We start from the raw sequence: 55,173 nt of genomic DNA, 5'->3' as shown, positions 1-55,173 counted from the left end.
CTGCAGCGCGAAGCGGTTCCCCTCGGAGTCGACGAACATCGACCACCAGCCCCACGGCTGCTTCTCCGGCTTCGACGGGAACTCCACGCCCTTCGCCGACAGTTCCTCGTACGTCTTCTCGACGTCGTCGGCGTGGAAGAAGAAGTTCGACGTCGGCAGCTGGTCGTTCTCGCCGAAGCGGCGGCGGTCCTCGGGGTTCTCGCTGAGCACGAGGATCGTCCCGTTCGGGGCGGTCACCTCGACCCAGCGGTGCCCCTGGTCGTCGTAGGGCACGTCGGTGGTCACCGCGAACCCGACGGTCCCGGACCAGAACTCCTTGGCACGCGCCTGGTCCTCGACCCCGACGACGACCTTGCTGACCCCTTGGATGGGCATGACCCCGCCTCTCTCTATATCCACCATGGATATAACCAGGGCGGAGTGTAGGCTGCTCGCATGGCCGACGGCAACCCGCTCACCCCCGCGGCTTTCCAGGTGCTCCTGGCCCTGGCCGCCGGGCCGGGCGGGCGCGCGCACGGCTACGGGATCATGGGGTTCGTCGCCGAGGTCACGGGCGGCGAGGTCCAGCTCGGCCCGGGCACGCTCTACCGGACGCTGACCCGGCTGGCCGCCGACGGACTGGCCGAGGAGCTGCCGGGCGAAGACTCCCGGCGCCGCTACTACCGCATCACGCCGGCCGGCCGCGAAGCTGCTTCGCGTGAGGCTGCTTCGTTGCGCCGGCTCGTCGCCGCGGCGGACGACGCGGGCCTGCTGGCGCGTCCGGAGTCGGCGTGAGCCGCCCGCTCGGCCTGGTGCCGCACCTGTTCGTGAAGGACGTCGAGACGGCGCTTTCCTTCTACGGCCGGGCGTTCGGCGCGGTGGAGCTGTTCCGCACGGTCCTGCCGGACGGCACGGTGCTGTTCGTGGAGCTGGCGGTCGGCGACGCGCGGCTGCTGGTGAGCCAGGAAATCGCGGCGCTGGACGCGCTGGCGCCGTCGACGATCGGCGGGACCCCGCTGCTGCTGACGCTGGAGACCGCCGACCCGGACGACCTCGCGCGACGCGCGGTCTTCGCGGGCGCGACGGTGGAGGCCCCGGTGACGGAGATGTTCTTCGGCGAGCGCTACGGCCGGGTCGTCGACCCGGACGGCCACCGCTGGGCGCTCACCACGAAACGCGAGCAGTACACCCCGGAGGACATCGACGCGCGCAAGCCGCACGAGGTCTAGCGGCGCGCGAGGACCCAGTGGAAGGTGGCCGCGCCCTCGGGTTCGTGCATGGTCACGGGCTCGTCGACGACCAGGGCGAACCCGGCTTCGGCGAGCAGGCGCCGGTTGACGTCGGGTGCGTGGCTGCTGAAGAACATGGGTGTGCCGAGCCAGTCGTCCTCGACGCCGTTCGCCTCGCTGCACCCGAGCGCGGCGAGGAACCAGCCACCCGGCCGCAGCCAGCGCGCGATCCTCGCGAAGAGCGCGCCCTGCTCTTCGCGAGGGACGTGCAGCACGGAGTAGAACGCCGTCACGGCGTCGAAGCTGTTGTCCGGAAAGGACACCGCCGTCATGTCCGCCTTCTCGAACCGCGCCCCGGGGACGCTGCGCCGCGCGAGTTCGAGCTGGGTCGCGGAGACGTCGACGCCGAGGACGTCGTGTCGTTCGGCGAGCAGCTTCGTGCACGGCACGCCCGCGCCGCAGCCGAGGTCGAGCACTTCCGCGCCGTCGGCGAGGCGGCCGGTCAGCTCGGCCAGGAAGCGCAGCCGGGGATCGTCCGCGATCCGCGCGCTCCATTCGAGGTACCGCTCGGCCGAGCTGTCGTAGCCGGATTCGACGATCCGCCGCGGTTCGCTCACCCGTCCGACCCTACCGAGCCGTCCAGGGGTTTCTCGGCCAGAATGATCCCGTGGTCTCGGTGCGCAGCGTGGTCGACCGGGTGGGGCCGACGCTGCTCCACGCGCTGCAGCTGCCCGACGAGTCGCCCGCCGTCGCCGATGTCGTGATCGCCGAACCCGGCGGGGCCGTCGCCGCCGGGGATCTCGTGCTCGGCGTCGCCACCACCGGCCCCGAAGACGCCGCCGAGCTGGTGAAGCGCAGTGCCGAACAGGGCGCCGCCGCCGTGCTGCTCAAGCCGCCGCTCGCCGCGAAGCCCGCCGTCAAGCGGGCCGCGAAGGCCAGCGGCGTCGCGCTCGTCCAGGTGCACGCCGCGACGTCGTGGGCCCAGCTGGTGTGGCTGCTGCGGACCGTCCTCGACGCCCTCGCCGACGAGTCCGAGGACCTCGATCCCGGTTCCGGCGACCTGTTCCGGCTGGCCGACGCCGTCGCCTCCGTCGTGGACGCCCCGGTGACCATCGAGGACACCAACTCGCGCGTGCTCGCCTACTCCGCGCGCCAGGACCTCACCGACCCCGCGCGCGTCGCCACGATCATGGGCCGCCGCATCCCCGACGACGTCCTCGCGCGGTTCCGCTCGCGCGGGGTGTTCCGCGAGCTGTCCCGCGGCCGGCAGACGATCTTCGTCCCGGCCCAGCGCGACGGCACCCTGCCGCGGCTGATCGTGCCGATCCGGATGGGCGGCGAGCTGCTCGGGTCGATGTGGGCGGTCGTCGCCGGGCCGGTGTCCGACGAGCGCGCGGCCGCCTTCGCCGACGCCGCCCCGGTCGTCGCGCTGCACCTGCTGCGCCGGCGCGCGCACACCGACGCGCAGCGCCGAGCGTCGGCCGAGCTGCTGCGCGGGGTGCTCGAAGGCCGGGCGAACCCGCGCAAGGCGATGGCCGAGCTGGACCTGTCCGACGAACCGCACCGGGTGGTCGTCATCGAGGTCACCGGCGGCGACGGCCGTGACGCCGAGGGCCTGCGGCTCGCCCTGCTCGAACGGATCTCCCAGGGCATCGGGCGCCGTCCGGTCGCGACCGAGCTGGGCGGGCTGCTCTACGCCGTGGTCCCGGACCGGCCGGGCCCCGGCGGCTGGGCGGAACTGCGCGACGCCCTTGTCGCGACGGGGCCGTCCCGTCGCAGTGGCGCCCCGCGCGCCGCGGCCGGCGCTCCCGGCGAGATCGGCGACCTCTCGGCCTCGCGCCGCCAGGCCGACGAAGCCCTCGGCCTGCTGCGCGCGGAGATCCTCGACGAGCGCGTGGTCACCTTCGACGAAGCCTGGACGGCGTTGACGCTGCATCGCGGCGCGACCGCGGCGGCCGCCGCCAAAGTCGCGGAGCTCGGCCCGCTGGGCGCTCTGCGCGCGCACGACGAAACGGGCAAGGCCGGCTACGTCGAGACGCTCTACGAATGGCTGCGCCACCCCGGCGACCCGCGTGCGGCGGCGCGCGAGCTGCGGATCCACCCGAACACCCTGCGGTACCGGATGCGCAAGCTCCTCGAACTGGTGCCACTGGACCTCGACGACCCCGACGTCCGGCTGGCCCTGATCACCCAGCTGGTCGCGCTGCGCTGGAGCTGACTGCGCCATTCGGCCCATTCCATGACCTATGCACTACTCCGCATGGATCGCGCCGAACGTTCCGATTGTCTTTTCCAGCCGAAAGATGGTGGATTCCGGTGATCGCCTGACGCACCTTCTTCGCAGCACCCGGGGTAGCCGGGCCGGCGCAGAGGAGTGTCCATGAGCAGTTCCGAGCGGGTTCGCAGGGCCGTCAAGCTGGGTGCGGTGTCCGCACTCTCCCTGGTCGCCCTGGTCGTCCCGGGCACCACCGCCGGGAGCGCCGTCGCCGCCCCGGCCGGCGACTGCTTCACCCCCACCCACGCCGCGGACCGCGGCAAGGACGGCCACGCCGACAGCCTGTCGCCCGCCGAAGCGGCCCGCATGGACGCGGACCTGCAGAGCAAGCTCGCCGGCAAGCGCACCGCGCTGAAGGCGCCGTCGGCGGTGTCGATCCCGGTCTACTTCCACGTGATCACCAGCGGCTCGACCGGCAACCTGCCGGCGTCGGCCATCACCAAGCAGATCTCCGTGCTCAACAGCGCGTACGCGTCCAGCGGCTTCAGCTTCACGCTGACGAGCACCGACTACACCAACAACTCCACCTGGTACAACGGCATCACCGACGGCACGTCCGCCGAGCGGAACATGAAGAACGCGCTGCGCAAGGGCGGCAAGAACGCGCTGAACATCTACACCGCCAACCTCGGTGACGACCTGCTCGGCTGGGCGACGTTCCCCTCGAACTACAGCTCGCAGCCGAAGCTGGACGGCGTCGTGATCCTGGACGAGTCGCTGCCCGGCCGGTCGGCGACCAACTACAACGAGGGCGACACGGCCACCCACGAGGTCGGCCACTGGATGGGGCTGTACCACACGTTCCAGGGCGGCTGCTCCGGTTCGGGCGACTACGTCTCGGACACCCCGGCCGAAGCGACGGCGACGTCCGGGTGCCCGGCCAGCAAGGACACGTGCACCTCGGCGGGCAAGGACCCGGTCCACAACTTCATGGACTACAGCTACGACAGCTGCATGTACGAGTTCACCGCGGGCCAGGCCACGCGGATGAACAGCTCCTGGTCGGCCTACCGCGCCTGACCCTCTCGCGAAGTACCGGCAAGCCCACCTTACGACGTAAGTCATCTTACGGCGTAAGGTGGGCTCGCTGGCGCTCTCAGGCGACCAGCAGCGTCTTGCCGATCGTGGTGCGGGACTCCATCGCCGCGTGGGCGTCCGCGGCCTTCTCCAGCGGGAACCGCTGCCCGATCACCGGCACGAGCCGTCCGGCCGCGGCTTCCGACAGCGCCGACTCCGTGAACGCCCGCATCTCCGCCGGGCTCCCGATCGAGCGCACCAGCGAGACACCCCGCGAAGCGGCGTCCGCTTCGGACACCTCCGCCCACGAACCGCCCGCGAGGCCGTACACCGCCATCCGGCCGCCCGGCCGCAGCGACCCGAACGCCGCCGTGCCGATCGCCCCGCCCACGCCGTCGAAGACGACGTCGACCTCGCCCACCGAAGACGCCCAGTCCGGGGCCAGGTAGTCGACGACCTCGTCCGCGCCGAGGACGTGAGCCACCTTCGCCGGCCCGCCCGCCGCGCCGACCACCGTGGCGCCCGCCGCCTTCGCCAGCTGCACCAGCAGGCCGCCGACGCCGCCCGCCGCGGCCTCGACCAGGACTCGATCGCCGGGCCGCACGCTGGTGGCATGGACCAAGCCCGTCGCGGTCCGGCCGTCCGCGAGCAGCGCCACCGCCGCGTCGAGCGCCAGCGCGTCCGGCACCGCGAACACCGCCGACGCGTCCACCGCGACGCGCTGGGCGTACCCGCCGGAGCCGCCGGTCGACGTCACCACCCGCTGTCCGGCGAGCCCCGGATCGGCGCCCGGGCCGACCGCGCTGATCACGCCGCCGACGCCGTTGCCGGGGACGATCGGCAACGGCGGCCGGAACGGTCCCGTCCCGGCCCGCACCTGCGTCTCGACGAACGTGGTGTTCGCGAACGCCACCTCGACCAGCACCTGGCCGAGCCCGGGGACAGGGTCCGGCGCGTCACCCGGCTCCAGCACTTCCGGCCCGCCGAACTCCCGCAACCACACAGCTCTCATGGCTCCACGCTGCAACCTCCAGCGCGGTCGAAGTCAACGTTCTTGTCCGCGTAGCACCACGATAACGGCGAAGAAATGTCCGCACAGCACGATGACACCGCCGTCCGGGTGGCTCACCGTGAGTGGCACCACCGCACCGAATCCGGACGCAGACCGACCCAGGAGGCCGACCGTGCGTATCGCTGTCCCCCGTGAAATCAAGAGGCACGAGTACCGGGTCGCGCTGACCCCGGCCGGGGTGCACGAGCTGGTCGGCCGCGGGCACGACGTCTTCGTCGAGACCGGCGCGGGCATCGGCTCGTCCATCTCCGACGACGAGTACGTCGCCGCCGGCGCGAAGATCCTCGCCACCGCCGAAGAGACCTGGGCCGAGGGCGAGCTGGTCCTCAAGGTCAAGGAGCCGATCGCCGAGGAGTACCCGCGGCTGCGCGCCGACCAGGTCCTCTTCACCTACCTGCACATCGCCGCCGACCGGCCGCTGACCGACGCGCTGCTGGCCGCCGGCACCACCGCGATCGCCTACGAAACCGTGCAGACCGCGAACGGCGCGCTCCCGCTGCTCGCCCCGATGTCCGAGGTCGCGGGCCGGCTGGCCCCGCAGGTCGGCGCGTTCTCGCTGATGAAGCCGAGCGGCGGCCGCGGCGTGCTGCCCGGCGGCATCCCGGGCGTGCACCCGGCGCGCGTCGTCGTCATCGGCGGCGGCGTCGCCGGCCTGAACGCCGCCCGCGTCGCGCTGGGCCTCGGCTCGGACGTCGAGATCCTGGACACCAACGTCGACCGCCTCCGCCAGATCGACAACGACTTCGGCGGCCGCATCCGCACGGTGACGTCGAACCGGCTCTCGGTCGAAGAGTCCGTGCTGCAGGCCGACATGGTCATCGGCGCGGTGCTGGTCCCGGGCGCGAAGGCGCCGAAGCTGGTCTCGAACGAGCTCGTGTCCCGTATGAAGCCGGGCAGCGTGCTCGTCGACATCGCGATCGACCAGGGTGGTTGCTTCGCCGACTCGCGCCCGACCACGCACGACGAGCCGACCTACACCGTGCACGAGTCCGTCTTCTACTGCGTCGCGAACATGCCGGGCGCGGTGCCCCGGACGTCGACCTACGGCCTCACGAACGTGACGCTGCCTTACGCCGTACAGCTGGCCGAGCACGGCTGGAAGGCCGCCCTGCAGGCCGACGCCGCGCTCGCCAAGGGCCTCAACACCCACGCCGGCGCCCTGACGAACGGCCCGGTCGCGGTCGCGCACGACCTGCCGCACACGGCACTGGAGACGGTTCTCGCCTGACCCTATTTCACCCGAGCGGGCCCCTGTCGTTCCTCGGCAGGGGCCCGCTCCCCTTTTGCCACCAGCCGGCGGCCGAAGGCGATCGCGGGCAGTTCGACCCAGCGCCGCAAGCCGCAGGCGAAGAGCAGCGCGACGGCGGAGGTCGCGACGGCCTTCGCCAGTCCCGTCGGCAGCAGGAGCCCGGTCACGCCCGCCGCCCCGGTCTGGGCCAGGTAGAGCGCGTAGGACCGGTCACCGATGTAGGTGAGCGGACGGCTCGCGAGCAGCCGCCGCACCGGGCCCGCGGAGACGACCGCGACGAGCAGCAGCGCCGCGCCCACCGCGTAGATCGGGACGACGAACTGCCAGTTCCCGCCGAGCGAGCGTCCGAGCGGCTTGACCGACAGCTGCAGCACGCCGAACCCCAGCGCGACCAGCACCCCCGCGGCCGGGCTGGTCAGCGGCCGCAGCACGGCGAACCCGCGCGGGTGGTGCAGGGCCAGGCCGAGCAGGCAGCCGACGACCAGCGAGCCGTAGTGCACCGTCAGGCTCGCCCACTGGTGCGACGGCGCCAGCGGCAGCACACCGAGCACGATCCCGATCGCGCCGGCGCCGATCATCAGGCGCAGCGCGGTCTTCCCGGATTTCGCCAGCGACGTCAGCACGAGCAGCGCGGGCCAGACGAGGTAGAACTTCTCCTCCACGCCCAGCGACCACGACGTCGGGTACGGCGTGTTGAAGTCGACGACTTCGTTGAAGAAGGTCAGGTAGTACGGCATCGCGTCGCCGAGCCTGCTGCTCGCGTACGTCCCGGCGAGGGTCACCGCCAGCGCCGTCAGGCCGAGCAGCAGGAAGTACACCGGCATGATCCGGAAGACGCGGCGGACGTAGAAGTCACGCAACGAGATCCGGCCGGTGCGGTCCTCTTCGCGCAGCGCCAGCGTGGTGATGAGGAAGCCGGACAGCACGAAGAACAGCTGGACGGCGATCCAGCCCTGCAGCCGGTCGACGAGGGGGCCGCCGTAGTGGAAGAACACGACGGCCAGCGCGGCCAGCGCGCGCAGGCCGGTGAGACCCGGGAACCACGACGACGCCCGGTATTCGGCGTGGTCGAGGGGGCGCCAAGAGATGATCATGGCCGCAGCGTCGGCCGCGGACGCTGAACGCAGCCTGAAGCCGGCTTAAGACGTCTTCAGCTCCGGGAGCCGGACGACGAACCGGCTCCCGGCTTCGACCGCGGCCGTGCCGCCGTGGGCGCGGGCGATGTCGGCGACGATCGCCAGGCCCAGCCCGGATCCGCCGTCGTCGCGGGCGCGCGCGTCGTCGAGGCGGACGAAGCGGTCGAAGACGCGCTCGCGGTCCGCTTCGGGGATGCCGGGCCCGTCGTCGGTGACCGACAGCACCGCCCAGCCGTCCACAGTGGACACTTCGACGGCGACGCGGGTCACCGCGTGCCGCCGGGCGTTGTCGACGAGGTTGCGGAGGAGCCGTTCGAGCCGCGACCGGTGGCCGCGCACCACCGGCGCGCCGCGGATCTCGATCTCCGCCCGGCCGGCCGCGACCGCCTGGACCACTTCGGACAGTGCCACGGGTTCGAGCCGGTCCGGCCCGGCGTGGTCGAGCTTGCCGAGCAGCACGAGGTCGGCGACGAGGTCCTGCAGGCGGGTGACGTCGAGCAGCGCGTTCTCGCAGGAGTGCCGCCAGTCGAGCCGGTCCGGGTGGGCCAGCAGCACTTCGAGCTGGGTCCGCAGCGAGGCGAGCGGCGTGCGCAGCTCGTGCGAAGCGTCGGAGGTGAACCGGCTCTGGCGCGTGACGGCTTCGTCGAGCCGCGCGAGCATGGTGTTCATCGTCCCGGCGAGGCGCGCGATCTCGTCGCCGGTGCGCGGCGCCGGGACGCGGCGGCTCAGGTCGTGCGCGCCGATCTCGGCGACCTCCCCGCGGATGGCCTCGACCGGGCGCAGCGACCGGCGGACGGCGAGCCACGCGATCACGCCGATGAGCAGCGCGACCGCGGGGACGCCGAAGGTGAGCACGGTCCGGACGGAGTCGACGGCCGCCTGGCCTTCGGGGTCGAGCTGCGCACCGGCGTAGACCTGGTACCTGCTGTCGCCGCTGGTGGCGTGGACGACGTGCAGGGTCAGGTCGTCGTCGAGCCCGCGCAGCTCGGGAGCACATCCCACCGACCGCTGGTCGGCGCGGTCGATCTCGTACGGCCGCAAAGTGACATCGGCGTCGTACGCCGTAAGGGTGGCGCCGCTCAGGACGGGGCAGGACGCGACGCTCTTGCCCGCGCGGTCCTTGACCTCGTAGATCGAGTCGCGCACGAGCAGGGTCAGGTCGCCGGGCCGGGCGCCGGTGTTCAGGAGCTGGACGATCGCGTCGGCGTGGGCGTCGGCGAGCTGGGTGGCGGCGTTCCGGAGCCGGCTCTCCGCCTGGAGCACGAACCACAGCGACACCGCCCCGAGCGCCACGGCCGAGGCGGCGAAGGCCGTCACCGCGACGCGGAACCGGGTGGAGCGAAGGAAGTTAGGCACCCGAGCCGGCCACGTGGTAGCCGGCGCCGCGGACCGTCCGGATGGTCTCGGCGCCGAGCTTGCGCCGCAGGGCGCTGACGTGGACCTCGACGAGGTTGGCGGTCGCGGAGGCGGCGAAGTCCCAGAGGTTGTCGAGCAGCTCGGCCTTGGTGACGACCTGCCCGGGCCGTTGCATGAGGTAGGCGAGGAGGGCGAACTCCTTGCCGGTGAGGGTGATGTCGGCGGTGCCGCGCCGGCACGTCCGGCCGGCCTGGTCGAGTTCGAGGTCACCCAGCTTGAGGACCCCCGGCCGGGTGGCGCCGCCGCGCCGGATGAGGGCGCGCAGCCGCGAGAGCAGGACGCCGTAGGAGAAGGGCTTGGGCAGGAAGTCGTCGGCGCCGGTGTCGAGGGCTTCGATCTCGTCGTCCTCGCCGTCCTTGGCGGTGAGCATGAGGATGGGGGTGCTGTCGCCCTGGTCGCGCAGCCGCCGACAGACGCGGTAGCCGTTCAGGCCGGGCAGCATGATGTCGAGGATGATCGCGGAGTAGGGGTGCTCGGTGGCGAGCCAGAGGGCATCCCGCCCGTTGTGGGCAACATCGACGGCATAGCCCTCAGCACTCAGCCCAGCCCGCAGCGCCTCAGCGAGCCGCCGTTCATCTTCCACGAGCAAGATCCGCACCGCGCAACGATGCCACAAGCCACCCAAAACACCGCAACCACCGAAGCAGCCACCCGACCCGCCCCTTCAAGCACAACCCGGGCAGCCTCCCGGGACAACGCTGGGAGGTGCACCCAGGGCACCGTGGGGGTCCGGGGGCTCGGCCCCCGGGCAACATGGAGTGAGTTGACGCTGAGGAGCGAAGCCCGAAGCGGAAACGTAGCGGCGACCCGCTCAACCAACCTGGGGGTCATTGGGAGCGGGCCGCCAAGGACAAGCTTAGAGGGGTTCGCCGGACTTTGCTGCACCGGGTCGGCAAGTCGAGCGAATTCTTTACCAAGTTGATCTGCCCTCCAGCACACCTCGACCGCGAAACCTCAGGTCAGCGCCGTGCAAGCGCCACGCAGGGCGACCACTTCCGGTAGCGGAACGTGACGAACGTCGCTCTCCGCGGGTTCGGCCGTTCCGTGCGCGCGGGCGGCGCGGGTAGGGCAGGATGACGCCGCATCAGCGGGGAACGTAAGGGGACGGTATGCACGACGGCAGTGGCCGGATTGTGGTGCAGAACCTGAGCAAGCAGTTCGGCGCGGTGAACGCGGTGCAGAACCTCAGTTTCACGGTCGAGCCGGGTTCGGTGACGGGTTTCCTGGGCCCGAACGGCGCCGGGAAGACGACGACGTTGCGCATGCTGCTCGGGCTGGTGACGCCCACGGCGGGGCAGGCGACGATCAACGGGCGTCCGCACTCGCAGCTGGGGAACCCGGCGCGGGTGGTGGGCTCGGTGCTGGAGAACGAGGGCTTCCACCCGAGCCGCACGGCGCGCAATCACCTCCGCGTCTACGCGGCGGCCATCGGGGTGCCGGACCGCCGCGCGGACGAGGTGCTCGGCCTGGTCGGCCTGGGCGCCGTCGCGGACCGGAAGGCCGGCGGTTTCTCCCTCGGCATGCGGCAGCGGCTGGCGCTGGCGACGGCGTTGCTGGGTGACCCGCAGGTGCTGGTGCTGGACGAGCCGACGAACGGCCTCGACCCCGAGGGCATCCTGTGGCTGCGCAACTTCCTGCGCTCGTACGCGCGGGAGCAGCGGCGGACCGTCCTGGTCTCGAGCCACCTGCTCAACGAGGTCGAGCAGCTGATCGACCAGGTCGTGATCATCAGCCAGGGCGTCACGCGGTACTACGGCTCGCTGGACCAGCTGCGCAAGAGCCAGCAGTCGCGCGTGCTGGTGCAGCCGGCGGACCCCTCCGCGCTCGTGAAGGCGTTGCAGGAGAACGGCATCACCGCCGTCTCGCCGACGCCGGACGGCCGGGTCGCGGTCGCCGGGTCGAGCGTCCAGCAGATCGGGGACATCGCCGCGAAGGCCGGCATCGCCGTCTACGGGATGCAGGAGGACCACGCCGACCTGGAGCGGATGTTCTTCCAGCTGACGCAGGGCCAGTACGCCGGCGGCCCCCAGGGTTACCCGCCGCAGCCGCAGTACCAGGGCCCGCCGCCGGGGTATCCGCCGTCGGGTCCGCAACAGCAGCAGTACCGGGGAGGACCGCAGCAGTGATGGGCAACCTGATCAAGGCGGAGTTCCGCAAGACGCTGTCGCTGAAGACGTGGTGGGTGCTGCTGATCCCGCTGGCGCTGGTGGCGTTCTGGCTGACGTTCGCGTGGGGCAAGATCACCAACGACTTCGCGGACTTCCTGAGCTCGGACAGCGATGCCCGGCAGGTCACCCGGCTGATCGGCCTGGACCCGAGCCAGGTGCCGGTGGGGCTGCTCGCGCTCGCGCACGGCGTCAACATCGCGCAGCTGGTCCCCGGGCTGTTCGGGATCTTCGCGCTCGCCGGCGAGTACCGCAGCAAGACGATCACGACGACGTTCCTGACCGCGCCGAACCGGATTTCGGCGCTGACGGCGAAGATGCTCACCTACGTCGGGTGGGGCGCGATCTACGGGCTGGTCAGCTTCGGCGTCTCGGCGATCGCCGTCATGTCGTCGGTCGACTCGGGCCGGTGGCCGTCGGCGGGCCAGTGGCTGGCCGCGCTCGGCGGGACGATCCTGGCCTCGGTGCTGGTGACGTTGTTCGGCATCGGGTTCGGCGCGGTGCTGCGCAACGTGCCGCTCGCGGTGGTGCTGTTCCTCGTGTGGTTCCTGATCGTGGAGAACGTGCTGGTGATCCTGCTGTGGGGCCAGACGACCCTCCTGGGCGGGATCCTGCCGAACGGCACCGCGAACGGGATCGTCGGCGGGATCGCCGCGGACGCGTTCGGGTTCAACTCGCTCAACCTGCCGGACGACGTCAACTCGGGCGCCCAGCTGCTGCTGCAGTACACGGCGGCCGCGCCCGGCGTGCTGTCCTGGTGGGCGTCGGCGCTGATCTTCTTCGCGTGGACGATGCTCTTCTTCGGCCTCGGCTGGGCGGGCAACCAGAAGCGCGACATCACGTAGTTTCACCCGTCCGGGAAGGCCGTCTCGAAGTCTTCGAGGCGGCCTTCCTCGCGTTCGGGGAAATATTTTGTCGGTGGCGGCGCTTAGTGTGACAACGTGACCATCGCTCCTCCTCGCTCCCGTCAAGAGCTCCCACCCGCTGAGACCGTCGGCTGGGTCCGCCGGCTGTCCGCCGCGGCTTGGGAGCACCGCGCCATCGTCGTGCTGTCGCTGCTCGCCGCCGTGTTCAGCGTCGGCGTGCAGGCGGCGAGCCCGCTGCTGGTGCGCACGGCGGTGGACGACGCCGTGGCGGGGCGGACCGGTGCGCTGCCCGGGATCGCCGTCTTCCTGGTGTCGTTGCAGCTGGTCGCGTTCGCCACCGCCTTCCTCCGCCGGTACTTCGGCGGGAAGCTCGCCCTCGACGTCCAGCACGACCTGCGGCAGAAGGTCTTCAACGCGGTCTCGCGCCTCGACGGCGGCAAGCAGGACGCGCTGCGCACCGGCCAGGTCGTCTCGCGCGCGATTTCGGACCTGCAGCTGGTCGTCGGGATCCTCATGCAGATCCCGCTGTCGTTCGGCTCGGTGATCTTCGCGGTGCTGTCGTTCGCCGCGATGCTGTGGATGTCGCCGGTGCTGACGCTGATCGCGCTGGTCGTCACGCCCGCGGTCGGCGTCGTCATCGCCCGCAGCCGCAAGCGCCTCTTCCCGGCGACGTGGTCGGCGCAGCAGCGCGCGGCGGACGTCGCGCAGCAGGTCGAAGAGACCGTCACCGGCGTCCGCGTCGTGAAGGGCTTCGGCCAGGAGACCCGGGAGGTCACGAAGCTCGAAGGGACCGCGCGCAAGCTGTTCGCGGAGCGGCTTCGCGCGGCGAAGCTGTCGGCGGTGCCGACGGCGACCACCGCGGCCCTGCCCGCCGCCGGCCAGGTCGCCGTGCTCGGCATCGGCGGTGTCCTCGCGCTGAACGGCTCGATCACCCTCGGCACCTTCCTCGCCTTCGCGACCTACCTCGCGACGCTGATCGGCCCGGCCCGGATGCTGTCCGGCCTGGTCGTGCAGGCCCAGCTGACCCGCGCCGGCGCCGAGCGCGTGTACGAGCTGATCGACGCGCAACCCGAGGTCGTCGACGCCCCCGACGCGCGGCCGCTGCCGCCGGGGCCGCTCGGCGTCGAGCTGGCCGACGTCCGGTTCGGCTACACGCGGACCGACCCGGTGCTGGCCGGGCTGTCGGTCACCGCGAACCCGGGCGAGACCCTCGCGCTGGTCGGCACCGCGGGCTCCGGGAAGTCGACGATCTCCCTGCTGCTGCCCCGGTTCTACGACGTGCACGCGGGCTCGGTGCGGGTCGGCGGCCTCGACGTCCGGGACGTCCCGCTGCGGCAGCTGCGGCAGGCGATCGGCGTGGTGTTCGAGGAGGCCTTCCTGTTCTCCTCGTCGATCCGGGACAACATCGCCTACGGCCGTCCGGACGCGAGCGAGGAGGAGATCGTCGCGGCCGCGCGCGCGGCCGAGGCGGACGAGTTCATCCGCGCCTTGCCCGACGGCTACGACACGCTGGTCGGCGAGCGCGGGCTGACGCTGTCGGGCGGGCAGCGGCAGCGGCTCGGGCTGGCCCGGGCGCTCATCACCGACCCGCGGATCCTGATCCTGGACGACGCGACGTCGGCCATCGACACCGTCACCGAGGCGGCGATCCACGAAACCCTGCGCTCGGTCACCGCGAGCCGCACGACACTGCTGATCGCGCACCGGCGCTCGACGCTGGCGCTGGCCGACCGGATCGCGGTCCTGGACGAGGGGCGCGTCGTCGACGTCGGCACCGAAGCCGAGCTGACGGCGCGCTGCCCGCTGTTCCGCGAGCTGGTCGCGGGCCCGGGCGACGACGTCGAGGAGAAGCACCGCTGCGAAGGCCTCGACCTCGGCCCGGCGGGGATCACGCGGGCGCTGTGGCCGCGGGACGAGAGCCGCGACGAGGTCGACGACCTGGCCGACGCGGCGCGGCAGCGCAGCGGCAACCCGAACAGCAGCGGGTTCGTCGGCGGGGGCGGCGGCCTCGACGTGCCGCCGACGCCGGAGCTGATCGAAGGCGTGCGCAAGCTCCCGCCCGCCGCGGACGAGCCGCGGATGTCCGATGTGGACGTCACCGCGCCCGACCCCGGCTTCCGGCTGGGCCGGCTGCTGCGGCCGGTCCGCTGGCCCCTGGCGCTGGTCATCGGGCTGGTGGCGGCGGACGCACTGGCGTCGATCGCGCTGCCGGGGCTCTACCAGTTCGGCGTCGACCACGGCGTCCGCGCGGGCGTGGAGTCGATGATCTGGCTGGCCGCCGGCATCGGCGCCGTGGTGATCGCGGCCGACTGGGCGGTGGTGTTCGCGCAGACGCGCCTGACGTCGCGGGTCGGCGAGACGGTGCTGTACGCGCTGCGCGTCCGCAGCTACGCGCACCTGCAGCGGCTCGGGCTCGACTACTACGAGCGGGAGCTGTCCGGGAAGATCATGACCCGGATGACGACGGACGTCGACGCGCTCTCGACGTTCCTGCAGACCGGGCTCGCGACGGCGGTGGTCAGCGCGCTGACGCTGGCCGGGATCACGGCGGCGCTGCTGGTCACCGACGCCGGGCTGGCGATGTTCGCGCTGGCGATGGTGCCGGTGCTGGCGGTGGCCACGGTGATCTTCCGGCGGGCGGCGTCGAAGGCGTACAACGAGGCCCGCGAGCGGGTCAGCGTCGTCAACGCGGACATGCAGGAGAACGTCAGCGGGCTGCGCGTCGCCCAGGCGTTCACGCGCGAAGACCGTTCCGCGGAGGCGTTCGCTTCGCGCAGCGACGACTACCGGCGCTCGCGGCTGCGGGCCCAGCGGTACGTCGCGACGTACTTCCCGCTGGTGGCGCTGCTGTCCGACCTGGCGACGACGACCGTGCTGGTCGCGGGCGCCAACCGCGTCTCGGCCGGGACGCTGTCGGCCGGCGTGCTGCTCGCGTTCCTGCTGTACCTGCAGCAGTTCTTCTCGCCGATCCAGCAGCTGTCGTCGGTGTTCGACGGCTACCAGCAGGCCCGCGTCGGCCTGAACCGGATCGGCGACCTGCTGCGGACGCCGACGTCGGTGCCGGCGGCGGAGAACGCCGTCGCGGTGCCGCCGCGGCTGCGCGGCGAGGTCTCGTTCAAGGAGGTCGACTTCTCCTACGCCGGCGCCGAGACTCCGGCGCTGGAGCAGTTCTCGCTGGACGTCGCGGCCGGGGAGACGATCGCGCTGGTCGGCGCGACCGGCGCGGGCAAGTCGACGGCGGTGAAGCTGGTGGCGCGCTACTACGACGTCACCGGCGGCGAGGTCCGGATCGACGGCACGGACGTCCGCGAGTACCAGCTCGACGGCCTGCGGCGCCGGATGGGCGTGGTGCCGCAGGAGGCGCACCTGTTCTCGGGCACGGTGGCGGACAACGTCCGCTACGGCCGCCCGGCGGCGTCCGACGCCGAGGTGGAGGCGGCGGTCCGCGCGGTGGGCGCGTTCGACGGCGTCGCGGCCCTCCCGGCGGGCTTCCTGCAGCCGGTGGGCGAGCGCGGCCGGTCGCTGTCGGCGGGGCAGCGTCAGCTGGTGGCGCTGGCCCGGGCCGAGCTGGTGGACCCGGACGTGCTCCTGCTCGACGAGGCGACGGCGGCCCTGGACCCGTCGACGGAGGCGGCGGTCCTCCGGGCGACCGAGACGGTGTCCCGCCGCCGCACGACGTTCGTGGTGGCCCACCGGCTGGCCACGGCGGCCCGCGCGGACCGCATCGTGGTCTTGGACCACGGCCGCATCGCGGAAACCGGAACCCACGAGGAACTCCTGGCGGCCGACGGCCTCTACGCCCGCCTCTGGGCCCTCGGCTGAACGCCGAAAGTCCGTGGCCGGGCGGCCGGGGCGCTGGGAGCATGGCGGGCATGTTCGAAGAGAAGCGGGTCCCCGACCGGCAGGTGCGAGCTGCGCAGACCGAGACGACGGTCCGCGTCTACCAGGCGTGCTCACCGGCCGTCGCCGACGCCGCGCTCGAGAAGCAGACGTTCGCCGGGCTGGACGGCGGCACGACGTGGCTCGACCCGTCCTTCCGTCTGGCCGCCTACCACAGCGGCAACGGGAGCAAGCCCGGCCACGAGCGCGTCCTGGCCGTCGACCTCACGCGCGAGGGCTTCGAGTGGGCCCTCTCGCATGAGGGTCCGGTGCTCATCCAGTGGGACGCCGAGCGAGATCTCGACCACACGCCGCTGAACTTCGAAGCGATCCGCATCGGCCTCACCGGCGAAGCGGTCGGCCACTACGTCGATGAATGGGTCCAGTCGATCACCGACGTCACCCCGGTGATGCGCGACATCTCCGGCCTCCTGGCCACCGACCAGCTGCACAAGGCGGTGAAGCTCGTCCCCCACGAGCCGCCGTACGAGCTGTCAGCCGAGGTGAAGAAGGCCATCGAGGCCACCGCCTAAGGCAGCGCCCGCCACTTCAGGGAGCCCAGCCCCGCCGCCTCGACGTCCGGCCGCGAAGCCCACCGGACCGTCCCCGGGCGCACGTGCACCCCGGCTCCGACCAGCCAGTCCGGCTCGTCGGGCTCGACCCACTCCATCTCCTCGAAGTCGGCCAGCGTCGGCCAGACGGCCTGGCACGAGTCGCACCGCAACACGACCGTGCCGGACTCCGTCACCAGCGGCCGCACCAGGCCCTGGTCCCAGAACGAAGGACATTCGACCAGCCACATCCCTCCAGTGGAACCCGCCATGGTGAACGTCCCCACACCGACGGACCAACCCCGGCGAAAGAGCCCGCGAACCCTGTACCGGGTACAGCGCTTAAGGTTCCCTTAGCACATCTTGATCGAGTCAGTGACCGATCCCCTAGTGCGCCACGCCTCACACAGGCCGGTTCCATCACATCGCGGTCACCGAGGGGGTTAGCCTGGTAGGCGCATCAGCGGATTCATGATCGAGATCGAGACGGATAGAGGCGAGCCCCAGCCGTGTCCAGCAGCAGCCCTGCGTCACAATTCGGCCCCAACGAGTGGCTGGTCGAGGAGATGTACGACCAGTTCCTCGCCGACCCTTCCTCAGTCGATGCCGCCTGGCACGACTTCTTCGCGGACTTCAAGCCGACGCAGAACGCGCAGGCCAAGGCGGACAACGCCCGGCAGCAGGCCGAAGCCAAGCCGGCCACCAACGGCCAGGCTTCGCAGCCGTCGCCCAAGGCCGTGCAGAACGCCGAGTCGGCGGCCAAGCAGGCGGCCACCAAGCCGGCCCCGGCGAAGGCGGCCCCCGCGAAGACCGAGCCGAAGGCCGCGCCGAAGCCGGCCGCCGCCAAGGCGGAGCCGAAGGCCGAAGCGAAGAAGGACGAGCCGGAGTCGAAGCAGCTGCGCGGCGCCGCGGCCGCCATCGCGAAGAACATGGACGCCTCGCTGAGCGTCCCCACCGCGACCAGCGTGCGCGCGGTCCCGGCCAAGCTGATGGCCGACAACCGCATCGTCATCAACAACCACCTCAAGCGCACCCGCGGTGGCAAGATCTCCTTCACGCACCTCATCGGCTACGCCATGGTGCGGGCGCTGAAGAACTACCCGAACATGAACCGGCACTACCAGGTCATCGACGGGAAGCCGTTCGCGATCACGCCGGAGCACGTCAACTTCGGGCTCGCCATCGACATGAAGGGCAAGGACGGCTCGCGCAACCTCGTCGTGGCCTCGGTCAAGAACACCGAGGACATGTCGTTCCTGCAGTTCTGGCAGGCCTACGAGGACGTCGTCAAGAAGGCCCGCAACAACAAGCTGACCGCGGACGACTTCGCCGGCACCACGATCTCGCTGACCAACCCGGGCGGCATCGGCACCAACCACTCGGTGCCGCGCCTGCAGGCCGGCCAGGGCGCCATCATCGGCGTCGGCGCCATGCAGTACCCGGCGTCGTTCGAGGGCACCAGCGAGAAGACGCTGGTCGACCTGGCCATCAGCAAGATCATGACGCTGACCTCGACCTACGACCACCGCATCATCCAGGGCGCGGAGTCCGGCGAGTTCCTCAAGCGCATCCACCAGCTGCTGCTCGGTGAAGACGGCTTCTACGACGACGTCTTCACGAGCCTGCGCCTGCCGTACGAGCCGATCCGCTGGGTCGCCGACATCCCCGAGGGCCCGGTCGACAAGACCGCCCGCGTGATCGAGCTCATCGACGCGTTCCGGATGCGCGGTCACCTGATGGCCGACACGGACCCGCTGAACTACCGCCAGCGCAGCCACGCCGACCTCGACGTGCTGAGCCACGGCCTGACGCTCTGGGACCTCGACCGCGAGTTCCCGGTCGGCGGCTTCGCCGGCCAGGAGCGGATGAAGCTGCGCGACATCCTGGGCGTGCTGCGCAACTCGTACTGCCGCACGGTCGGCATCGAGTACACGCACATCCTCGACCCCGAGGAGCGCCGCTGGATCCAGGAGCGCGTCGAGATCCCGCACGAGAAGCCGGACCCCGCGGTCCAGAAGTACGTGCTCTCGAAGCTGAACGCCGCCGAGGCGTTCGAGACGTTCCTGCAGACCAAGTACGTCGGCCAGAAGCGCTTCTCGCTCGAAGGCGGCGAGACGGCGATCCCGCTGCTCGACACGCTGCTGGACAAGGCCGCCGAGCACGAGCTCGACGAGGTCGTGATCGGCATGCCGCACCGCGGCCGGCTGAACGTGCTGGCCAACATCGTCGGCAAGCCGATCAGCCAGATCTTCCAGGAGTTCGAGGGCAACCTCGACCCGGGCCAGGCGCACGGCTCCGGTGACGTGAAGTACCACCTCGGCGCGGAGGGCAAGTACTTCCGCATGTTCGGCGACGGCGAGACGAAGGTCTCGCTGACGGCGAACCCGTCGCACCTGGAGACCGTCGACCCGGTCCTCGAGGGCATCGTCCGCGCGAAGCAGGACCTCCTGGACAAGGGCGGCGAGGGCTACACCGTGCTGCCGGTCCTGATGCACGGCGACGCGGCCTTCGCGGGCCAGGGCGTCGTCGCCGAGACGCTGAACCTGTCGCTGCTGCGCGGGTACCGCACCGGCGGCACCGTGCACGTCATCGTCAACAACCAGGTCGGCTTCACGACGGCGCCGGAGCACTCGCGCTCGTCGCAGTACGCCACCGACGTCGCGAAGATGATCGGCTCGCCGATCTTCCACGTGAACGGCGACGACCCGGAGGCCGCGCACTGGGTGGCCAAGCTGGCCGTCGAGTACCGGCAGGCGTTCCACAAGGACGTCGTCATCGACCTGATCTGCTACCGCCGCCGCGGCCACAACGAGGGCGACGACCCCTCGATGACGCAGCCGGCGATGTACGACATCATCGACACGAAGCGTTCGGTGCGGAAGACCTACACCGAGTCGCTGATCGGCCGCGGGGACATCTCCGTCGAAGAGGCCGAAGCCGCGCTGCGCGACTTCTCGAGCCAGCTGGAGCACGTCTTCAACGAGGTCCGGGAGCTGGAGAAGCACCCGGCGAAGGCGAGCCCCTCGGTCGAGGAGGAGCAGCAGGTCCCGGCCAAGGTCGCGACGGCGATCACCAAGGAGACGCTGGAGCACATCGGCGACGCGTTCGTGAACGTGCCCGAGGGCTTCACGCCGCACCCGCGCGTCAAGCCGGTCATGGAGCGTCGCCACAAGATGTCCCGCGAGGGCGACATCGACTGGGCGTTCGGCGAGCTGCTCGCGTTCGGGTCGCTGGCGATGGAGAGCCGGCTCGTCCGGCTGTCCGGCCAGGACTCCCGCCGCGGCACGTTCACCCAGCGGCACTCGGTGTTCATCGACCGCAAGACCGGCCAGGAGTACTCGCCGCTGCAGAACCTGGCCGAGGGCCAGGGCCGCGTGATGATCTACGACTCGGCGCTGTCGGAGTACGCGGCCGTCGGCTTCGAGTACGGCTACTCGGTGGCGAACCCCGAGTCGCTGGTCATGTGGGAAGCGCAGTTCGGTGACTTCGTCAACGGCGCGCAGACCGTCATCGACGAGTACATCTCCTCCGGTGAGGCCAAGTGGGGCCAGCGCTCGGACGTCGTGCTGCTGCTGCCGCACGGCCAGGAGGGCCAGGGCCCGGACCACACGTCGGGCCGCATCGAGCGGTTCCTCTCGCTGTGCGCGGAGGGCTCGATGACCGTGGCGGTGCCGTCCACCCCGGCGAACTACTTCCACCTGCTGCGCCGGCACGCCCTCGACGGCATCCAGCGCCCGCTGATCGTCTTCACGCCGAAGTCGATGCTGCGCAACAAGGCCGCGACCTCCTCGACCGAGGACTTCACCGGCCAGAGCCGGTTCATGTCGGTCATCGACGACGTGACGCCGGACCCGGCGAAGATCCGCAAGGTGCTGCTGACCTCCGGGAAGCTGTACTGGGAGCTGGTGGCGGAGCGGACGAAGCGCGAGGCGGACGACGTCGCGATCGTGCGGATCGAGCAGTACTACCCGCTGCCGAAGAAGAAGCTGCTGGCGGCGCTGGAGCGCTACACGAACGCTTCGCAGGTCGTGTGGGTCCAGGAGGAGCCGGAAAACCAGGGCGCGTGGCCGTTCTTCGGCCTGAACCTGCCCCGCAAGTTCCCGGAGCTCTTCTCGAACCTGGAAGTCGTCTCCCGCCGCCCGATGGCGGCGCCGTCGGCGGGTTCGTCGAAGGTGCACGAGGTGGAGCAGAAGGCGCTGATCTCGAAGGCGTTCGACTGATCGCTTGAGCACGACGAAGGCCTCCTCCCGCCGAGCCGGGAGGAGGCCTTCGTCGTCTGCGAGGTGCTACGCCGAAAACCGGCTTTCGCCCGCGGCCGGTTCGAGGCAAGGTGGCGGACATGCTGATCCGCCGCGAGACGCCCGCCGACCGGACCACCGTGTACGCGATCCACAGCGAGGCCTTCCGGCGCGAACCCGGCGTCACCCCGGTCGAAGCACCCCTGGTCGACGAGCTGCGCGCGGACGGCGACCTGCTCGACGCGCTGTCGCTGGTGGCCGTCCGCGACGGTGAGCTCGCCGGGCACGTGTGCTGCAGCCGGGCCCGCATCGGCGACGACACGACGTCGGCTGTCGGGCTGGGGCCGCTCGGCGTGCTGCCCGGGCACCAGGCCGTCGGCGTCGGGTCGGCGCTGGTGCACGCGGTGCTCGGCGCGGCGGACGCGCTCGGGTACGGCGTGGTCGTCCTGCTCGGCGACCCGGCGTACTACGCGCGGTTCGGCTTCGTCACGGCGTCGACGCTCTCGATCGCGGCGCCGGATCCGGCCTGGGGCAAGCACTTCCAGGCCCGCACGCTCACCGGCTACAAACCCACGCAGGCGGGCGCGTTCGAGTACGCGCCGGCGTTCTCCCGGATCTGAGGAGTTGCATGTACGCACCGAGCTCGTCCGTCGGCGTCCGGATCAACCGCGAGCAGCCGCCGGCCAGGCTGGTCGAGCTGGCCCGTCAGGCGGAGGCCGCCGGTCTCGACGAGGTCTGGCTGGTCGAGGACTGTTTCTGGGCGGCGGGCATCGCCACGGTGGCGACGGCGCTGGCGGTGACGTCGACGATCAAGGTGGGCATCGGCGTCCTGCCGGCGGTGGCCCGCAACCCGGCGATCGCGGCGATGGAGCTGGCGGCGCTGGCGGAGTTGCACCCGGGCCGGCTGATCGGCGGGCTGGGCCACGGGGTGGCGTCGTGGATGCGCCAGATCGGCGCGTACCCGGCCTCGCCACTGGCGGCGCTGGAGGAGACGCTGGTGGCGGTCCGCCGTCTGCTGGCGGGAGACCGGGTGTCGGTCACCGGCCGGCACGTCGACCTGGACGAGGTGGAGCTGGTGTTCCCCCCTGCTGTGGTTCCCCCGGTGCTGGCCGGGGTTCGCCGCCCGAAGTCCCTGGCCGTGGCGGGATCGTCGGCGGACGGGACGATCCTGGCGGAGCCCGCGCCGCCGGAGTTCGTGCGGACGGCGCTGGCGGGGATCGCCGCCGGGCGGTCGGCCGAAGGTGCCCCACCCCACCACGCTCTGGTGACGTACAACTGGCTGGCTCTGGGCGATCCCGATCGAGCGCGGGTGACGATCGCGGAGTCGCTGACGCCCGGCGCGCGCGTGCAGGTCGAGGGGTTGCCGTTCGCTTCGGAGCTGCTGGAGCTGGTGGACTCGGCGTCCACTGTGGACGAGCTGGCTGTCGGGCTGGATCCTTCGTGGCTGTCGCGGTTGGCCGTGTGCGGCGATGTGGACGAGTGCGTAGCGGCCGTTCGTGCGCTGCACGAGGCGGGGAGCGGGTCGGTGGTGCTGCTGCCGCTGCCGGAGGAGCCACCGGAGCGCGGAATCGAGGACGCCGGCCTGGTCGCAGCAGCCTTACGACGTTAGGCGGCCTCGAGGACGAAGAACAGGAAGCCCAGGAAGGCCCCCGACTGGAATCCCGCGAGTTCGTCGGGGAACAGGTCCCGGGCCTCCGGCGCGAACGGCGGTTCGCTGACGACGGCGGTGCGGAAGCCGGCCGCGGTGAAGGCGTCGGTCATCGCGTGCAGCGGCCGATGCCAGTAGGTCAGAACGGTCTCCCGGCCGTCGAAGGTGTATTCCTCGGACCACCGGACGGTCGCGAAATAGTCACCTTCGGGATGGATGAGCTTGTAGAGGAACGGGTGGTTGACGGCCGCGATCAGCCGGCCGCCGGGCGTGAGCACGCGCCGCAGCTCGCCGAGCGGCGCGGTCCAGTCCTCGAGGTAGTGCAGGACGAGGGCCCCGACGACGTCGTCGAAGGCGCCGTCGGGGTAAGGCAGGGGTTCGCCCAGGTCGGCGACGCGGAGGTCGGCATCGGGTCCGAGCCGCCGCCGGGCCAGCTCGACCATCTTGGCGCTGGCGTCGAAGCCGGACACGGCGGCGCCCCGCTCCCGCAGTGCGGCGGCGAGGGGCCCGGAGCCACAGCCGGCGTCGAGGACCCGCCGCCCGGCGACGTTCCCGGCCAGGTCCAGGACGGCGGGCAGCGTGTAATAGGCGTTCTGCAGACTGGTCTCGTTCTCGGCGGCGTACGCCTCGGCGAAGGTGTCGTAGTCAGTGGCCACGCACCCCATCATGGCAGCGCGCCGGGAGCGGAAAACAAGTTCGTCCACTCCGCCCCGCGTGTCAGGATCGGGGCATGCCGGTCGACCCGCACCTCCTCCTGGCCTTCGTCCTCACCACCATCGTCGCGATGGTCACCCCGGGCCCGGACATGCTCTTCATCCTCGGCTGCGGCATGCGCGGCGGCCCGAAAGCCGGGTTGCTCGCCACCGCCGGGGTCGCCACCAGTGAAGCCATCCACGTCGCCGTCGCCGCCGCCGGGCTCGCCGCTCTCTTCGCCGCCGTTCCCGTCGCCTTCACCGTCGTCCGGGTCACCGGGGCCGCCTATCTCATCTACCTCGGTGTGCAAGCCATCCGGAACCGGAAGCCGCTCGTCGAGCGGAAGAGCGACCGCGCCTACCTCAGCGGCCTGCTGACCAACCTGCTCAACCCGAAGATGGTCACCTTCACCATCGCCTTCCTCCCGCAGTTCGTCGACCCCGCGCGAGGGCACGTGGCCCTGCAGTTCGCGGTCCTCGGCGCCGTCATGATCGTGTTCGAGTTCCTCGTCGACGGCGCCGTCGGGGTGCTCGCCGGCCGCGTCGGCGGGTGGGTGCGCCGGAAGAAGAACCAGCGGCGCATCGAGGTCGCCACCGGGGGCATCTTCATCGGGCTCGGCGTCAAGCTCGCCCTGGACTAGGACTTCAGGTTGTTGCGCGCCAGGAAGTCCTCGGCGATGTCCAGCGGGTTGCGCTTCTTCTCGGTGAACTCGACGTTCAGCTCGGTCAGCTGCTCGGTCGTCAGCGCCGCCGAGACGCGGTTCAGCGCGGCCACCTCGGACGGGGACAGCGTTCCGCGCGCCACCAGTGGGACGATGTTCTGCGCCGGGAACATGTTCTTGTCGTCGACCAGCGGCACGAACCCGTTCGCCGCGATCGTCGACGACGTGCTGAACAGGTCCGCCACCTGGACGTCGCCCGACTTCAGCGCCGCCACCGTCACCGGGCCGCCCGTGTCGGTCGTGCGGATCTCCTTGAACTCGCAGCCGTACAGCTTCTTGATCTGATCCTTCCAGCGGCTGCTCCACTGGCCCGGCCCGCCGAACACCAGCTCGCCGCAGCGCTTGCCCAGGTCGGAGAACGTCTTGACGCCCGAAGCCGCCAGCTGCGACCCCACGACCAGGAGGTCCTTGTCCTCGGCCGGCGCCTGGTCGAGGACCTCGAACCCGGCCGGGATCTCCTGCTTCAGCTGCGCGTAGACGTCCTGGGACGTCGTCGCGGAAGTCTCCTTGTCGAAGTACCGCAACAGGTTCCCGCTGTAGTCCGGCACCACCGACAGCGACTTGTCCTGCAGCGCCTTGACGACGACCTCGCGGCTGCCGACCGGCGGCCGCACCGTCACGTTCGTGGCGCCGGCGTTGCGAAGCGCGCCAGCGTAGATTTGGGCCAGCAGCAGGCTTTCCCCGACGTCGGACGCGCCGATGATGATGTCGCCGGACGCGCCGCCCTCGCCGCCGCCCGCCAGCGGGTTGCCGCACCCGGCGGCCAGGACCAGAGCAAGCAGCACGACCAGCCGTTTCACGCCGTCACCTTCTTCACGGCCTCCGCGAGCCGGACGCCCCGCGGCACCAAAGCACGGTTCAGCAACGAAAAGAGCAGATCCAGGACGATCGCGAGCACCGTCGTCAGCAACGCGCCCGCGATCACCTCGGAATAGTCCAAAATGGCCAGTCCGTCGAGCAGGAACCGGCCCAGGCCACCGAGTCCGACGTACGCGGCCACCGCGGCCGTCGCCACGAGCTGGAGCACGGCGTTGCGGATGCCGCCCAGCACGAGCGGCAGCGAGATCGGGACCTCGACCTTCCAGAGCCGCTGCCAGCCGGTCATCCCGACGCCCTCGGCGGCGTCGACCACGCCGTGGTCGGTCGCCTGCAGCCCGGCGTACGTGCCGGCCAGGATCGGGGGCACGGCCAGCACGACGAGCCCGATGATCGTCGAGGTGACGCTTTCGGTGAAGAGCAGGAACAGGAACGTCACGAGCCCCAGCGTCGGCAGCGCGCGGATCGCGTTGCCCGCGCTCACCAACGCGACACCGCCGCGTCCGGTGTGCCCGACGAACAGTCCCAGCGGGACAGCGATGACCAACGCGATCACCAAGGACAGCAAGACGTAGCCCAGGTGTTCCAGCAGCCGCTGCGGGACGCCGTCCGGGCCCGACCAGTGCGCCGGGTCGCCGAACCAGTGGAAGAGGTCGGTGATCATGCGACAGCCACCCTTTCCCACGGCGTCAGCAGGTTCCGGATCCCCACCAGGACCAGGTCGACGACCAGCGCGAGCAGGAGCGTCAGCACGATGCCGACGAAGATCGGCGAGAAGTACTCACGCTGGAAGCCGTCGGTGAACAGGACACCGAGGCCGCCGGTGCCGATCAGCGCACCGACGCTGACCAGGCTGATGTTGCTCACCGACGCCACCCGCACGCCGGCCGCGAGGACCGGCACGGACAGCGGAAGCTCGACGGCGAAAAACTTGCGCACCGGCTTGTACCCGACGGCGGTGGCGGCGGCGATCACCGACGGCGCCACCGCGTCGAGCGCGTCGAGGACCGGGCGGACCAGCAGCGCCGTGGTGTAGATCGTCAGCGCGACGACGACGTTGACGCTGTCGAGGATCTTCGACCCGATCAGGCCGGGGATGACGACGAACAGCGCCAGCGACGGGATCGTGTAGAGCAGGTTGGCCAGCACCATCAGCACCTGCCGGGCGGGCCGCCAGCGGTGCCCGAGCCAGCCCGCCGCGATCGCGAGGACGATGCCCAGTACCAGCGGGAGCAGCGCCAGGTAGACGTGGTCGCCCAGGTCACCGAGGATTTCGACGCGCGTGTTCGCGCTGCTCAGGTACTGCCCGAGCTCGTCGAAGAAGCTCATGACGCCTGGGGCGTCGCCTCGATCACGTCCAATACCTGTCTCGCGACCACGCCGCCGAGCACGCGGTGGTCTTCGTCGACGACCACGCCGAGACTGGCGGGCGAGGACAGCGCGGCGTCGAGCGCGCCGCGGATCGGCGTCCCGTGGACCCACAGGGAACCACCGGCGACGAGGTCGTCTTCGGACAGTACGCCGTCCACTGTGGAGTTCGGGCGCAGCCAGCCGCGGGGTTGCTTGTCGGTGTTGACACCCAGCCGCCAGCCGTCGCTCGCGGAGACCGGGGAGCCGATCTCGACCAGCTCGATCTCCTTGACCTCGACGCCCTCGGCGGAGAGGAAGGACAGGCCGCGGTAGCCGCGGTCGCGGCCGACGAACGACGCGACGAAGTCGTCCACCGGGTGGCGCAGGACGTCGGCGGGGGTGCCGTACTGGGCGAGCTTGCCGCCGACGCGCATCACCGCGACCTTGTCGCCGAGCCGGACGGCCTCGTCGATGTCGTGGGTGACGAACACGATGGTCTTGCCCAGCTGCGACTGCAGCCGCAGCAGCTCGTTCTGCAGGTCCTCGCGCACGATCGGGTCGACCGCGGAGAACGGCTCGTCCATCAGCAGCACCGGCGAGTCCGCGGCGAGCGCGCGGGCGACGCCGACGCGCTGCTGCTGGCCGCCCGAGAGCTGGGCCGGGTACCGCTTGCCGACCTCGACCGGCAGGCCGATGGTCTCGAGCAGCTCGGCCGCCCGCTTGCGCGCCTTCGCCTTGTCCCAGCCGGACAGCAGGGGCACGGTGGCAATGTTGTCCAGGACCGTCCTATGTGGAAAGAGCCCGGCGTGCTGAATGACGTAGCCGATGCCGCGGCGCAGCAGCGCCGGGTCGCCCTCGGCGACGTCCTTGCCGTCGAGCAGCACCTGGCCGCCGGTGGGCTCGATCATCCGGTTGATCATCCGCAGCGACGTCGTCTTGCCGCAGCCGGACGGGCCGACGAACACGGTGATCGTGCCGTCCTCGACCGTCAGGTTCAGCTTGTCGACGGCAACCGTCCCATCGGGATACTGCTTGGTCACGTCGCGGAATTCGATGGTCACTTGCCCACTCCCCATGTCCGGTGCAATCGACCGTAGCCGAGTTGGCGACGGTTGGCACGGTGTTCCGGCAGGTGGTGACTAGGCTCGGAGCCTGTGAAGGCACTCGACGATGTCCTCGCCGCGCACGGCGTCGGCGTCCGCCCGCTGCACCGCGTCATCGACCTCCTGCGCACCGGCGACCACGACCTCGGCGAGCTGGTGCGGCTGAGCACGGCGCCCCGGCGCAGCGTCGAGGACGTCCTCGCGGCCCTGGGCGACGACCTCGACCGCAGCGGCGACCGGCTGCGGCTCTCCCCCGGCGTCGCGGCGTCGTACCTGCAGTACAGCACCCCGCGCTACGCCGACCCGCTCGACGAAGCCGTCGCGACCCACGAGCTGCTGCCGAAGGTCGCCGAGTGGGTCGCGGAGGTCCCGCCGCCGCTGGCCGCGCTCGACCACGTGCAGGCCACGCCGGAGACGGTGCTGCGCCGCGCGTTGTGGCTGGACGCGCGCTACGACCTCGCGTCGGCGCGGCTGCTGTTCCTCGGCGACCACGACCTGACGTCGCTGGCGGTGCGCGCGGTCTGCCCGGCGGCGTCGCTGACCGTCGTCGACCTCGACGAGCGCGTGCTGGCCTACCTCGACGAGCGCGGCGGGCGCGAGATCGCCACCGCCCACGCGGACCTGCGCGTCGGCCTGCCGCCGGCCTTCAACGGCGGCTTCGACCTGGTGTTCAGCGACCCGCCGTACACGCCCGAAGGCATGGGCCTGTTCGCGGCGCGCGGCGTCCAGGCGCTGCGGGAGCCGTCCGAGGGACGGCTGCTGTTCGCGTACGGCTACAGCCCGCGCCACCCCGCGCTGGGCGCGCAGGTGCAGCGTTCGCTGGCCACGCTCGGGCTGACGTTCGAGGCGATCCTGCCGGACTTCAACCGCTACTTCGGGGCGCAGGCGATCGGCAGCGCGGCGGACCTGTACGTCTGCCAGCCGACGGCGAAGGCCAAGAAGATGCGCGGTGCCAAGGGGAAGTCCGCGATCTACACGCACGGGCCGCAGTCGGTGGAAGCGTCCGGGACGAAGCCGGCGCTGCTGGAGAAGCTGAAGGAGATCGCCGTCTCGGGCGGGCTTTCGCCGGAAACGCGGCCGGTGGACTGGTCGATCTCCGGGCCCGAGGGCGACGCGGTCGCGATGGACCTCTCGGCCGACCCGGGCCCGTGGCTGCTGCGCGTCCTGCTGGGCACGAACGCCCGGCGCCTGGCGCTGCTGGTGCCGAACGCGCACCCGGACCTGGCGGACGAACGGTCCCAGACGGCGCTTTCGGAGCTGATCCGCGGGAAGTACGCGCTGCGGTACCTGCGGAGCACCCCGGACAACCGGCACGCGGTGGTGGTCGCGGACGCCGTCGAAAACCAGGAAGAGGTGCTCACGCGCGCACACGCCCGGCTGGCGAACGTCTCCCTGGACGTCCCCGCCGAACTCCAGGACCTGCGCCTGGTCGACGTCCCCCGCCACCGCCTCACCGAACTGCTCTGAACACGCCGAAGGGCGGCACTCTCCGCGAAAGTGCCGCCCTTCGGACCAACGTCAGGCCGTGACGCCGTCCGCTTCCGCGGCCTTCGCCACCGCGGCCGCGACCTCGGGGGCGACGCGCGGGTCAAGCGGCGAGGGGACGATGCGGTCCGGGCCCAGGTCGTCCATCGCCACCGACACGATCGCCTCGGCGGCCGCCAGCTTCATGCCCTCGGTGATCGCCCGCGCGCCGGAGTCCAGCGCGCCGCGGAACACGCCGGGGAACGCCAGCACGTTGTTGATCTGGTTGGGGAAGTCGCTGCGCCCGGTGGCCACGATCGACGCGTAGCGCGCCGCCACCTCGGGGTGCACCTCCGGGTCCGGGTTGGACAGTGCGAACACGATGCCACCGCCCGCCATCCGGCCGAGCAGCGTCTCGTCGATCGTCGCGCCGGACAGGCCGAGGAAGACGTCGGCGCCTTCCAGCGCCTCCGCGAGCCCGCCCTGGAGACCGGCCTTGTTCGTCGTCGCGGCCAGGCGCGCCTTGATCGGGTTCAGGCCGTCGCGGCCCTCGTGGATGATCCCGCGCGAGTCGAGGACGGTGACGTCGCCGATGCCGGCCTCCTGCAGGATCCGCGCGCACGCGACACCCGCGGCGCCGGCGCCGGAGACGACCACGCGCTGGTCGGCGATCGCCCGGTCGAGGACCAGGTTGGCGCCGCGCAGCGCGGCCAGCGTGACGATCGCCGTGCCGTGCTGGTCGTCGTGCATGACCGGGCAGTCCAGCGCCTGCTTGAGCTTGTCCTCCAGCTCGAAGCACCGCGGCGCGGAGACGTCCTCCAGGTTGACGGCCCCGTAGGACGGCCGCAGCCGCACCATCGTTTCGACGATTTCGTCGACGTCGGTGGTGTCGAGCACCAGCGGGATCGAGTCGAGCCCGCCGAAGGTCTTGAACAGGACCGACTTGCCCTCCATGACCGGCAGCGACGCGCTGGCGCCGATGTCGCCGAGGCCCAGCACCGCCGTCCCGTCGCTCACCACGACGACGAGCCGGTCCGCCCACGTGTACCGCTTGGCCTTGGCCGCGTCCTCGGCGATCGCGCGGCTCACCTTCGCCACACCCGGGGTGTACGCGATCGAAAGGTCACGCGGGCTGGCGATCGGGCGGGTGGCCGCCACCGAGAGCTTGCCGCCCTCGTGCCCGGTGAAGATCTCTTCGTCGGTGACCGGCGCTCCGGCGCCGGTGGGGTCGCTCATGGGGATTCCTGTCGTCGTTTCCGTCATTCCTCCAGTGGGAATGACGGAACTCGCGGATCGGACTTGGGTCACTGGAATTTCTCCTGGGCATGCGAGACGGGACCACGGCTGCAGGGGAAACCGTGGTTGTTCCCGGCACGGCAGCCCAGCGCGGTAGCGCCGGCCTGTCGGCGAGGCGTCACGTCGGCCATCGGTGCCGTGGGTCTGGCGATGGCCGCGGACGCGGCGGTCCAGTCAGTGTGACAGGTCCGGTCCGGAAGGTGACCCCTCGGTGCGGCTGATGTCACATCGGACCCCTATTCCGGCAATTGCCAAGACGTCCGTTCGGTTTTTTAAGCGCCCGATATGGTGACGCCATGGAATTCCGCCGGCTGAGCGTCCCGGACGCCTTCGAGTTCTCCCCCCGGGCGTTCCCCGACGAGCGAGGCCTGTTCGTCGCCCCCTTCCAGGAGGACGTCCTGCGCGAGGCGACCGGGCACCCCCTGCGGCTGGCCCAGGCGAACCACAGCGTGTCCCGGCGCGGCGCGATCCGCGGCATCCACTTCGCCGACACACCTCCCGGCCAGGCGAAGTACATCTACTGCGCACGCGGCTCGCTGCTGGACGTCGTCGTGGACCTCCGCGTCGGCTCGCCGAGCTTCGGCACGTGGGACGCCGTCCGGCTCGACTCCGAGCGGTTCAACTCGGCGTACCTCGCCGAAGGTCTCGGACACGGCTTCATCGCCCTCGAAGACGACACGGTGATGGCCTACCTGTGCTCCGAGCCGTACAACCCCACGGGCGAGCACGGCATCACCCCGCTCGACCCGGCACTGGGCCTGCCCTGGCCGGCGGACATCGAGCCGATCCTGTCCGAGAAGGACCGCACGGCGCCGACGCTGGCCGAAGCCCTGGAGCAGGGCCTGCTGCCGTCCTACCAGGACTGCGTCGCCTACTACGACAAGCTGCGCTCGGCGCACTGACTCAGCGCACGACCGGGTCCGCGTGACCCCTTGCGCAGTTAGTATGCGCGCATATAGTCTGCCCGCATGGCACTTTACGAGTACGAGCACAGCGAGACCTCGACCGCCCCCGCCGCCGCGATCTGGCCGCTCTGGGCCGACACCGCCCGCTGGCCCGAGTGGGACGCCGGCGTCCGCTCGGTGGTCATCGACGGCCCGTTCGCCGTCGGGACCAGCGGCACCATGACGATGGACGGGATGCCGCCGATCCCGTTCACGCTGACCGAGGTCACCGAGGGGCGCGGCTTCACCGACGAAACCCGCCTGCCCGACGCCCACCTGTGGTTCGAGCACGAACTGACCGACATCGACGGCGGTACGCGCATCACTTATCGCGTCACCATCGACGGGCCCGACGGCTTCGGTGAGCAGGTCACGTCGGACACTCCGCAAGCGATGCAAGCGCTTGCGCGCCTCGCTGAGGCTGAGACATCCGGGGCTTCGCCCCGGGCCGGGGGCTCCGCCACCCGGAACCCCCGAAGGGCAGGATCGCGGGTATGACCGCCCCGGAGTCCCGCCTGCCCGGCCCCGAGCGCAGCCCCGGCTTCCTGCTGTGGCGCGTGACGCTGGCCTGGCAGCGGGCGATGCGGGCCGCGCTGGCCCCGCACGACCTCACGCACGTCCAGTTCGTGCTGCTGACCACGACGTGGTGGCTCACCCGCTCGGGCGAGCCACCGACGCAGCGACAGCTGGCCGAGCGGGCCGGCACGGACACGATGATGACCAGCCAGGTCGTCCGCAAGCTCGCCGAACGCGGCCTGCTCGCCCGCGCCGACGACCCGGCCGACGCGCGCGCGAAGCGCCTCGAAATCACCCAGGCCGGGCTGGACCTGGTCGCGAAGGCCCTGAAGGACGTCGAAGCCGCCGACGCGTCCTTCTTCGAAGCCGCCGACGACGGGTTCGTCGACTCGCTGGCGAAGCTCAGCCCCTGAGGTCTTCGGCGAGGACGCGCTCGATGTTGCGCTCGGCCAGCGCCGTGATCGTCACGAACGGGTTGACGCCGGTGCTGCCCGGGATGAGCGAGCCGTCGGTGACGTACAGGTTCCGGTAGCCCTTCACGCGGCCGTAGTCGTCCGTCGCCTCGCCGAGCACCAGCCCGCCCAGCGGGTGGTAGGTGAAGCGGTTCTCGAAGGTGCGGGTGTCGCCGAACAGGTCGTAGCGGTAGATCGTCCTGTTCGCCCGGTTGACCTGGTCGAACAGCGCCTTCGCGGCGTCGATCGACGGCTGCCCCTGCGACGCCGTCCAGTGCAGCTTCGCCGAGTCGCTCGCGGCGTCGTAGGTGAAGTGGCCGCGTTCGGGGTTCTTCGTGATCGCCAGGTAGAGGCTGACCCAGGTCTCGAGGCCGGCGGGCACCGGCGCGATCTCGGCGAACGCCGGGTGCACCGGGTCCGCCCAGTTGTCGATGCCGAGCGCGGGCATGCCGGACTGCAGGCTGCCGGTGGTGTCCCAGACGTGGTTGGCGCGGCCGCACATGACGTTGCCGTTGGTGCCCCAGCCCCGTCCGACGGCTTCGCCCAGGCCGGGGAGGCGTCCGGTGTCGCGGGCGCGCACCAGCAGCTCGGTCGAGCCGACGCTGCCCGCGCCGAGGAACAGGTGTTTGGTGTTCACGTGCCGCGTGCCCAGGACGGTGCCGTGTTCGTCGATCTCGCGGACGACGAGCGTGTACGTCCCGTCGGGCTGAAGGATCTCGCGGACCTCTCGCAGCGTCTCGATGGTCACCTTGCCGGTGCCGAGCGCGGCGGCCAGGTAGGACTTGTCGAGCGAGCGCTTCCCGTGGTTGTTGCCGTAGATGACCTCGGACGCGTCCGCCGAGCGCGGGACCTCGCCCGCCTCCTCGCGGCGCAGGTAGTCCATGTCGTACACGCTGGGCACGAACACCGTGCCGAACCCGGCCCGGCGCGCGGCCTTCCGCGAGACGCGGGCGTACTGGTAGGACCGGCACGTCTCGAACCAGCCGGGGTCGACGACGTTGACGCCCAGCGCCGCGTTCGCCCGCGGGAAGTACTTGCCGTACATCTCGGCGGCGTCGACGCGCGGCAGGATCTCCTCGAAGTAGGACCGCTTCGGCGTCACGGCCATCGCGCCGTTGACCAGGGACCCGCCGCCGACGCCGCGGCCGAGGTACACCGCCATGTCGCCGAAGTTCACCCGGTCGAGCACGCCGGCGTAGCGCCCGATGTCGCGGTTGGCCAGGTCGAGCCAGAGGAACGACGCGAGCGGCGCCTCGGTCCGGTCCTTGAACCACATCGCGCGCTCGTCCGGGTTCAGCATCGGGCAGAAGACCTTGCCGTCGGCACCGGGCGTGGTCCACAGCTTGCCCATCTCGAGCATCAGCGTCGGGATCCCGGCCTCGCCGAGCCGCAGGGCCGTGACGGCGGCGCCGTAGCCGGTGCCGACGACCACCGCCGGCGCGTACTCCGGGAGCGGCGACGCGGCGGCGGGCCGCGTCGAGACCGTGGTCAGCCCGAGGGCGGCGGCGGAGTTCAGGGCGGCGAGGCCGAGGAACCGGCGGCGGGAGAACGCAGACATGGTCCCGAGCATGCCCGAGTTCAGTAAACGGCGTTAACTAAATGAAACGCGTTTCACTCGATCGAGGGAAATCTCGGGTGTCCCCCTGGGGGCGATCCCGGATGTCCGGTCCGCGCGGGACGAGCAGGCTCACGGCCATGAAACTTCTCGCACTGGGGGCGGCCGCGGTCGCCGTCGCCGCACTGGGCGTCATGCCCGGGGCGGCGTCCGCCGACGAGCTGCCGACGTTCGACTTCACGGACTGCCCGGCACCGCCCGCGAACGCCGACCCGGGCACGTGGCGCTGCGAAGCCTTTGTCTCGCAAGGGAAACTGACGATCGACGGCAAGGAGATCCCGCTCGGGGAGATGCGGCTGACCTTCAGCGAAGGCCGGGTGAACGGCCAGTACGCGCAGGTGTTCGGCTCGCTGCGACACGCTCCCGTGAGCGTTCCCGGCCTGGCCGGCACGACGATCCAGCTGCGCTACGGCGGTCACTCCGACTTCCAGAGCAACGACGAGCGCCGCGGCGAGCTCGACGTCTACGCCGTGCTGCGACACCCGTTGCTGCGCGAGGACTGCAGCATCGGCTCGGCGTCCGCGCCCCTGCACACCGTCGTCCACGACGACCCGGCCGTGCCGCCGCGGCTGATCTCGGACAACCCGAAGACCGCGTTCTTCGGCGTCGTCGACCCGGACCTCGCCCTCCCGGCGACCCGGGGCTGCGGCCCGCTCGGCAAGCTCGTCGACCGGCGCCTGGGCCTGCCGTCGCCGTCCGGCGAGAACGCGTTCTACCAAACCACGTACGTGCAGTACAAGCCGCTCTAACGCTTCTTGGGCGTCACCCAGATCGTGATCGTCCCGGTGACCACCGGCTTGCCCCGCGAGTCCGAAATGGTCACCGGGACCTCGATCTCAACACCTTCGTCGCCGAACTCCGGCAGCGCGGGCAGCGACGCGACCGCGCGCAGGCCCGTTTCGGCTTTCGCGACGTACTGGACGTTCATGCCCTTCGGCAGCCAGCGGTGCGTCGCCGGGACCGTCGCCTCGGCGAGCATGCCCATCGCGATCTCGGCGAGGTTGCAGGCGGCGATCGCGTGGAACGTGTGGATGTGGTTGTAAACACCCCACCACTTCGGCGCGGTGACCTCGCAGTGGCCCGGCCGCAGCTCGCGCACCGAGGGCAGCACCGTGCGGAAGTACGGCACGCGCAGGCACATCGCGGCGCTGAACAGCTGTTTCCCGCCCGGCTTGGCGGCCAGCTTGTGCCACAGCGCGAACGTCGGCGTGTCGGACATCGGGGTCTCCTCCAGCTAAGCTACTGCTCAGTAGCCAAGCAGACGACCGGCCGCCGCGCAAACCGCCGGATATATTCGCCCGTGTGGCGAACCGTCTCTTCCTCCTCCGGCACGGCCAGACCGAATGGTCGGTGAACGGGCGGCACACCGGCCGCACCGACATCCCGCTGACGCCGGCCGGTGAGGGACAGGCGCTGGCCGCGGGCGGCACGCTCCGGCGCCTCCTGGGCGGGCCGTCGCTCGTGCTGTCGAGCCCGCGGACCCGGGCGCTGCGGACGGCCGCGCTGGCCGGCCTGCGCGTCGACGAAGTCACCGAGGACCTGTCCGAATGGGACTACGGCGAGTACGAGGGCATCACCACGCCGGAGATCCGCAAGACCGTGCCGGGCTGGACCGTGTGGACCCACCCGATCCCCGGCGGCGAAAGCGCCGCGCAGGTCTCCGACCGCGCGGACCGCGTGCTGGCGCGCGCCCGGAAAGACATCGAAGCCGGCGACGTGATCCTGGTCGGCCACGGCCACTTCAGCCGCGTGCTGGTGGCCCGCTGGATCGGCCTGCCCGCCACCGCGGGCGTCCACTTCGGACTCGACGCGGCCGGCATCGCGGTGCTCGGCGACGAGCGCGGCGAACCCCAGATCGAACACCTCAACCTGCCGCCCGCACTGGAGGACTGACGTGCCCGACGACCGCATCCGCCGGATCCGGCCCGACGACGTCGAGGCCGCCGTCGGCCTGGCGTACGCGCTGGCCGACTACGAGCGTGCCCCGGACGAGTGCCACCTGACGGCTCCACAGCTGCACGAGGCGCTGTTCGGCGAAGCGCCGAAGCTGTTCGGGCACGTGGCCGAAGTGGACGGCGAGATCGCCGGCTTCGCGGTGTGGTTCCTCAACTACTCGACCTGGCGCGGCGTGCACGGGATCTACCTGGAGGACCTGTTCGTCCTGCCGTCCCACCGCGGGTCCGGCCTGGGCAAGGCCCTGCTGGCGGCGCTGGCCGCGGAGTGCGTCGCGAACGGCTACGCGCGGCTCGAGTGGTCGGTCCTGGACTGGAACCCGGCGACGGAGTTCTACAAGGCCCTCGGCGCGGTCCCGATGGACGAGTGGACGGTCAACCGCCTCACCGACGAGCCCCTGAAGGCGCTGGCCGCCCAGGCGTAGCTCAGTCCTCTTCGTGGCCCTCGCGCTCGGCGCGGCGGCCGGCCAGCCCGCCGCGTTCGGCGGCTTCCGTCTCCGTCTCGCCTTCACGCAGGCCCAAGGCCCAGGCCCGGGACGGGGCGCGGAACAGCAGCACCAGCGTCGCGATGCCGAACAACGCGATCGGCACGCCCCACGCGGGCTCGCCGGACGGTCCGAGCAGGTACCAGCCCAGGCCGACCACGATCAGCGCGATCACCACCCCCGGCGAACGCGCCCACGTCTGCCCCAGGACCAGCCCGCCCGACGCGGCCAGGAACGCCAGCGCCACCACGATGAACGTCCCCGACTCGACGTAGACGTTGTTGCCCGGCTGCGCGGGCGAGCCCAGGCCGTTCACCAGCACCACCACCCCGAACACCAGCAGGGCGAGCGACGGCACCGCGGTGACCACGCCGGCCAGCCGGACCTCACGGGGAGCGGGCGAGAGCTTCACTGCGGCAGCCTTCCGGAGGTCTTTTTCGCGGGAGCACAGTGGACTCGACCAGGGCGGGTCACCGTGCGTGAGCTGATTCGATCGTATGCCACCCGGTCGGCCGTTTTCGCGGGACCGCCCGGGCGCTGAGAATTCAGGTGTCGTCGATGAGCGGGCGGTCGGCCCGGGTGCACTTGTCACGACGAGCGGACACTCGTCACACGAAGGAGGGCCGCCCGGCACAGGGTCACAGGTGCGGTTCGGAGCGTCGCCACGACCGGTGCTTCCGGTCACCTTGCGCCGTCGAGAGGTTCTCGGGGCGGTGAGCGTCACCTACCCTGCGGTAGTGCGCGCAATCCTCGTCGTGAACCCCCAGGCCACCTCGACCACCGCCGGTGGCCGGGACGTCCTGGCGCACGCGCTCGCCAGCCAGGTCAAGCTCGACGTGGTCGAAACGGACTACCGCGGGCACGCCATGGCCGTCGCGCGCTCGGCCGCGCGGGACGGGATCGACCTGGTCGTGGCGCACGGCGGCGACGGCACGGTCAACGAGGTCGTCAACGGTCTCCTGGCCGATTCCGACGGCGACCCGACCCAGATCGGGCGCGTCCCCGCGCTCGGCGTCGTCCCCGGCGGCTCGGCCAACGTGTTCGCGCGCGCCCTCGGCATCTCCTCGGACCCGGTCGAAGCCACCCACCAGCTGCTCCACGCGCTGGAGAACGACCGCTCACGCCGGGTCGGGCTCGGCCTGGCCGACGGCCACTGGTTCACCTTCAACTCCGGGCTCGGCTGGGACGCCGACGTCGTCGGCCGCGTGGCGAAGCGCCGGGGCAAGCAGACGACCGCGGGCCTCTACATGAGGGCCGCCGTCCGCTCCTACTTCCGGCCGCCGCTGGGCCGGCCGGCCCTCACCATCCGCGTCCCGGGTGAAGAGCCCACCGAAGCGCTGACCGCTTTCGTGTCGAACACCGATCCGTGGAGCTACCTGGGCCAGCGTCCGATCCACCTCAACCCGGGTTGCTCGTTCGAGACGGGATTGGGTCTGTTCGCGTTGAACGGTCTGGGGTTGCCCACGGTGTTCAAGCATGTACGGCGTGCTTTGGCTACGAAGAGCAACCAAAAAGGGAAACGTCTCGTGCGTCACGACGACGTGCCGATGATCCGCATCGACGCTGCTGAACCGGTAAACTTCCAGGTGGACGGCGACCTCGTCGGCCAGCGGACCCGAGTGGAATTCTTCAGTGTCCCCAGTGCACTCACGGTAATCGTGTGACGACGGGACCGCTGATCGCCTGCGGCAAAGTGCAATCTGCCGTTCGTCGACGCAGAAGCTCCACTCAGCGCATCAGCCTTCCCTTCGGGCGGCTGTTTCGGAGAGAAACCGCAGGTCAGAGGGGTCGCTCGGCCGGGTGACCTGACTCACCGATCTTCAAGAAACCCTTGTCGAACGCGGTGCTTCGTGAAAGCATTCACAAGCACCCAAGAACACGACCGCCATTGACGACTGTGGCGCGGCCCTCCCGCGCCCTATGAAGGAGCTCACGAACATGGACTGGCGCCACGACGCGGCCTGCCGAGACGAGGACCCCGAGCTGTTCTTCCCGGTGGGAACCAGCGGTCCTGCTCTGTCGCAGGTAGCTCAGGCGAAGGCCGTGTGCCACCGCTGCACCGTCGCTTCCGACTGCTTGGCCTGGGCTCTGGCCAGCGGCCAGGACGCCGGCGTGTGGGGCGGAATGAGCGAAGACGAGCGACGCGCGCTCAAGCGCCGCCGTACGCACATTGGCACGCGTACCAACGCCTGATTTCACCAAGATCCACCGAGCCGAGTAGGAAAAATCACCCGGCGGGCATTTTTCGTGCCCACGCCGTCTGGGGTGATACCTACCCAGCTCAAGTTTAACAACCGAGGTGAAACCGCCCTACGACGGGTGTGCTGAAACCTCACCAGGACTTCAAGTCCTCGAAAAACGTTGAACGGCCCGGCACACGAGCACCACGTGCCGGGCCTTCAACGTTTCCTGGTTCCCCGCCCCCGGTTCCCTCCCGCGATCCGCACCCGATCACGTCCACCGAGACGGGTATGCCCGGCGGTGATCAAGTCCAAACAGGACGGTCTACAAGCGCCTCGAAAGAGGGATGCGCAGCGCGGCTTCCGTGCCTGTCACCCGGGTGGACGACGTCTCGGCGTGCACCTTCCGCAGCGACAGCGAGCCGCGCAGCTCGGACTCCACCAGCGTCCGCACGATCTGCAGGCCGAGGCCGTCGGAACGCTCCAGCGAGAACCCGGCCGGCAGGCCGCGCCCGTTGTCGCGGATCACGACGTCGAGCCAGCGGGCCGAGCGCTCCACGATCAGCTCGACCTTGCCCGACCGGCCCGCCGGGAACGCGTGCTCGATGGCGTTCTGCACCAGCTCGGCCAGCACCATCACCAGCGGCGTCGCGATCTCCGCGACCACCACCCCGAACGAGCCCTTCCGCTTCAGCCCGACCTGCGACTCCGCCGTGGCGACCTCGCCGACCATCGGGAGCACGTTGTCGAGCAGCTTGTCGAGGTCGACGCGCTCGTCCACCGAGATCGACAGCGCCTCGTGCACCAGCGCGATCGACGTCACCCGGCGCACCGACTCCGCCAGCGCGAGCCGCGCCTCCTCCGACGACGTCCGCCGGGACTGCAGGCGCAGCAGCGCGGCCACCGTCTGCAGGTTGTTCTTCACCCGGTGGTGGATCTCCCGGATCGTCGCGTCCTTCGACAGCAGCGCCCGGTCGCGGCGCTTGACCTCGGTGACGTCGCGGACCAGCACCAGCGCGCCCGCCGCCTGCCCGGCCGGCCGCAGCGGCAGCGCGCGGAACAGCACCACCGCGCCGCGCCGCGAATCGGCCTCCGTGCGGCTCGACGGCTTCCCGTCGAGCGCCTCGATGATCCGGTGGGACACCTCGGTCGCGTCGAACGGGTCGCGGATCAGCGACCGCGTCAGCGGCGCCAGGCGGGTGCCGACCAGGTCGGACTCGTGCCCCATCCGGTGGTAGGCGGACAGGCCGTTCGGGCTGGCGAACACGACGGTGCCGCTCGAATCCAGCCGGATCAGCCCGTCACCCACCCGCGGCGAGGTGTGCGTGTCGGTCGCGTTGGTGCCGCTCGGCGGGAACGTGCCGTCGACGATCATCTGGCACAGGTCGCCGGCACTGCCCAGGTACGCGATCTCCAGCGGCGAAGGCACCCGAGGTGCGGCGAGGTTCGTCTCGCGGCTCATCACGGCGACGACGTCGTCGTGGAACCGCACCGGGATCGCCTCGCGCCGCATCGGCAGGTCGCGGTACCAGTGCGGGTCCTCTTCACGGCAGATCCGCGCCTCGCGCATGGCCTTCGCCAGCTGCGGGTGCTCCTCCACGGTGAACCGGGTGCCGACGACGTCCTCGGGGTGCGCGGTGGGCGCCGTCGTCGGCCGCGCGTGCGCGACGCAGACGAAGTCGCCGCCGTCCGGCTGCAGTTCCTCGGTCACCGGGACCCAGAGCAGGAAGTCCGCGAAGGACAGGTCGGCCAGCAGCTGCCACTCCGCGACGACGGTCTGCAGGTGGTCCGCGGCCTCCCCGGGGAGGCCGGTGTTGTCGGCGAGCAGTTCGGCGAGCGTCGACACGGTTACTCGACCGTCCCGAGGACGTCGCCCTGCTGGACGCGGTCGCCCTTCGCCACGGCGAGGCTGGTCAGCGTGCCCGCCTTCGCGCTCACGGCGGGCAGCTCCATCTTCATCGACTCCAGGATCAGCACGGTGTCACCGGCGCTCAGCGTGGCGCCCGGCTCGGCGACGACCTGCAGCACGGTGCCGACCATTTCGGCCCTGATCTCGGCCATCCGGCACCCCTCCTCGCGCTCGCCCGGCCACCCCATCCAACCAGAACGGGACGTCATGACACACTTGAGAGGTTGACCAGCTTTGACGACGAGGAGTGAACATGTCGAAGCGCGCCCGCAAGCGTCGCAGCCGGAAGAAGAACAGCGCGAACCACGGCGGTAAGCCCAACTCCTGAACCCGGCGTCGGCACGCAAAAGGCCCCCGCACACCTGCGCGGGGGCCTTTGTCGTGCTCGGGTGCTATTCGGACCGCTGCTCGATGGTGACCTCGGTGCGCTCGACCGTGACGCCACCGCGGGTGGCGACGGTCTGGCGGATCGACGCCCGCAGCCGGCTCTTCAGCTCGGCCGGGGCGTGGTCACCGCCACACTTGCGGGCCAGCAGCTGCTTGAGGTGCTCGTCGATGCCGTACTCCTCGAGGCACGGCGGGCAGTCCTCGATGTGGGCGCGCAACGCGGCATCCCGCTCGGCACTGCACTCGCGGTCGAGCAGCAGGTAGATGTCGGCGAGCGCCTCTTCGCAGCGGACCTTGTCCGAAGCGCCTTCGCACATGTCGTTCATCGCCCGGCCACCTCTTCCTTGGCCCCCCGGATGAAGCCGCGCTCACGCGCGACGTCGGCGAGCAGGTCGCGCAGCTGGGCGCGGCCTCGGTGCAGGCGGGACATCACGGTGCCGATGGGCGTGTCCATGATCTCGGCGATCTCCTTGTACGCGAAGCCCTCGACGTCGGCCAGGTAGACGGCCAACCGGAACTCCTCGGGCAGCTTCTGCAGGGCGGCCTTCACGTCGGTGTCGGGCAGGTTGTCCATCGCCTCGACCTCGGCCGAACGCAGCCCCACGGAGGTGTGACTCTCCGCCTTGGCGATCTGCCAGTCGGTGATTTCCTCGGTGGGCTGCTGCACGGGCTGCCGCTGCCGCTTGCGGTAGCCGTTGATGTAGGTGTTGGTGAGGATGCGGTACATCCACGCCTTGAGGTTCGTGCCCGCCTTGAAGGACGCGAAAGCGGCATACGCCTTCAGGTAGGTCTCCTGGACCAGGTCCTCGGCGTCAGCGGGGTTGCGCGTCATCCGCATCGCGGCCGAGTACAGCTGGTCGAGCAGTGGCATCGCGTCCCGCTCGAAGCGCTCGGCGCGCTCGGCCTCGGTCGCTTCTTCCGACGCTGGGTTCTGCGTGCTCGGCAAACCGTTCCCTTCCCGCTCGGCGTCGATGCGCGTGCGCGCATACGGCGACGTCGAGTTTACGCGGGGGCCGGGCACACCGCGGTTCGCCGGTGCCTCAGGGCGGCGGCGGCTGCGAGAGCGTGTGGTGGCGAGGGTTGGTGTCACGTCCCGTACAACCGATCGGGGGGTGCGGGCATTCCCTAGACTCCGGCCCATGGCTGGCAAGGGCACCCCGGCGACGGCGCTGCTGGGGAAGCAGAAAGTGGCGCACACACTGCACGCGTACGACCACGACCCGCGAGCGGAGTCGTACGGCCTGGAGGCGGTGGAGGCGCTGGGCCTGGAGCGCGCCCGGGTGTTCAAGACGCTGGTCGCCGAGGTGGACGGCCGTCTGGTGGTGGGCGTGGTCCCGGTCACCGGGCAACTGGATCTCAAGGCGCTGGCGGCCGCGGCCGGGGGCAAGAAGGCGAAGATGGCGGACCCGGCGGCGGCCCAGCGGGCCACGGGGTACGTGCTGGGCGGGATCTCACCGTTGGGCCACCGGAGCCGGCTGCCGGTGGTGATCGACGCCTCGGCTCCGACGTTCGAGACGGTGTTCTGTTCGGCCGGACGCCGGGGCCTCGAAGTCGAGCTGGCGCCGGGCGAGCTGATCCGGCTCACGGCGGCGGTGGTGGCGCCGATCGCGGCCTGACCAGCGGGTTCAGGCCAGCGGACGCAGCACCCGGGACAGCCACTCCGTCGCCGCCCTGGACACCGTCTCCAGGTCCTTCGACAGGCTGTGGTCGCCGTCGACCATCACGATCTCGTGGTGCGGTCCCGCCTTCGGGCGGCCGAACGGGTCCCGCTCCCCCTGCACCACCAGGACCGGCACCTCCACCGCGTCCAGCTCCGGCTGGCGCGTCTTCTCCGGCTTGCCCGGCGGGTGCTCCGGGAACGCCAGGCACAGCACCGCAACCGCCTGCCCGGCCGACGCCGTCCGGCAGGCCACCCGGGCCCCCGACGAACGGCCGCCGAACACCAGGGGCAGCGCGTCGAAGCGCTCCGACAGCTCGTCCGCGATCGTCAGCCACGCCGTGTCCAGCTGGTTCGCCGGGGCCGGCGCGCGGCGGCCCGCCACCCGGTACGGCTGCTCGACCAGCGCCACGTGCACGCCGGCCGTCTGCGCCGCCCGTGTCACCGCGACCAGGTCCTTCGCGCCCAGGCCGCCGCCCGCGCCGTGGCCGAGCATGAGCACCGCCACGCCCTCCTCGGCGCAGTGCAGGTAGACCCGGGCCGGGCCGTACGCGGTTTCGATCGCGAGGGCGGTCATGACTTCGGCGCGTCGAACAGGGCGCCCTCTTGCGCCGGATCGACCCGCTCCAGCAGCTCGGGCCCGTTGTTGCGGACGTTGTTGACCAGGGTCGAGATCGGCCGCAGCTCCAGCGACGCCACGATGTCGTCGGGCGTCGGCACCAGCAGGTCCTTGACGTCCTCGCGGTCCGGGTCGAGCCAGCCGTCCCAATGGGACCTGGGCACGATCAGCGGCATCCGGTGGTGGACGTCGGTGAGCTGGCCCGCGGCGTCGGTCGTGATGATCGAGAACGTGATCAGCGGCGCCGCGTCCTTGTCGTCCTTCGGGTGCCAGCTCTCCCAGATCCCGCCGAACGCGATCGAGGAGCCGTCCGGCTCCGTCATGTAGAACGGCTCCTTCTCCTTGCCGGTGCGGCGCCACTCGAACCAGCCGTCGGCGGGCACCAGGCAGCGGCGGGACACCAGCGCGCGGCGGAAGGCGGGCTTCTCGGCGGCCGTCTCGGCGCGCGTGTTGATCATCCGCGAGCCGACCGACGGGTCCTTCGCCCAGAACGGCACCAGGCCCCACTTCATCATCCGCAGCGAACGCACGGCGGGCTCGTCCTCGAGGACCTGGCCTTCGTCGTCACGAGGGTGGCGCTGCACGACCGTGACGACGTTCTTCGTCGGCGCGACGTTGTGGTCGGCGCGCGCGTGCCCCTCGGTGAGGTCGATCGCCTCGAACTCCTCGATCAGTTTCGCCGGGTCCTTCGTGGCGGCGTAGCGGCCGCACATGACCAACCTCCTCGCCCGCCGGATACATCTTCGACGCCATCGTTACACGCAGGCCAGGGCCCTGGCGAGCGACGTGGGATCATTCGGGTGGGCACCGGTGCACGAGAGGACGACGGGTTTGGCGCGCAACGACTGGAGCAAGCTGGACGAGTCCGACGTCCGCGTGCGTCCCGGCAAGGGCACCCGGCCTCGCAGCAAGCGCCGTCCCGAGCACGCCGACGCGGTCAACGCCATGGTCATCGGCAAGGACCGCGGCCGCTGGACCTGCGCGATCGACGCCGATCCCGGGCAGGTGATCACCGCGATGCGAGCCCGTGAGATGGGCCGGACCCCGGTGGTCGTCGGCGACCGGGTCGGGATCGTCGGCGACGTCTCCGGCAAGCCGGACACCCTCGCGCGCATCATCCGCGTCGACGAGCGCACCAGCTCCCTCCTGCGCACGGCCGACGACACCGACCCGTTCGAGCGGCTGGTCGTCGCCAACGCGGAACGCCTGCTGATCGTCACGGCGCTCGCCGACCCGCCGCCGCGGACCGGCTTCATCGACCGCTGCATCGTCGCTTGCTACGCCGGCGGCGTCGAGCCGGTGCTGTGTCTGACGAAGGCCGACCTGGCCAGCCCGGACGAGCTCCTCGCGGGCTACGCGGGCCTCGACATCCCGGCGATCGTCAGCCGCTTCGACGAAACTCCCGAAGGCCTCGCCGAGATGCTGAAGGACCGGGTGACGGCCCTGGTCGGACACTCCGGTGTCGGCAAGTCGACATTGGTCAACCGCCTGGTCCCGAACGCCGACCTGGCCGTCGGCGTGGTGAGCGGAGTCGGGAAGGGGCGGCACACGTCCGTCGCCGCGGTGGCGCTGCCGCTGCCGGACGGCGGCTGGGTGATCGACACCCCGGGCGTCCGGTCTTTCGGCCTGGCCCACGTCACCGCGGACGACATCGTCGACGCCTTCGAGGAGTTCGCCGAAGCCGCCGAGGAGTGCCCGTCGGGCTGCGGGCACCTCGGGCCGCCCGAGGACCCGGACTGCGCGCTCGACGACGTCGTCACCGAGGGCCGGGCCGGCGCCGAGCGGCTCGCGTCGCTGCGGCGGCTGCTGCAGTCCCGCGGGGGCCACGAAGTGACTCGCGTCACAGACGCTTGAGACAACCGGGAACCGAACTCGGATCGTCACCGTCACATCGGTAACCATTCGCCCGTTCGGGCGATATTCCGAGCGGAAGTTCCGAGATCTGAGGGGAATTCGATGCGCAAGACCACCCTGGTCGCGGCGGGCGCCGCACTGGTGCTGACGTTGACGGCGTGCAGCACCTCCGGCACCGCCGCGCCGGCCGGCGCGGGCAACCAGCCGCAGGCCAACGGCGGCGGGCTGCTCGCTTCGCCGTTCACCGACGCGATCCAGCTGGCGTCGGCGTCCAAGCAGGGCACCGAGAAGTCCAAGTCGGCGAAGTTCACCATGGAGGGCTCCGCCGCCGGCCAGACCATCAGCGCGACCGGCGCGATGGCCATCGACGGCGCGAACACCAAGTTCTCGATGACCAGCACCGCGGCCGGTGAGACCACCGAGATGCGCATGGTCGACAAGGTCATGTACATCAAGCTGCCCGCCGAGCAGCAGAAGCAGATGGGCACCGACAAGTCGTGGGCCAAGATCTCGGCCGACGGCACCGACCCCGTCTCGCAGGCGATGGGCGCGTCGCTGACGCAGTCGGCCGAGCAGAGCGACCCGAGCAAGATGCTCGACCAGATCTCGAAGGCGGGCCGGATCATCTCGTCCGACCAGACCGAGCTGAACGGCGAGCAGGTCAACCACTACAAGGTCGAGCTGGACGTCGCCAAGGCGGTCGACCAGTTCACCGGCCAGCTCCCGGCCGCGACCCGCGACAAGGTCGCCGAGATGCTCAAAGGCAAGGACATCAAGATCCCGGCCGAGCTGTGGCTGAACAAGGACAACCTGCCGGTGCAGGTCACCATGGACCAGGGCCCGATGATGCAGGCGATGGGCGTGCCCGCGGGCGACGCGAAGTTCACGATGAAGTACAGCGACTGGGGCACCCAGGTCGACGTGTCGGCCCCGCCGGCCGACCAGGTCGTCGACCTCGGCGAGCTGATGAAGAAGGCCGGTCGCTGACCGAAGACTCTCAGTAGCAGCGGCTCCCCCGAACGGGTTCGGGGGAGCCGCTGTGTTTTTGTTGGCGCCATGCGCAAAGCCGCCGTCGTGCTGCTGTTCGGGTTCTTGCTGGGCTCGTGTTCTTCGCCGCCGTCACCACCGGCGTTCACCGACGCGCGAGCGCTGGCCGACGCCGCCACGGCGGCCACGACGAGCGGCGGCTCGGCGAAGTTCACCACGGACGTCGCGGTGGGCCAGGTCCGTTCGAAGGGCCAGGGCCAGGCGCGGTTCGGCGCGGGCGGGACGTCCCAGGTGATGACGACCGACTTTATCGGCGAGCCGATGGAGCTGCGGCTGGTGGCCGGCAAGCTGTACGCGAAGGTCCCGGAGGGATCCCGCGACGAGGTCGGCACGGGCAAGCCGTGGGTAGTGGTCACGGCGGCGGGGACCGACCCGTTTTCCCAGGTCCTGGGCGGAAGCCTGGCCCAGCTGACGACCCAGAACGACCCGGCGCACACCCTGGGCGAGATCCGGACGGCGGGTTCGATCGTCTCGTCAGAGCACGGAAAGCTGGACGGAGTGGCGGCGGAGCACTACCGGGTGGAGCTGGACTTGGCCCGGCTGGGGGCGGATTTGCCGGCGGGGCTGTCCGCGGATTCGGCTGGGCGGCTCGGCGGGAAGTTCCCGGTGGAGCTGTGGCTGGATGAGGGGCATCGGCCTTTGCAGGTCGTGCTGGATCTTTCGCCGATTCTGCAGGGTGGGGAGGCTCGGATCACTACCCGGTACAGCGAGTGGGGAGTTCCGGTGGATGTTCAGGCGCCGCCTGCGGGCGAGGTGGGGTAGGCGTTCTGCCTGGGGAGAGCGATCAGCGGCGGCAAAGTCGCGGTGGCTCGCTCACCCGCAGCTCCGCCGAAACCGCCCCTTCGGCTCCGCCCCACCGGACAGCCCCGCCCACCGGACAGCCCCCGCCCTTCCCTGGGGGGCGTCCCCGAACCCAGTCTATCGGCCACCCCCGACCACCCAGACCGGAATCCACCGGTTGTCCACAGGTCATCCCACCTGTGGACAACTCAGAGAAGCTCCAGCAAGAACGGCAGTTCCTGCGGCGCGTACCAAGCCAATTCGTGGTCCTCGGCGTCCCCCAGGGTGAACTCCGCGTCCGGGTCGCCCAGGTCTGCCGCGTCGATCACCGCCGCGGCCGCCGAGACCGCGTCGGCCGCCTCCGGGGCGTCCACGTGGATCGCCGCCACCGCCGACAGCGGGATCGGGCCGCCGATGCGGACCACCGGGGCGTCCAGGTCCGGGCGCAGCGTCAAGCCCTCGACGTCCGCCGAAATCACCACCCGGCGTGGCTCGCCCTTCTCCTCCGCCGCGATCAGCCGCAGCGAAGCGCGGGCCGCGTCCAGCAGGGCCGCGTACTCCAGCTCTTCGTCCGACCCGCTCGAATACGCCTCGCGCAAGGCCGGCGTCAACGCGAACGCCGTTCCGCTGCGGGCGCGGAACTCCCCCGAGGATTCGAGGTCGCGAAGCATCGCGATGGTCGCAGGCAGATAGACCCTCACCAGTGCGCACCCTTCAGCTCTTCCACGGACTCTTCGATCATCCCGGCCACGAGGTCGACGTCGAACGCGGCCTTGCGGTCGCCGTTCAGTCCGAAGTAGACGCCGCCGTGGTACGACGTCACCCCGATCGCCAGCGCCTGGGTGCGCATCAGCGGCATCACCGGGAACATCTCGACCAGTCTGGCCTCTCCCGCGTACATCGGCACCTGCGGGCCCGGCGAGTTGGTCACCATGACGTTGAAGATGCGCCCGGACAGCGACCCCGCCGCGCGCGCCCCCAGGGAGTGCAGGGTAGCCGGGGCGAAGCCGCCCACCTTGAGCAACCCGCGCGCCGCCACCGGGCGGCCCGAGTCCAGGTGCTCGGTCATCGCGTGGCCGATGTGCTGCAGCCGCAGCACCGGGTTGGGCTCGCCGACCGGCAGGTCCACCAGGTACGCGGCCACCTGGTTGCCGACCAGGGCCGGCGTCGAGTACTCCGCCGTCTCGGCGTCGCGGACCGCCAGCGGGACCAGCGCGCGGATCGTCGCGTTCGGCGTCAGCGACTCCTCGCGCGACAGCAGCCACTCGCGCAGGGCGCCCGTGATGGCCGCGAGGACGACGTCGTTGACCGTGCCGCCGTGGGCCGCGCGGATCTTGCGGAAGTCCTCGAGCCGCGTGCGCACCACCGAGAACACGCGCCCGCCGGACACCCGGACGTTCAGCGGCCCGGTCGGCGCCGGCTTCACCAGCGTGCGCAGCGTCGACGCCACTCCGCCGACGGTCTCGGCGAACTTGCCCGCCGCCGCGAACGCGTCGTTCGCCGCCGACCGGACGTTCTCCACGACCTCGCCCGGCCGCTGGACACCCTCGCTGACCGCGTCCAGCACCAGCTGCGCGCGGCTCGGCTCGCGCCGCGGCGTCCAGATGTCCTCGAACGGCTCCGGCTCGGCCGGCGTCGGGTCGAGGATGAGCTGGCCGAGCTCGATCGTGCCGACACCGTCCACAACGGACTGATGAGTCTTCGTCACCAGCGCCACCCGGTCACCGGACAGCCCCTCGATGAAGTACGCCTCCCAGAGCGGCCGCTCCGGCGCCAGCCGCCGCGACATCAGGCGCGCGACCAGGTCGAACAGCTGCTCGTCGCTGCCCGGCTGGGGCAGCGCCGAGCGCCGGACGTGGTAGTTCAGGTCGAAGTCGACGTCGTCCACCCACACCGGCCGCGCGAGGTGGCCGGGCACCTCCGCCACGCGCTGGCGGTAGCGCGGCAGGTACGCCAGTCGCGCCCCGACGAGGTCGAGCAGCTGCGCGTAGGTGAACCCGGAGCGCGGCCGCTCGAAGATCGCCACCCCGCCGACGTGCATCGGCGTCGCGTGGTCCTCGACGTAGAGGAACGAGGCGTCCAGCGCGGACAGGCGGTCGGGCATGAGCCGATCCTTACACAGTGCGAGACTGCCGGGTGTGGGTGATGAGTCGACTGTCTCGCCGAAAGACCGCTTCCTGACCGTCTACGGCCGGAAGCCGGTGCTCGAAGCGCTGGCCGACGGCGGCCTGCGCGTGGACAAGGTGATCCTCGCCGACACCGCTCGCGGCCCCGGCGCGGCGGAGATCCAGCGCGCGGCGAAGGACGCGGGCGTGGTCGTGCAGCGCGCCAGCGCCCACCGGGTCAAGGTGCTCGCGGGCAACGGCAAGCAGGACCAGGGCGTGCTCGCCGACGTCGTCGCGCCGCGGATGCGCGCGCTCGAAGCGGCGCTTTCGGACCGTCGCCCGCCGTCGCGCGTACTGCTGCTCGACGGCATCACCACGCCCGCGAACGTCGGGATGATCCTGCGCACGGCGACGGCCGCCGGGCTCGACGGCGTGATCGTGCCGCGCCGCGGCGTCGCGGCCCTCGACCCGCTGGTGGTCAAGGCTTCGGCCGGCGTCGCCTTTCGCGCGCCGGTGCTGCGGTGCGGTTCCGCGCGCGATGCCGCCGAAATGCTCACCGAAGCCGGCTACGGCCTTTATGCGCTTGGTGCGTCGGCTCCCACCACGGTTTTCGACGTCGACCTGCCGCAGCGCGCCGCGTTCGTGCTCGGCGGCGAGACGGGCGGAGTCGGCGCCGAAGTCGGCGAGCTCGTCACGGAATGGGTGTCCATTCCCATGCCGGGTGACGTCGAGTCGCTGAATGTCTCAGCCGCGGCGGCGGTCCTGTCATTCGAACTGGTCCGCCGCGCGCGGTGACGCTCACCCGTCCGGGAACAGCGCGTCGAGCTCGGTGAGCGTTTCCTCGACCGACCGGTGGTGCACGCCGACCATGCCCGCCTGGACGGCGCCGCGGATGTTCGCGGCGGAGTCGTCGACGAACGCGCAGCGCACGGCGGGCAGGCCGAGCTGGTCGGCCGCGATCAGGTAGACGGCCGGATCCGGTTTGGCGACCCCCACCTCGCCGGAAAACACGAGTGCGTCGAAATAGTCGAACATCGTGTTCTTGACCTCGGCCGACGCCCCGGGGGCGTTCGACAGCAGCGCGGTGCGGACCCCTCGCTCGCGCGCGGCCACCAGGTAGTCGTAGAAGCGGCCGGCGTCGGGATCCGTGAGAACTCCGGCGAAATCGACCAATAACCCCTTCAGCACCCGGCACACCATAGCCGGGGCGCCGACGCGTTGTCTCGCATAGCGCAACAACGGCTCGCGCCTACCGCACCGGTGTCGGCGAATCCATCGCTTCGGCGGTTCTTTCCCGAATCGGGCGATTCCCGTCGCCTTTCCGGCCGGTTCCCACCTCTAAGCGGCGGCGACGGCGAAATGCCGTGCCCGGGAGGGGAGGAAATGTCCGAGGAACACAGCGTGAGAACGCTGGTCCACACCGAAGTGCCGCGCCGGGCCGAACGGCCGCCGGCGATGCCCCGCCGAGAACACCGGCGCGGCGACGCCCGGTTGCCGGTGCCGAGGCAGCTCGAAGCGAGCGAGGTCCACCGCGTGCTGAACATGCTGCTGGAGGCGTACGACGGACGGCGGCCGGTCCCGCAGATCCGCGGGCTGGTGGGGCCGGAGGTCTTCGCCGGCCTCAGCGGGCCGCACCGAGCGGGGCCGCGCCACCGGATGCGCCGGGTCCACGTGTGCACCCCGGTGGCGGGGGTGATCGAGGCGTGCGCCCGGGTGGAGGTGGCAGGCCGGTCGGTCGCGCTGGCGGCCCGCTTCACCCGGACCCCGGCGGGCTGGCAGTGCGTGCGTTTCGCGCTGCTGAAGCCGGGCCGTCCGGACCAGCAGGCGCGCCGGCAGGCGGCGGCGTGAGCGGGGCGCACGCTGCCCGCGCACCGCCTGCGACGGCGCGGCCGGGCGCCCGCCGGGGTCAGTCGAGCCGGGCGGCACCAGCGGTCCGGCGGCACCGACCAACGCAGCCGGTCGGCCGGTGCCGCCGGCCAGGCCGGTCGGCCGATGCAGCCGGTCGGCCGGTACAGCCGGTCAGGCCCGGTCGGCCAGTGCAGCCGGTCGGCCAGTGCAGCCGGTCGGCCGGTGCGGATGGTTGCCGCGAGCCGAGCGTCGGAGGACTCACCCAAGACTTCCGGCGCCCGGTTCGGCCGCGGCCGAGCCGGCGCGACCCGAGATGCGCCGACCCAGCGAGGCCGACCGCGGCGGCCGCGGCTTCCCCTCGGTCCTAAGAGGCCACGACCGGGAGCGTCGCCAAGCCGCGCAAGGTCGTCGTCGCATTCCACTCGGGATCGCCCGCCAGCCTCAGCTTCGGCAGCCGGCGTGCCAGCTCCCGGAACACGATGCGGCCCTCCAGCCTCGCCAGCGGGGCTCCGAGGCAGAAGTGGATCCCCTGGCCGAACGCCAGGTGCCGGCCCGGCGTCCGGGACGGGTCGAACACGTTGCCGCCCGTCGACGGGTCGCGGTTGGCCGCTCCGATCAGGACTATCGCCTGGCTGCCCGCCGGGACCTTCACCTCGCCCAAAGCCGTGTCGCGCAACGCTGTGCGGGCCGTCAGCTGGACCGGGGAGTCGTAGCGCAGCGTCTCCTCCACCACCCGCTCGGGAGCCGCCGCCCCCACGCCGTCGTGGCGCAGCAGCGCCAGGACTCCGTTGCCGATCAGGTTCGTCGTCGTCTCGTGGCCGGCGATCAGCAGGAGCGTGAGCGTCACCAGCAGCTCGCCCTCGCTGAGCACGTCGCCCGCGTCCGACACCGCCACCAGCGCCGACAGCAGGTCCTCCCCCGGCTCGCGCCGCCGCTCCTGCGCCAGCGAACGGAAGTAGCGGACGAACGACTGCCGCGCCCGGACCGCGGGCTCGACCGAGTCCGGGTGCTGCAGGAACGGCGGGTCCAGCGCCCGCGCCATCGCGTGCGACCACTCCGCGAAGCGCTCGCGGTCGTCCAGCGGCACGCCGAGCAGCTCCGCGATCACCTCGACCGGCAACGGCTTCGCCAGCGACGTCATCAGGTCGAACCCGGCCGGCGCGCGGTCGACGAGCGACGCGGTGATCTCCTCGATCCGCGGCGTCAGCCGCTCGACCATCCGCGGCGTGAACGCCTTCGCCACCAGCCGCCGCAACCGCGTGTGGTCGGGCGGGTTCAGCGACAGGAACGCCCGGACCACGCGTCCCGATTCGTCGACCGGCTGGTCCGGAAGCCGGTCCGCCGGATCCAGGTACTCCGGTTCGGGGTGCCCGAAGGCCGGGTCGCGCAGCACCTGCGTCGCCTCGGCGAGGCCGCTGACCGCGAACATCCGCTCGGCCAGTTCGGCGACGGGGTAGCGCTCACGCCACCGGCGGTAGTGCGGGTACGGATCCGGCCGCCGACCGGCGCCGAACAACGCGAAGAACTCCTGCGGGTCCACCGGCTTCTCCCCTCGCGCAAGAACGGGGCCGGGGTGCGCGTGCACCCCGGCCCCGGAAAACCTCGTCAGCGACGCGGGCCCTTCTTGCCCTTCTTCTGGGCGTCGCGCTGGGCGGCCCGGCGGTCCCGGCGGGTCCCCCCGCCGCCACCGCCCGCGGCCTGCGCCCCGCCGTCGGCGTGCGACTCGACCTCGCCGTCCTCGCCAGGGCCGGACAGCGTCACACCCGACTGCTGGCCACCGCCGCCGAGGCCCTTGCCGCGCAGCGCGGCCGGGACGGACTCGGTGTCGGTCGTCGGCGGCTGCGGCGGCGCCGGCCGCGCGTGCCGGCCCTCCGCCGCCTGGCCGTTGCCCGAAGCGACGCCCGTGGGCAGCGCGGCGGCCTCTTCGGCCGGGGGCGCCTCGGCCCGCTCGACCTGGAGGTTGAACAGGAAGCCGACGGCCTCCTCCTTCAGCGAGTCGAGCATCGCGCGGAACATGTCGAAGCCCTCGCGCTGGTACTCGATCAGCGGGTCGCGCTGCGCGAGCGCCCGCATGCCGATGCCCTGCTTGAGGTAGTCCATCTCGTAGAGGTGCTCGCGCCACTTGCGGTCGAGGACCGTCAGCATCACCTGGTGCTCCAGGGTCCGCATGCCGTCCGGGCCGACGAGCGCGTTGATCTCCGCTTCGCGCTTGTCGTAGGCGTTGCGGGCGTCCTGCACCAGGGCGTCACGCAGGCCCTGAGCGTCGAGGTCGCCGTCCTCCATCAGGTCGTCCCAGTCGATGCTGACCGGGTAGAGCTGCTTGAGCGCGGTCCACAGCTTCTCGTGGTCCCAGTCCTCGGCGTAGCCGTTGGAGGTCGCGCCGTCCACATAGGCGTTGACGACGTCCACGAGCATGCCCTCGATCTGCTCGCGCATGTTCTCGCCGGCGAGCACGCGGTGGCGCTCGGCGTAGATCACCTTGCGCTGCTCGTTCATGACCTCGTCGTACTTGAGGACGTCCTTGCGCTGCTCCATGTTGATCTGCTCGACCTGGGTCTGCGCGCTCTTGATGGCCTTGGAGACCATCTTGTGCTCGATCGGCACGTCGTCGGGCAGCCGCATGGTCGTCATGACGCGCTCGACCATCGTCGCGTTGAAGCGGCGCATGAGCTCGTCACCGAGCGACAGGTAGAAGCGGGACTCGCCGGGGTCGCCCTGGCGGCCCGACCGGCCGCGGAGCTGGTTGTCGATGCGGCGCGACTCGTGCCGCTCGGTGCCCAGCACGTACAGGCCGCCGGCCTCGCGGACCTCCTCGGCTTCGGCCTTCGACTCCTCCTTGACCTGCTCGAGGACCTCGGGCCACGCGGCCTCGTACTCCTCGGAGTGCTCGACCGGGTCCAAGCCGCGCTCGCGCAGCACGTGGTCGGCGATCAGGTCGGGGTTGCCGCCGAGCACGATGTCGGTACCGCGGCCCGCCATGTTCGTGGCGACCGTGACGGCGCCCTTCTGGCCGGCGCGGGCGACGATCAGCGCCTCCCGGTCGTGGTGCTTCGCGTTCAGCACCTCGTGCGGGACGCTCAGCTTCACCAGCAGCTTCGACAGCCGCTCGGACTTCTCGACGCTCGTCGTGCCGACCAGGACCGGCTGGCCCTTCTCGTGCCGCTCGGCGATGTCCTCGGCGACGGCCTCGTACTTCGCGTCCTCGGTCTTGTAGATCAGGTCGGGCTGGTCGGCGCGGACCATCGGCCGGTTCGTCGGGATCGGCACCACACCCAGCTTGTAGGTCTGGTGGAACTCGGCGGCCTCGGTCTCGGCCGTACCGGTCATGCCGGCGAGCTTCTTGTAGAGACGGAAGAAGTTCTGCAGCGTGATCGTCGCCAGGGTCTGGTTCTCGGCCTTGATCTCGACCTTTTCCTTGGCCTCGATCGCCTGGTGCATGCCCTCGTTGTAGCGGCGGCCGGCCAGGATGCGCCCGGTGAACTCGTCGACGATCATGACTTCGCCGTTGCGGACGATGTAGTCCTTGTCCCGGTGGAAGAGCTCCTGGACCTTCAGCGCGTTGTTCAGGTACCCGACCAGCGGGGTGTTCGCGGCCTCGTACAGGTTCTCGATGCCGAGCTGGTCCTCGACGAACCGGACGCCCTTTTCGGTGACGGCGACGGTGCGCTTCCGCTGGTCGACCTCGTAGTGGTACTTCGAGTTGATCAGGTTGGTCTTCTCGGTGCGCTCGCGCGAGCCCATCGTGGTGGTGTCGATGCCCTGCATCAGCGGCGCGAGCCGGGCGAACTCGACGTACCAGCGCGACGACTGGTCCGCCGGGCCCGAGATGATCAGCGGCGTCCGGGCCTCGTCGATGAGGATCGAGTCCACCTCGTCGACGATGGCGAAGTTGTGCCCGCGCTGCACGCAGTCGTCGAGGCTCCACGCCATGTTGTCGCGCAGGTAGTCGAAGCCGAACTCGTTGTTCGTGCCGTAGGTGATGTCGGCGTTGTACTGGGCGCGCCGGACCTCCGGCTGCTGCTCCGAGAGGATGACGCCGACCTCGAGGCCGAGGAACCGGTGGATGCGGCCCATCCACTCCGAGTCGCGCTTGGCCAGGTAGTCGTTCGTCGTGACGACGTGGACGCCCTTGCCGGGGATGGCGTTGAGGTAGGCCGGGAGGACGCAGGTGAGCGTCTTGCCCTCCCCGGTCTTCATCTCGGCGACCTGGCCGAGGTGCAGGGCCGCGCCGCCCATGAGCTGGACGTCGAAGTGGCGCTGGCCGAGCACCCGCTTGGCCGCCTCCCGGACGACCGCGAAGGCCTCCGGCAGCAGGTCGTCCAGCGACTCGCCGTCGCCGTTCCGCTTGCGGAACTCCTCGGTCTTGGCCCGCAGCTCGGCGTCGGTCAGGTCCTTGACGTCGTCTTCGAGGGTGTTGATGTGATCGGCGATGTTGCGCAGCCGCTTCACCATCTTGCCCTCACCCGCGCGGAGCAGGCGGTTCAGCACCATCCGGTCGACCTCACTAGCTGATCAAGAGTGCGCCCAGGCCGGTCCCGGGCAGGTTTTCCCGTGGCGGCCGCCGTGGTCGGCGCCACCTTCCCACCCCATCGTAGGGAACGGTGGGCGTCGTGTGCACACGCCGTAGGTCCTGACATGCGGATGGCCCGCACGCGAGCCG

Annotated in this window: 55 protein-coding genes (1 of these 55 only partly in view); 28 read left to right on the top strand and 27 right to left on the bottom strand. The window is 71.0% G+C overall.

Annotated features, from left to right (window positions below):
- On the bottom strand, positions 1–375 hold the 5' portion of the coding sequence (locus tag ABZ342_RS31905) for a VOC family protein (protein WP_360480782.1). Its footprint begins 12 nt before the window's first position; the window shows 375 of its 387 coding nt (coding positions 1–375); it begins with the start codon at positions 373–375; its stop codon lies off the left edge, out of view.
- A gap of 60 nt (positions 376–435) precedes the next feature.
- Here ABZ342_RS31905 and ABZ342_RS31900 point away from each other — a divergent pair, with 60 nt between their 5' ends.
- Together ABZ342_RS31900 and ABZ342_RS31895 are read left to right on the top strand one after the other, a co-directional pair.
- On the top strand, positions 436–774 hold the full coding sequence (locus tag ABZ342_RS31900; RefSeq protein WP_360480779.1) for a helix-turn-helix transcriptional regulator: 339 nt from the start codon (positions 436–438) through the stop codon (positions 772–774).
- Positions 771–1,208 (top strand): VOC family protein, encoded by a 438-nt coding sequence (locus ABZ342_RS31895; protein ID WP_155541153.1) that lies wholly within the window; start codon positions 771–773, stop codon positions 1,206–1,208. The genes ABZ342_RS31900 and ABZ342_RS31895 overlap by 4 nt, the downstream gene beginning before the upstream one ends.
- Here the strand turns inward: ABZ342_RS31895 and ABZ342_RS31890 are convergent.
- Positions 1,205–1,825 (bottom strand): methyltransferase domain-containing protein, encoded by a 621-nt coding sequence (locus tag ABZ342_RS31890; RefSeq protein ID WP_360480776.1) that lies wholly within the window; start codon positions 1,823–1,825, stop codon positions 1,205–1,207. The genes ABZ342_RS31895 and ABZ342_RS31890 overlap by 4 nt on opposite strands.
- Before the next feature lie 50 nt (positions 1,826–1,875).
- Here ABZ342_RS31890 and ABZ342_RS31885 point away from each other — a divergent pair, with 50 nt between their 5' ends.
- Together ABZ342_RS31885 and ABZ342_RS31880 are read left to right on the top strand one after the other, a co-directional pair.
- The gene (locus ABZ342_RS31885) at positions 1,876–3,426 is read left to right on the top strand and encodes a helix-turn-helix domain-containing protein (RefSeq protein WP_360480773.1); all 1,551 of its coding nucleotides are present in this window, start codon (positions 1,876–1,878) and stop codon (positions 3,424–3,426) included.
- 162 nt (positions 3,427–3,588) lie between these two features.
- Entirely contained in the window at positions 3,589–4,503 is a 915-nt protein-coding gene (locus tag ABZ342_RS31880) for a zinc metalloprotease (protein WP_155541150.1), read from the top strand.
- Positions 4,504–4,579: 76 nt separating this feature from the next.
- On the opposite strand, the gene ABZ342_RS31875 is transcribed toward ABZ342_RS31880, so the two are convergent.
- Positions 4,580–5,512: a zinc-binding dehydrogenase gene (locus tag ABZ342_RS31875; protein ID WP_360480769.1), complete on the bottom strand. Its 933-nt coding sequence runs from the start codon at positions 5,510–5,512 to the stop codon at positions 4,580–4,582.
- 172 nt (positions 5,513–5,684) lie between these two features.
- Here ABZ342_RS31875 and ald point away from each other — a divergent pair, with 172 nt between their 5' ends.
- Positions 5,685–6,800, top strand: coding sequence for an alanine dehydrogenase (gene ald / locus ABZ342_RS31870; protein ID WP_155541148.1), 1,116 nt, complete (start codon positions 5,685–5,687; stop codon positions 6,798–6,800).
- A gap of 2 nt (positions 6,801–6,802) precedes the next feature.
- On the opposite strand, the gene ABZ342_RS31865 is transcribed toward ald, so the two are convergent.
- Genes ABZ342_RS31865 through ABZ342_RS31855 form a run of 3 tightly spaced genes read right to left on the bottom strand, consistent with a single transcriptional unit; the run spans position 6,803 to position 9,971 of the window.
- Positions 6,803–7,915: an acyltransferase gene (locus ABZ342_RS31865; RefSeq protein ID WP_360480766.1), complete on the bottom strand. Its 1,113-nt coding sequence runs from the start codon at positions 7,913–7,915 to the stop codon at positions 6,803–6,805.
- A gap of 45 nt (positions 7,916–7,960) precedes the next feature.
- Positions 7,961–9,313: an ATP-binding protein gene (locus tag ABZ342_RS31860; protein ID WP_360480763.1), complete on the bottom strand. Its 1,353-nt coding sequence runs from the start codon at positions 9,311–9,313 to the stop codon at positions 7,961–7,963.
- Positions 9,306–9,971 carry a response regulator transcription factor gene (locus ABZ342_RS31855; RefSeq protein ID WP_155541145.1) on the bottom strand — a complete coding sequence of 222 codons (666 nt, stop codon included), beginning with the start codon at positions 9,969–9,971 and terminating at the stop codon, positions 9,306–9,308. The genes ABZ342_RS31860 and ABZ342_RS31855 overlap by 8 nt, the downstream gene beginning before the upstream one ends.
- 511 nt (positions 9,972–10,482) lie before the next feature.
- Here ABZ342_RS31855 and ABZ342_RS31850 point away from each other — a divergent pair.
- The 4 genes from ABZ342_RS31850 to ABZ342_RS31835 all read left to right on the top strand — a co-directional run bounded on the left by ABZ342_RS31850 (position 10,483) and on the right by ABZ342_RS31835 (position 16,816).
- Positions 10,483–11,499 carry an ABC transporter ATP-binding protein gene (locus ABZ342_RS31850; RefSeq protein ID WP_360480758.1) on the top strand — a complete coding sequence of 339 codons (1,017 nt, stop codon included), beginning with the start codon at positions 10,483–10,485 and terminating at the stop codon, positions 11,497–11,499.
- A complete protein-coding gene (locus ABZ342_RS31845; protein ID WP_155541143.1) occupies positions 11,499–12,383 on the top strand; it encodes an ABC transporter permease subunit in 885 nt (294 codons plus the stop codon). The genes ABZ342_RS31850 and ABZ342_RS31845 overlap by 1 nt, the downstream gene beginning before the upstream one ends.
- A 96-nt stretch (positions 12,384–12,479) precedes the next feature.
- Positions 12,480–16,226 (top strand): ABC transporter ATP-binding protein, encoded by a 3,747-nt coding sequence (locus ABZ342_RS31840; protein ID WP_360480755.1) that lies wholly within the window; start codon positions 12,480–12,482, stop codon positions 16,224–16,226.
- A gap of 50 nt (positions 16,227–16,276) precedes the next feature.
- Entirely contained in the window at positions 16,277–16,816 is a 540-nt protein-coding gene (locus ABZ342_RS31835) for a DUF4291 family protein (RefSeq protein WP_360480752.1), read from the top strand.
- Here ABZ342_RS31835 and ABZ342_RS31830 read toward each other — a convergent pair.
- The gene (locus tag ABZ342_RS31830) at positions 16,813–17,085 is read right to left on the bottom strand and encodes a hypothetical protein (RefSeq protein WP_086856909.1); all 273 of its coding nucleotides are present in this window, start codon (positions 17,083–17,085) and stop codon (positions 16,813–16,815) included. The two genes, ABZ342_RS31835 and ABZ342_RS31830, sit on opposite strands and share 4 nt — an antisense overlap.
- 258 nt (positions 17,086–17,343) lie before the next feature.
- Between ABZ342_RS31830 and ABZ342_RS31825 the strand changes: the two genes are divergently transcribed.
- The 3 genes from ABZ342_RS31825 (at position 17,344) to ABZ342_RS31815 (ending at position 22,681) form a co-directional block, all read left to right on the top strand.
- Complete coding sequence (locus ABZ342_RS31825) at positions 17,344–21,054, top strand: multifunctional oxoglutarate decarboxylase/oxoglutarate dehydrogenase thiamine pyrophosphate-binding subunit/dihydrolipoyllysine-residue succinyltransferase subunit (RefSeq protein WP_360480749.1); 3,711 nt, start codon at positions 17,344–17,346, stop codon at positions 21,052–21,054.
- Between the two features lie 119 nt (positions 21,055–21,173).
- Positions 21,174–21,692, top strand: a complete 519-nt coding sequence (locus tag ABZ342_RS31820) for an N-acetyltransferase (RefSeq protein ID WP_360480746.1) — start codon at positions 21,174–21,176, stop codon at positions 21,690–21,692.
- Positions 21,693–21,700: 8 nt separating this feature from the next.
- Positions 21,701–22,681 (top strand): LLM class flavin-dependent oxidoreductase, encoded by a 981-nt coding sequence (locus ABZ342_RS31815; protein ID WP_360480743.1) that lies wholly within the window; start codon positions 21,701–21,703, stop codon positions 22,679–22,681.
- Here ABZ342_RS31815 and ABZ342_RS31810 read toward each other — a convergent pair.
- Complete coding sequence (locus ABZ342_RS31810) at positions 22,678–23,385, bottom strand: methyltransferase domain-containing protein (protein WP_360480828.1); 708 nt, start codon at positions 23,383–23,385, stop codon at positions 22,678–22,680. The genes ABZ342_RS31815 and ABZ342_RS31810 overlap by 4 nt on opposite strands.
- Before the next feature lie 65 nt (positions 23,386–23,450).
- Between ABZ342_RS31810 and ABZ342_RS31805 the strand changes: the two genes are divergently transcribed.
- On the top strand, positions 23,451–24,053 hold the full coding sequence (locus tag ABZ342_RS31805; protein ID WP_360480741.1) for a LysE family translocator: 603 nt from the start codon (positions 23,451–23,453) through the stop codon (positions 24,051–24,053).
- On the opposite strand, the gene ABZ342_RS31800 is transcribed toward ABZ342_RS31805, so the two are convergent.
- Genes ABZ342_RS31800 through ABZ342_RS31785 form a run of 4 tightly spaced genes read right to left on the bottom strand, consistent with a single transcriptional unit; the run spans position 24,050 to position 27,361 of the window.
- Positions 24,050–24,934: an ABC transporter substrate-binding protein gene (locus tag ABZ342_RS31800; RefSeq protein WP_360480738.1), complete on the bottom strand. Its 885-nt coding sequence runs from the start codon at positions 24,932–24,934 to the stop codon at positions 24,050–24,052. The genes ABZ342_RS31805 and ABZ342_RS31800 overlap by 4 nt on opposite strands.
- Positions 24,931–25,614, bottom strand: a complete 684-nt coding sequence (locus tag ABZ342_RS31795; protein WP_360480735.1) for an ABC transporter permease subunit — start codon at positions 25,612–25,614, stop codon at positions 24,931–24,933. Before ABZ342_RS31795 ends, ABZ342_RS31800 begins: the two co-directional genes overlap by 4 nt.
- The gene (locus ABZ342_RS31790; protein ID WP_360480733.1) at positions 25,611–26,279 is read right to left on the bottom strand and encodes an ABC transporter permease subunit; all 669 of its coding nucleotides are present in this window, start codon (positions 26,277–26,279) and stop codon (positions 25,611–25,613) included. Before ABZ342_RS31790 ends, ABZ342_RS31795 begins: the two co-directional genes overlap by 4 nt.
- Positions 26,276–27,361: an ATP-binding cassette domain-containing protein gene (locus ABZ342_RS31785; RefSeq protein ID WP_360480730.1), complete on the bottom strand. Its 1,086-nt coding sequence runs from the start codon at positions 27,359–27,361 to the stop codon at positions 26,276–26,278. The genes ABZ342_RS31790 and ABZ342_RS31785 overlap by 4 nt, the downstream gene beginning before the upstream one ends.
- Before the next feature lie 93 nt (positions 27,362–27,454).
- Here ABZ342_RS31785 and ABZ342_RS31780 point away from each other — a divergent pair, with 93 nt between their 5' ends.
- Entirely contained in the window at positions 27,455–28,870 is a 1,416-nt protein-coding gene (locus ABZ342_RS31780) for a bis-aminopropyl spermidine synthase family protein (protein ID WP_360480727.1), read from the top strand.
- A gap of 51 nt (positions 28,871–28,921) precedes the next feature.
- On the opposite strand, the gene ABZ342_RS31775 is transcribed toward ABZ342_RS31780, so the two are convergent.
- Entirely contained in the window at positions 28,922–30,103 is a 1,182-nt protein-coding gene (locus tag ABZ342_RS31775) for an NADP-dependent malic enzyme (RefSeq protein ID WP_360480724.1), read from the bottom strand.
- Positions 30,104–30,459: 356 nt separating this feature from the next.
- On the opposite strand from ABZ342_RS31775, the gene rfbC reads away from it, so the two are divergent.
- The 3 genes from rfbC (at position 30,460) to ABZ342_RS31760 (ending at position 32,036) form a co-directional block, all read left to right on the top strand.
- Entirely contained in the window at positions 30,460–31,065 is a 606-nt protein-coding gene (gene rfbC, locus ABZ342_RS31770; protein ID WP_360480721.1) for a dTDP-4-dehydrorhamnose 3,5-epimerase, read from the top strand.
- Between the two features lie 66 nt (positions 31,066–31,131).
- Positions 31,132–31,605: an SRPBCC family protein gene (locus ABZ342_RS31765; RefSeq protein ID WP_360480718.1), complete on the top strand. Its 474-nt coding sequence runs from the start codon at positions 31,132–31,134 to the stop codon at positions 31,603–31,605.
- Positions 31,602–32,036, top strand: coding sequence for a MarR family winged helix-turn-helix transcriptional regulator (locus ABZ342_RS31760; RefSeq protein WP_360480715.1), 435 nt, complete (start codon positions 31,602–31,604; stop codon positions 32,034–32,036). Before ABZ342_RS31765 ends, ABZ342_RS31760 begins: the two co-directional genes overlap by 4 nt.
- Here the strand turns inward: ABZ342_RS31760 and ABZ342_RS31755 are convergent.
- Positions 32,026–33,633, bottom strand: a complete 1,608-nt coding sequence (locus ABZ342_RS31755) for a GMC oxidoreductase (RefSeq protein ID WP_360480712.1) — start codon at positions 33,631–33,633, stop codon at positions 32,026–32,028. The two genes, ABZ342_RS31760 and ABZ342_RS31755, sit on opposite strands and share 11 nt — an antisense overlap.
- A gap of 137 nt (positions 33,634–33,770) precedes the next feature.
- Between ABZ342_RS31755 and ABZ342_RS31750 the strand changes: the two genes are divergently transcribed.
- The gene (locus ABZ342_RS31750; RefSeq protein ID WP_360480709.1) at positions 33,771–34,439 is read left to right on the top strand and encodes a hypothetical protein; all 669 of its coding nucleotides are present in this window, start codon (positions 33,771–33,773) and stop codon (positions 34,437–34,439) included.
- Here ABZ342_RS31750 and ABZ342_RS31745 read toward each other — a convergent pair.
- Positions 34,436–34,909 carry a hotdog fold domain-containing protein gene (locus tag ABZ342_RS31745; RefSeq protein ID WP_360480706.1) on the bottom strand — a complete coding sequence of 158 codons (474 nt, stop codon included), beginning with the start codon at positions 34,907–34,909 and terminating at the stop codon, positions 34,436–34,438. The two genes, ABZ342_RS31750 and ABZ342_RS31745, sit on opposite strands and share 4 nt — an antisense overlap.
- 83 nt (positions 34,910–34,992) lie before the next feature.
- On the opposite strand from ABZ342_RS31745, the gene ABZ342_RS31740 reads away from it, so the two are divergent.
- Positions 34,993–35,583 carry an acid phosphatase gene (locus ABZ342_RS31740; RefSeq protein WP_360480702.1) on the top strand — a complete coding sequence of 197 codons (591 nt, stop codon included), beginning with the start codon at positions 34,993–34,995 and terminating at the stop codon, positions 35,581–35,583.
- A gap of 1 nt (position 35,584) precedes the next feature.
- Positions 35,585–36,067 carry a GNAT family N-acetyltransferase gene (locus tag ABZ342_RS31735; protein ID WP_360480699.1) on the top strand — a complete coding sequence of 161 codons (483 nt, stop codon included), beginning with the start codon at positions 35,585–35,587 and terminating at the stop codon, positions 36,065–36,067.
- Position 36,068: 1 nt separating this feature from the next.
- Here the strand turns inward: ABZ342_RS31735 and ABZ342_RS31730 are convergent, their stop codons facing one another.
- A complete protein-coding gene (locus ABZ342_RS31730; RefSeq protein ID WP_155541122.1) occupies positions 36,069–36,539 on the bottom strand; it encodes a hypothetical protein in 471 nt (156 codons plus the stop codon).
- A gap of 325 nt (positions 36,540–36,864) precedes the next feature.
- Between ABZ342_RS31730 and ABZ342_RS31725 the strand changes: the two genes are divergently transcribed.
- Both ABZ342_RS31725 and ABZ342_RS31720 read left to right on the top strand, forming a co-directional pair.
- Positions 36,865–37,791 (top strand): diacylglycerol kinase family protein, encoded by a 927-nt coding sequence (locus tag ABZ342_RS31725; protein WP_360480695.1) that lies wholly within the window; start codon positions 36,865–36,867, stop codon positions 37,789–37,791.
- Positions 37,792–38,065: 274 nt separating this feature from the next.
- Entirely contained in the window at positions 38,066–38,320 is a 255-nt protein-coding gene (locus ABZ342_RS31720; RefSeq protein ID WP_072481920.1) for a WhiB family transcriptional regulator, read from the top strand.
- Between the two features lie 312 nt (positions 38,321–38,632).
- On the opposite strand, the gene ABZ342_RS31715 is transcribed toward ABZ342_RS31720, so the two are convergent.
- From ABZ342_RS31715 to ABZ342_RS31700, 4 genes are all read right to left on the bottom strand, one after another.
- The gene (locus ABZ342_RS31715; protein ID WP_155541120.1) at positions 38,633–40,153 is read right to left on the bottom strand and encodes a PAS domain-containing sensor histidine kinase; all 1,521 of its coding nucleotides are present in this window, start codon (positions 40,151–40,153) and stop codon (positions 38,633–38,635) included.
- Positions 40,154–40,155: 2 nt separating this feature from the next.
- Positions 40,156–40,368 carry a biotin/lipoyl-binding carrier protein gene (locus tag ABZ342_RS31710; RefSeq protein WP_360480691.1) on the bottom strand — a complete coding sequence of 71 codons (213 nt, stop codon included), beginning with the start codon at positions 40,366–40,368 and terminating at the stop codon, positions 40,156–40,158.
- Positions 40,369–40,608: 240 nt separating this feature from the next.
- Complete coding sequence (gene rsrA / locus ABZ342_RS31705; RefSeq protein WP_155541118.1) at positions 40,609–40,929, bottom strand: mycothiol system anti-sigma-R factor; 321 nt, start codon at positions 40,927–40,929, stop codon at positions 40,609–40,611.
- Complete coding sequence (locus ABZ342_RS31700) at positions 40,926–41,549, bottom strand: sigma-70 family RNA polymerase sigma factor (protein ID WP_155541117.1); 624 nt, start codon at positions 41,547–41,549, stop codon at positions 40,926–40,928. The genes rsrA and ABZ342_RS31700 overlap by 4 nt, the downstream gene beginning before the upstream one ends.
- 193 nt (positions 41,550–41,742) lie before the next feature.
- Between ABZ342_RS31700 and ybaK the strand changes: the two genes are divergently transcribed.
- Entirely contained in the window at positions 41,743–42,219 is a 477-nt protein-coding gene (gene ybaK / locus ABZ342_RS31695; protein WP_155541116.1) for a Cys-tRNA(Pro) deacylase, read from the top strand.
- A gap of 9 nt (positions 42,220–42,228) precedes the next feature.
- Here ybaK and ABZ342_RS31690 read toward each other — a convergent pair whose 3' ends face one another.
- Together ABZ342_RS31690 and ABZ342_RS31685 are read right to left on the bottom strand one after the other, a co-directional pair.
- The gene (locus ABZ342_RS31690) at positions 42,229–42,837 is read right to left on the bottom strand and encodes an alpha/beta family hydrolase (RefSeq protein ID WP_155541115.1); all 609 of its coding nucleotides are present in this window, start codon (positions 42,835–42,837) and stop codon (positions 42,229–42,231) included.
- The gene (locus ABZ342_RS31685; protein ID WP_155541114.1) at positions 42,834–43,592 is read right to left on the bottom strand and encodes an SOS response-associated peptidase; all 759 of its coding nucleotides are present in this window, start codon (positions 43,590–43,592) and stop codon (positions 42,834–42,836) included. The genes ABZ342_RS31690 and ABZ342_RS31685 overlap by 4 nt, the downstream gene beginning before the upstream one ends.
- Before the next feature lie 118 nt (positions 43,593–43,710).
- Here ABZ342_RS31685 and rsgA point away from each other — a divergent pair, with 118 nt between their 5' ends.
- The 3 genes from rsgA to ABZ342_RS31670 all read left to right on the top strand — a co-directional run bounded on the left by rsgA (position 43,711) and on the right by ABZ342_RS31670 (position 46,542).
- A complete protein-coding gene (gene rsgA / locus ABZ342_RS31680) occupies positions 43,711–44,733 on the top strand; it encodes a ribosome small subunit-dependent GTPase A (RefSeq protein WP_155544229.1) in 1,023 nt (340 codons plus the stop codon).
- Between the two features lie 102 nt (positions 44,734–44,835).
- The gene (locus ABZ342_RS31675) at positions 44,836–45,720 is read left to right on the top strand and encodes a hypothetical protein (RefSeq protein WP_360480685.1); all 885 of its coding nucleotides are present in this window, start codon (positions 44,836–44,838) and stop codon (positions 45,718–45,720) included.
- Positions 45,721–45,789: 69 nt separating this feature from the next.
- Complete coding sequence (locus tag ABZ342_RS31670; RefSeq protein ID WP_155541112.1) at positions 45,790–46,542, top strand: hypothetical protein; 753 nt, start codon at positions 45,790–45,792, stop codon at positions 46,540–46,542.
- A gap of 227 nt (positions 46,543–46,769) precedes the next feature.
- Here ABZ342_RS31670 and ABZ342_RS31665 read toward each other — a convergent pair whose 3' ends face one another.
- Complete coding sequence (locus tag ABZ342_RS31665) at positions 46,770–47,261, bottom strand: hypothetical protein (protein ID WP_155541111.1); 492 nt, start codon at positions 47,259–47,261, stop codon at positions 46,770–46,772.
- Positions 47,258–48,664 (bottom strand): wax ester/triacylglycerol synthase family O-acyltransferase, encoded by a 1,407-nt coding sequence (locus ABZ342_RS31660; RefSeq protein ID WP_360480681.1) that lies wholly within the window; start codon positions 48,662–48,664, stop codon positions 47,258–47,260. Before ABZ342_RS31660 ends, ABZ342_RS31665 begins: the two co-directional genes overlap by 4 nt.
- A gap of 34 nt (positions 48,665–48,698) precedes the next feature.
- On the opposite strand from ABZ342_RS31660, the gene ABZ342_RS31655 reads away from it, so the two are divergent.
- A complete protein-coding gene (locus ABZ342_RS31655; RefSeq protein WP_360480678.1) occupies positions 48,699–49,460 on the top strand; it encodes an RNA methyltransferase in 762 nt (253 codons plus the stop codon).
- A gap of 3 nt (positions 49,461–49,463) precedes the next feature.
- Here ABZ342_RS31655 and ABZ342_RS31650 read toward each other — a convergent pair whose 3' ends face one another.
- Entirely contained in the window at positions 49,464–49,838 is a 375-nt protein-coding gene (locus ABZ342_RS31650; RefSeq protein ID WP_155544228.1) for an HAD-IA family hydrolase, read from the bottom strand.
- A gap of 228 nt (positions 49,839–50,066) precedes the next feature.
- Here ABZ342_RS31650 and ABZ342_RS31645 point away from each other — a divergent pair, with 228 nt between their 5' ends.
- Entirely contained in the window at positions 50,067–50,513 is a 447-nt protein-coding gene (locus tag ABZ342_RS31645; protein ID WP_360480675.1) for an Rv3235 family protein, read from the top strand.
- Between the two features lie 364 nt (positions 50,514–50,877).
- On the opposite strand, the gene ABZ342_RS31640 is transcribed toward ABZ342_RS31645, so the two are convergent.
- Entirely contained in the window at positions 50,878–52,053 is a 1,176-nt protein-coding gene (locus ABZ342_RS31640) for a cytochrome P450 (RefSeq protein ID WP_360480672.1), read from the bottom strand.
- A 65-nt stretch (positions 52,054–52,118) separates the two neighbouring features.
- The gene (gene secA, locus ABZ342_RS31635; protein WP_360480669.1) at positions 52,119–55,004 is read right to left on the bottom strand and encodes a preprotein translocase subunit SecA; all 2,886 of its coding nucleotides are present in this window, start codon (positions 55,002–55,004) and stop codon (positions 52,119–52,121) included.
- Positions 55,005–55,173: the final 169 nt, after the last annotated feature.

Origin of the sequence: Amycolatopsis sp. NPDC005961 (assembly GCF_040629235.1) — a bacterium.
Lineage (GTDB): Bacteria > Actinomycetota > Actinomycetes > Mycobacteriales > Pseudonocardiaceae > Amycolatopsis > Amycolatopsis camponoti.
This window is presented reverse-complemented; position numbering and strand designations above follow the sequence as displayed.

Excerpts from the sequence above, each read along its gene's own strand:
- ABZ342_RS31790 (WP_360480733.1), bottom strand. The coding sequence starts at position 26,279 with ATGAGCTTCTTCGACGAGCTCGGGCAGTACCTGAGCAGCGCGAACACG.
- ABZ342_RS31835 (WP_360480752.1), top strand. The coding sequence starts at position 16,277 with ATGTTCGAAGAGAAGCGGGTCCCCGACCGGCAGGTGCGAGCTGCGCAG.
- ABZ342_RS31805 (WP_360480741.1), top strand. The coding sequence starts at position 23,451 with ATGCCGGTCGACCCGCACCTCCTCCTGGCCTTCGTCCTCACCACCATC.
- ybaK (WP_155541116.1), top strand. The coding sequence starts at position 41,743 with ATGGCTGGCAAGGGCACCCCGGCGACGGCGCTGCTGGGGAAGCAGAAA.
- ABZ342_RS31845 (WP_155541143.1), top strand. The coding sequence starts at position 11,499 with ATGGGCAACCTGATCAAGGCGGAGTTCCGCAAGACGCTGTCGCTGAAG.
- ABZ342_RS31795 (WP_360480735.1), bottom strand. The coding sequence starts at position 25,614 with ATGATCACCGACCTCTTCCACTGGTTCGGCGACCCGGCGCACTGGTCG.
- ABZ342_RS31775 (WP_360480724.1), bottom strand. The coding sequence starts at position 30,103 with ATGAGCGACCCCACCGGCGCCGGAGCGCCGGTCACCGACGAAGAGATC.
- ABZ342_RS31710 (WP_360480691.1), bottom strand. The coding sequence starts at position 40,368 with ATGGCCGAGATCAGGGCCGAAATGGTCGGCACCGTGCTGCAGGTCGTC.
- ABZ342_RS31750 (WP_360480709.1), top strand. The coding sequence starts at position 33,771 with ATGAAACTTCTCGCACTGGGGGCGGCCGCGGTCGCCGTCGCCGCACTG.
- ABZ342_RS31900 (WP_360480779.1), top strand. The coding sequence starts at position 436 with ATGGCCGACGGCAACCCGCTCACCCCCGCGGCTTTCCAGGTGCTCCTG.
- ABZ342_RS31660 (WP_360480681.1), bottom strand. The coding sequence starts at position 48,664 with ATGCCCGACCGCCTGTCCGCGCTGGACGCCTCGTTCCTCTACGTCGAG.
- ABZ342_RS31765 (WP_360480718.1), top strand. The coding sequence starts at position 31,132 with ATGGCACTTTACGAGTACGAGCACAGCGAGACCTCGACCGCCCCCGCC.
- ABZ342_RS31755 (WP_360480712.1), bottom strand. The coding sequence starts at position 33,633 with ATGTCTGCGTTCTCCCGCCGCCGGTTCCTCGGCCTCGCCGCCCTGAAC.
- ABZ342_RS31865 (WP_360480766.1), bottom strand. The coding sequence starts at position 7,915 with ATGATCATCTCTTGGCGCCCCCTCGACCACGCCGAATACCGGGCGTCG.
- ABZ342_RS31690 (WP_155541115.1), bottom strand. The coding sequence starts at position 42,837 with ATGACCGCCCTCGCGATCGAAACCGCGTACGGCCCGGCCCGGGTCTAC.
- ABZ342_RS31815 (WP_360480743.1), top strand. The coding sequence starts at position 21,701 with ATGTACGCACCGAGCTCGTCCGTCGGCGTCCGGATCAACCGCGAGCAG.
- rfbC (WP_360480721.1), top strand. The coding sequence starts at position 30,460 with ATGGAATTCCGCCGGCTGAGCGTCCCGGACGCCTTCGAGTTCTCCCCC.
- ABZ342_RS31820 (WP_360480746.1), top strand. The coding sequence starts at position 21,174 with ATGCTGATCCGCCGCGAGACGCCCGCCGACCGGACCACCGTGTACGCG.
- rsrA (WP_155541118.1), bottom strand. The coding sequence starts at position 40,929 with ATGAACGACATGTGCGAAGGCGCTTCGGACAAGGTCCGCTGCGAAGAG.
- ABZ342_RS31760 (WP_360480715.1), top strand. The coding sequence starts at position 31,602 with ATGACCGCCCCGGAGTCCCGCCTGCCCGGCCCCGAGCGCAGCCCCGGC.
- ABZ342_RS31830 (WP_086856909.1), bottom strand. The coding sequence starts at position 17,085 with ATGTGGCTGGTCGAATGTCCTTCGTTCTGGGACCAGGGCCTGGTGCGG.
- ABZ342_RS31875 (WP_360480769.1), bottom strand. The coding sequence starts at position 5,512 with ATGAGAGCTGTGTGGTTGCGGGAGTTCGGCGGGCCGGAAGTGCTGGAG.
- ABZ342_RS31810 (WP_360480828.1), bottom strand. The coding sequence starts at position 23,385 with ATGGGGTGCGTGGCCACTGACTACGACACCTTCGCCGAGGCGTACGCC.
- ABZ342_RS31670 (WP_155541112.1), top strand. The coding sequence starts at position 45,790 with ATGCGCAAAGCCGCCGTCGTGCTGCTGTTCGGGTTCTTGCTGGGCTCG.
- ABZ342_RS31675 (WP_360480685.1), top strand. The coding sequence starts at position 44,836 with ATGCGCAAGACCACCCTGGTCGCGGCGGGCGCCGCACTGGTGCTGACG.
- ABZ342_RS31745 (WP_360480706.1), bottom strand. The coding sequence starts at position 34,909 with ATGTCCGACACGCCGACGTTCGCGCTGTGGCACAAGCTGGCCGCCAAG.
- ABZ342_RS31850 (WP_360480758.1), top strand. The coding sequence starts at position 10,483 with ATGCACGACGGCAGTGGCCGGATTGTGGTGCAGAACCTGAGCAAGCAG.
- ABZ342_RS31720 (WP_072481920.1), top strand. The coding sequence starts at position 38,066 with ATGGACTGGCGCCACGACGCGGCCTGCCGAGACGAGGACCCCGAGCTG.
- ABZ342_RS31880 (WP_155541150.1), top strand. The coding sequence starts at position 3,589 with ATGAGCAGTTCCGAGCGGGTTCGCAGGGCCGTCAAGCTGGGTGCGGTG.
- ABZ342_RS31685 (WP_155541114.1), bottom strand. The coding sequence starts at position 43,592 with ATGTGCGGCCGCTACGCCGCCACGAAGGACCCGGCGAAACTGATCGAG.
- secA (WP_360480669.1), bottom strand. The coding sequence starts at position 55,004 with ATGGTGCTGAACCGCCTGCTCCGCGCGGGTGAGGGCAAGATGGTGAAG.